The sequence below is a fragment of the Nitrospirillum iridis genome, assembly GCF_014205765.1.
GTDB classification, from domain to species: Bacteria; Pseudomonadota; Alphaproteobacteria; order Azospirillales; family Azospirillaceae; genus Nitrospirillum; species Nitrospirillum iridis.
Window position 1 is genome coordinate 1 of record NZ_JACIIZ010000003.1, and the last position, 57671, is coordinate 57671.

Below are 57671 nucleotides of genomic sequence, written 5' to 3' on the forward strand. Positions count from 1 at the left end.
GCCATCGGAAACATTTGCGACCTCTACGACCCCGACGAATGCTGGAACTACCTCAAGGCCGCAGGATATGCGTCCAATTAAAGGCTCGATGCTCTAGAGTGCGATCGGTTCAGATAGAAGCATGTGAACCGTGAATCGCACGACGGAACTCGGTTTATGTCCGCTTCCGGCGCTGGGCCGAGCAGGGCGTTTGGGATGCGATCCTAGAAACGCTGGTGGAGTTCGGTTTGACCGATAACTGGCAGCACATGATCGACAGCACCACGGTCCGGTGACTTCTGGCGCTATCGAGACCGCAATCGCATCGAACGCATGTTCAACCGCTTGAAGCAGTTCCGCCGCATTGCCACCCGCTACGATAAAACTGCCGTCTCCTACCTTGGTTTTCTATGCTTAGCCGCCGCACGCATTTGGTTGCCAGACTTTGTCAATAGGCCCTAGCCGCCCCCGATTCATCTTTCTGGTTCTGAAACGGGCAAAGAAAGGCTTCTACACGCCGATGTCCGGGATTATTGGGACCAAAACTGGGGGGCTACTTTTGAAAGCCCTTTGGCGGTCCGCAACTCAAGATTTTCGGCGTCCACCCACCAGCGACAATGCAAAACCGACCACCAGCAGAGCCGTAAGTCCCCAGATGATCGCGGAGCCGCTCCGGCTGCCGACATCGTCGTTCCGCGCGATGGGATTGAGGGTCAGCAGAAGCTTGCTGCCTACCTGAAAGAACAGCAGCTGGAGATAGAAGAGCGGCACCAAGGCGCGGTAACGAGCCAGGGTCACCACACCCATCAGGGCGATTGCTAGGCGAGCCAAACCTACTAGGGCAAACAGCGCGACCACTGCGGCGGCGGCGGCGGGATCGAACTTGTCTAGTGGCAAGCCATCGGCACCCATCGCGACCAAGCGCGGCTGGAGTGCAGATCTCAGCCCGATGCCCCCCTCAATGAACAGAACTACGCCGAAAAGCCAAAGGCCGATTTGTGACCCGTAATAACCATCGTTCAGTGACCGAGGAAGGAGGCGATTGAGCATAAGTGGGCTCCGGCATGATGGGCGTCGGAACAGCCTAAGCCAATTGATAGGAAAATCCGAATGGTAGGATCACGTCCCAAATCAGACTTTGTCAACAGGTCCCAGAGTCTTTCCGGCGATTCAACGAAAGCCGGAAAGACTCTAAGCTTTCAGCCCGCGGCCTTCCGCCAGGGTGACGAAATCCACCAGATTGGCGTCGCGCCAGTGCCGGGTGCGGCGTAGTTCATCCTGCGCCTTCAGCAGCAAGGTGGTGATCAGGGCGTTTTCAGCGCCGGTGATGGGGGTGGCGTCGCGCAGACGGTCGGTGGCGGTCTGCACCAGCCCCTGGTCCAGCAGCGTCATGCTTTCCCGCAGGTCCGCGCCCACCGCCTGCGACAGTTCGGCCGCGCGCACCGCCTGGCCCAGCCTTTCCCGGCTGTCGCCGGCTTCGGTGCGGGAAAAGGCGGCGCGGTAGGCGTCGGTCAAATCCTCCACCAGCCGGTCGCGGAAGTCGCTGTAGCGGGTGCCCCAGTGCAGGCTGCGGGTCAGGGTGTTGCGCCAGCGCATGGTGTAGCCCAGCGCCCAGGCCAAGGCGGCATGGTCCAGGGCCATGCGGCCCTTGGCATGGGAGGTGACGGAGACGCGGGTGGAGAGATAGGGATAGAGCGTGCCCTCCACCTTCTTGATCATGCTGTCCAGATGGCTATGGGCCAGGCTGGCCTCCCGCCCGTCGCGCAGCAGGTCGAACTCATCGAACAGGGTCAGCAGCTCGTCCAGATGGACCAGTTCCCGTTCCAGCAGTTCGCGGCGGTCCGACGCCACGACCAGCGGACGGCGGGCCACCTCGCCGGCGCCCGCCAGCTGGCCCAGCTCATCGGCCAGAACCTGGCAGGTGCGGGCCAGATGGCGGACCAGGGCCGACAGCAGCACCGGCTGCCAGTCGGGCGGCCCCTGCACCAGATAGCCGCTCATCTGCCGGTAGGCGCGGTGACGGTTCAACAGCACCAGCGGCATCAGCAGGCTCAGCTGCGCCGCCTGCGCCGCCGGTACGCCCGGCGCCTGGTGGGACAGCACGGCACCGGCGCCGTTGGCGCCGGTGCTGTCGTCATCGTTATTCAGGCCGGTGACCAGACGGCCATAATGACTGCCATTTTCCAGCAGGACACACAGCAGCGACAGGTCCGCCACCGCCAGCGGCCGGGGAACCAGGCCCAGGCCCTTGCGCGTCGCCTCCGCCCGGCGCCAGGCGTTCATCGCCTCCAGCAGATCCTTGGTCGCCGCCTTGTCCTGCAAGGTCTGGGACAGGCGGGTCGTGGCGGCCACGCGCAGTTCCTCCCGCAGGGCCAGCGCCTTGGGTGTGCGCAGCACCACGAACAGCGGCTGTTCCTGGGCCAGGGCGGACAATGTCTCATCCACCGAGCGGCTCAGCGGCGCCAAGGGCTTGGCGGCCAGGGCCGACCACAGCCCCCCGACATCCAGGGGATGGATGGTGCCGGGACAATGGAATTCGTCGCGCAGCAGCCAGGGATCGCTGGTCAGGAAGGGCTCGAACAGCTGGGTGAACTGCCGGCGGGCGTGGGCCTGGCGCTGGGCGTTCAGCTTCTGGATCAGCGCGCGGCGCACCACCGCCCGGCTCTGGTCCGGGGCCGCGTCCACCTCCTCGAACAGCTTGCGGGCGGCTTCGGGCGACAGCCGGTCCACCAGGTCGGTCAGCGTGCGGGCGCGCTCTTCCTCCGCCGGGCTCATACCTGACCCCGAAGGCCGCCGCGGCAAGCCGTGCTCACCCTCATGCTCCAAACCCCATAGCACACGCGCCAAACAGATCGCCGTTATGGCCCACCGATGTTTCCGGCAGGTGAACGAACTTCGGCAAGGTAATACGCCCCGCCCCCGTGTCCGACAATTATCTTAAAGGTTTGGAATGGCCAAACGCGCGCGCGGGATTGCGGAGCGCCCCGCCCCGCAGGCAGATTTGGGGCGATGTGTTAAGGACGGGAGCAAGGCATGGCCGGCCCAGGTGCCGTTTACGCGACGGCCGATTTCGACGCGATCGTGGTTGGGGCGGGGGCCGTGGGCCTGGCCTGCGGCCGGGCCCTGGCCCATCGGGGCCTGGCCGTCGCGGTGCTGGAGGCGGAGGACGCCATCGGCCAAGGCGTCTCCTCGCGCAATTCCGAGGTGGCGCACGGCGGCCTCTATTACCCCACCGGATCGTTGCGGGCGCGATTCTGTGTGGCCGGCCGCCGTCTGCTCTACCCCTTCCTGGATGCCCACGGCGTCAGCTATGACAAGTGCGGCAAGCTGGTGGTGGCGACCGAAGCGGGGGAACTGGCCCGGTTGGAGGCGATCGCCACCCAGGCCCGGATCAATGATGTGGAGGGGATGCGCTGGCTCAGCGCGGCGGAGGTGCATGCCCTGGAACCGGAATTGCGCGCGGTGGCGGCCTTGCTGTCCCCGGAAAGCGGTGTGTTCGATAGTCATGGCTACATGGTGGCCCTGCGCGGTGAGATCGAAGGGCAAGGGGGCGTGGTCGTCACCGGCACGCCTGTCCTGGGTGTCGCTCCCCGGGACGGTGGCGGTTTCACCGTGCGCACCGGCGGGCGCGATCCCTATGCCGTCACCACCCGCCTGCTGGTGACGGCGCCCGGCCTGTCGGCCCAGGATGTGGCCGCGCGCATCGAGGGTTTTCCCCCCGCCCTGATTCCCCAGGCGCACTATGGCAAGGGCAGCTATTTCGCGCTGAACGGGCGCGCGCCTTTCCGCCGCCTGGTCTACCCGCCGCCCATCCCGGGGGCGCTGGGTGTGCACTACCGCCGCGACCTGGGCGGCCAGGCGCGCTTCGGCCCGGATCTGGAATATGTCGATGCGCCCGATTATCGCGTGGATCCGGCCCGTGCCGATGGTTTTTACCGTTATATCCGGCGCTTCTGGCCCGGCCTGCCGGACGGCGCGCTGGTGCCGGACTATGCCGGCGTGCGGCCCAAGATCCACGGGCCTGGCGAAGCCCAGCCCGACTTCCGCCTGGATGGGCCGGAGGTCCACGGCTTGCCCGGCCTGGTCACGCTATTCGGCATCGAAAGCCCGGGCCTGACCTCGTCGTTGGCCATCGGCGAGGCGGTGGCCGATCTTCTGGGGGCATGAAAAGGGCGGCTGTCGCCAGCCGCCCCATTCACGTAGATGTCGCGGTCACCCAGGTATCGCAGGGGCGCCGTCGGACCGGGGCCCCATCGAACCGGGGTCAGTGACCGGTGGCGGCTGACCCGTTGAGGGAGGCCGGGGTGCGGCCGCCGCTGAGGAAGATGCCGGCCAGGGCCAACCCGGCGGCCACCCCGCTGGCGATGCCCAGGCCCAGGAAGGCGCTGAAGATGTCGCCGAACTGATGCGACAGGGCGGTGACGACGAAGGCGCTGAGGAACTGGCCGACGGAGAACACGCCCTGCCATAGGCCGGTGGCCCGGCCGCGGATCTCGAAGGCCAGGCCGCGCAACGCCCAGGTCAGCAGGGTGGGCAGCATCATGCCGCAGCCGAACTGGTTCAGGGCCACGGAGGCCAGAAGCCAGCCGTGTTCCGTGGCCAGCGCCATGCCGGTGAAGCCGACGCCGCTGATGGCGAACTCGATCAGCAGCAGTGCCGCCACCGGCAGGTTGGCGGCCCGCTGGAAGACCAGGGTGCCCACCGGCACGCCCAGGCTGGCCACGGCCGTCATCCAGCCGATGGTGCCCGGCTCGGTGATGCCGCGGTTGGTCAAGGCCAGCGCCAGGTCCACCTGCACCGTATAGAACAGGATGGAGGCGAAGATGGTGATGGCGCAAATGCCGCCCAGCCGCGCCCACGGGAAGGCGACGCCTTTGTGCGCCTCGGGATGCTGGATGACGTCCTCCGTCTCCTCCGGCTCCCAGGTGAAGAAGCGGATGCCGGCCAGCAACAGCAAGCTGCTGGCATAGACGGCGAACGGGGCCCGCCAGCTGATGCTGCCCAGCGCGCCGCCCACGACGAACAGCACCACGGCCGACACCGAGGCGACGGCCGTCTGCAGGGCCAGCCACTTTTCGCGCTGATGCCCCTTGAAGTAGTCACCGATCAGGGTGGTGGTCAGGGTCATGACCGCGGCCTCGGTGATGCCCACGACCACGCGGCTGGCCAGGATGGGCCAGAAGTTGTCCAGCACCAGGGGGGCGACGCCGCAGAGCGCGTACAGCAACATGGACAGCATCAGCAGCTGGCGCCGGCCGAAGCGGTCGGCCAGCCAGCCGGCCGGGGCGGAGAACAGCGCGACGCACAGCGCCGGCGTGGTCAGGATCATGGGCACCCAGTAATCCGCCTGGGGCATGTCCTTGAAATGCTCCAGCATCTGCGGCAGCACCGGCGCCAGCACGACGACGCCCATCACCGACATCGTGCAGGGCAGCAGCAGCGACATTCCCTGCACGGCGCCAGCCGTCCTTTTTCCGTTCGGCCGTTTTTCGGAAGCCACGTCTAATCACCCTCCCTTGGGGGCGGGCGTACCACGCCCGTTTGTTTTCCTCCGGCCATGGGCGGGGCGGGCTTTCCCGCCAGCCTCCGAACCATGCCGCAGATAAACTACCGGCATGGAGGGCGGGCGGTAAAATCACGGTTTTTGATATCTAGCATTGATGAAGCCGGCAGCTGGTCCGGCGACGGTCACAGGCGGACCAGCATCACACCCAGGACCAGCAGGCCGGCGCCCAGCAGCCGGGCCGGATTGGCGGCATATTGGGGCAGGCCCAGGATGCCGAAATGGTCCAGGGCCAGCGAGCAGAGCGTTTGTCCGACGACGATCAGGCTCATAACCGTTGCCGCCCCCAGGCGGTGAACCATAACCCGCGCCGCCAATGTCAGGTATCGGGATTGCTGCTTTGATCGGGGCCGTCGCATTCGCTAACACTGGGTCCGGTAAGCGAAAACAACGGTTAGGGAGGTTCCATGCTGTCCTCGCGTTTGGCGGGCAAGGTCGCGGTCATCACCGGTGTCGCCGCCGGCATCGGCCGGGGCACGGCCCTGATGTTGGCCCGCCACGGGGCGACGGTGGTGGGCTGTGACATCAACGCCGCCGGTGCGGCGGCCACCGTGGCGGAGGCGACGGCGGAGGGGCTGGACATGACCAGCCTGCACCCCTGCGACATGACCAATCCGGCCGATGTCACCCGCCTGATGGACCATGCCGTGAATCGTCATGGCGGCATCGACATCCTGGTGAACGCGGCGGCCTTCGGCGCCTTCGTCTGGCTGCAGGACATGGATTACGAAACGCATTGGCGCCGCACCCTGACGGGGGAGGTCGACCTGGTGTTCCTGGCGTGCAAGGCCGCGTGGCCGCACCTGATCAAGCGTGGCGGCGGGGCCGTGGTCAACTTCGCCTCCGCCAACGCCTACCGGGCGCTGCGCAACTCCCCCGCGCTGGCGCATTGCGCCGGCAAGGGCGCGGTCCTTGCCATGTCGCGCCAGTTGGCCATGGAGGGCGCCCCGCACGGCATCCGGGTCAACACCATCTCTCCGGCTTTGGTGGTGACCGAGGCGACGCGGGAGCCGCTGGAAAACCCGGATTTCCGCAAGGCGGTGCAGGAAGCCATCATGCTGCCCCGTCTGGGCACGCCCGAGGACATCGGCTGGGCGGTCACCTTCCTGGTGTCGGATGAATCCACCTGGGTCACGGGGGCGGATTTCGCCATCGACGGCGGCGCCACCGCCTGGTGAAATCCGCTTTATCTAGTTGCGTCATCTTTGTTGCACCCAATACCTGGACAGATTCCGTCGAATCTTCTACCCCTAGGGACAGTATTTCTGAACCCTAGGGGCGAGAGGAGCGGCACGGTGGGATTTAAGGGGGCGATTGGGTTGGCACGGCGCGGTTTGGGCCGGTTGGGGGCCGTTGTGGCGGCGTTGGGCGCGGTCATTGTCGGCCTCGCGGCCAGCCATCCGGCACAGGCGGGCTACGCGGCGCTGGTGGTGGATGGCGGCACGGGCGCGGTGCTGAACGCCGTCAATCCGGACGAGGAGAACCACCCGGCGTCGCTGACCAAGATGATGACGCTCTACCTCACCTTCGAGGCCATTCACCAGGGGCGCCTGCACTGGGAGGATGAGCTGCCGGTGTCGCGTAACGCCGCCAACAAGGAACCGACCAAGCTGGGCCTGGAGGTTGGGCAGACGGTCAGCGTCAAGGATTGCGTCCTGGGCATGATCGTCATTTCCGCGAACGACGGCGCCACGGTGGTGGGCGAGGCCCTGGCGGGCGGCAGCGAGCAGGTCTTCGCCCGCATGATGACGGACAAGGCCCATCAGTTGGGCATGACCAACACCGTTTTCCGCAACGCGTCCGGCCTGCCAGACCGCGAGCAGGTGACCACGGCCCGCGACATGTCGCGCCTGGCCATGGCCCTGCACCGCGACTTCCCCCAGGACTACCACTACTTCGCCACCCGTGAGTTCGAGTTCGAAGGCCGCCACCTCACCGGCCACAATCGCCTGATGTACCGCTATCCGGGCATGGACGGGATGAAGACCGGCTTCACCAACGCCTCCGGCTCGAACCTGGTGTCGTCCGCCGTGCATGACGGCCGCCGCCTGTTCGGCGTGGTCTTCGGGGGCAGCAGCGCCAAGACCCGCGACAAGCTGATGGAAACCCTGCTGGACAACGCCTTCGCCAATCGCGACACGGATCCGAAGCTGGTGGCACTGGCCGCCGGCCGGCCCTTGACCCGGGTGGCCCGGGCGCGGGGTACCGGCCACCTGGCCCATGCGGGCCGGGCGCGCCGGGTGCAGGTGGCGGTGGCGCCGGTGCAGCGCCGGGGCCGCGCCGTCGCCCACGCCCCCCGCCAGCGCCTCGCCGCGGCCCATGCCGGCAAGCATGTCGTCGCCAAGGCCCATGCCAAGGCCCACGCCCACGCCCACGCCAAGGGCAAGGTGGTGGCCAAGGGCCGGGCCAAGAGCAGCTAGGGCGATGCCCCCGAAGACGGCGCGCCGTTGGCCACAAGAGGCGGCGGCGTTTCCGGTTGCCGCTCCCGGCTGGCGGGCGGATAGTGCCGGTCAGGTCACGATACAGGGGTAGATGGTGCGGGCACTTCGCGAGTCTCTCAGCCACGGCACCGCCATCCGGAAGCGGTTGATCGCCGCGGCGTCGGCATTCCTGCTTGCCATGTTCGTCATGTGCTGGCTGGGCTCGATATTGTTCGCTGTGGGCTGCTTCTTGGCCGCTTTAGTCTGTGTGGGCGTCCTGACGTACCGGGAGTTCACCGTCGAGTGACGGCGCCTTATCAGGCCCCGGCGGTGGCCTGGTGTGGGGATCAGGGCTTACGCGTACCTGTGGGGGCCGTCCTCAGTGGTCTAGGCCTCGCGCCGCTTTAGGCGCCATGGGTGCTCCGAGGCCACCTTTGGCGCTTTTCACAAGCAATTGCTGGGGCGCCACTGATTAATCTGTAATCCAGATTGTTGTCAGCGGAACAATCTGTTGGATGATTTATTACAGGACGGCGATGTTAAAAGGGCGGGGTCCGGACAGGGCCTCGCCCCTTTCACCTCAGGACCGATGATCATGGTTCACACCGCCGATACCGTCGCCCCCGCCGTCCGCTGGCCCGCCTTGTCCGCCGCCGGGCGTCTTGTTCCGGGTCTGGGGTACTGCCTGGTCCCGGCGGTGGCCGGCTTGGCCCTGCACCGCGTGCCGGCCCTGGCACTGTTCAGCCCCATGATCCTGGCCGTGGTGGTGGGCATCGCCCTGCGCACCACGGTCGGTATGCCGGCGGCGGCGCAGGCCGGCGTGGGCTTCGTCCTGCGCCGCCTGCTGCGCTTGGCCGTGGCGCTGCTGGGCCTGCAACTGACGGCGGCCCAGGTGGCGGCCGTCGGGCCGGTGGGGGTCGCCATCATCGCCCTCAGCCTGGTGGCCACCTTCGTGGCGACCAAGGCGCTGGGCCGCTGGCTGGGGGTGCCGGCGCCGCTGGCGGAGCTGATCGCCGCCGGCACCTCCATCTGCGGCGCCTCGGCCATCGTCGCGGTCAACACCGTGACCCAGGCGGATGATGAGGACGCGGCCTACGCCGTCGCCTGCGTCACCGTCTTCGGCAGCATCGCCATGCTCAGCTATCCGGCCCTGGGGGCCGCCCTGCATCTGGCCCCCCGGGCGGCGGGCCTGTGGGCCGGCGCCTCCATCCATGAGATCGCCCAGGTGGTGGCAGCGGCCTTCCAGTCGGGCCAGCAGGCGGGTGAGTTCGGCACGGTGGCCAAGCTGTCGCGCGTCGCCCTGCTGGCGCCCCTGGTGCTGAGCCTGGGCGCCCTGCGCCGGCGGCGCGAGGGGGCGGCCGGCCAGCCGGTGCCGATGCCCTGGTTCATCCTGGGTTTCGTCGCCCTGGTGGCGCTGAACAGCCTGCACCTGGTGCCCGCCGTGGTGAAGGACTGGGCACCCGGCGTCACCACCAGCCTGCTGACCCTGGCGCTGGCCGCCATGGGCCTCAACACCCACATTGGCCGTATGGCGGCCAAGGGCGTCGCCCCCCTGGCCCTGGGCGCGCTGGCCAGCCTGTTCATCGCCGGCGTCAGCCTGGCGCTGATCATGACCGTCTGGGCGTGAGCGTCATTCGTAACGCAAGGCGCGGATGGGCTTGGCCCGCGCCACCCACATGGACTGGCCGGCCACCGTCAGGCCGGCGATGACCAGGGCCAGCGCGGTGGCGGCCAACAGGCTGAGCGGCCCGACCTCGACATGGGTGGCGAAGCCCTCCAGCCAGCGGCGCAGGCCCAGATAGGTGGGGATCCAGACCAGCATGCCGGCCAGCAGCACCGGCTTGGCGAACTGCCACAGCAACAGGCGGACGATGTCGGTGACCGAGGCGCCGTAGACCTTGCGCACCCCGATCTCCTTGGTGCGCCGTTCGGCGGTGAAGGCGGACAGGCCGTAGATGCCGGCGCAGGCCATCAGCAGGTTCACCACGCTGAACAGGGTGAAGATCTGCGTTTCCGTGCGGATGACCCGGGTCAGCATGGCGAGGTGCTCGTCGAAGAAGAAGCGGCTGACGGGGATGCCTGGGTCATCGGCGCGCAGGGCGGCGTCGATCCCGGCCAGGGCGGCGTGGGGATCGCCGCCCGCCAGCTTCAGGTAGATCAGGCCACTTTCCTGCGCTTCCAGCTGTGCTCCCCGTATTTGGAAGAGCATCGGCGGCACCTTGTCCTCCAAGCTGCCCATGGAAAAGTCTGGGATGATTCCGACGACCTGCGCGGGCGAACCGCTCTCTCCGGCGACGGACACTCGAATGGTCTGTCCCACGGCCGTCTCCGGACGCGACCAGCCCAAGCCGCGGGCGGCGGTTTCGTTCAACAGGATGGTGTCGGCGGTTTCCCGGGAATGCTCGGCGTCAAACAGGCGTCCCGCAAGAGGCGGGATGCCGAACAGGAGGAGGAAACTGGCATCCACCCGCATGGTGCTGATGGTTTTCTCTACCCCGCCGGGAGCGCTGGCGACAATGGGAACACCTTCTGGCATCAAGGTTTCCATGCCGGCGCAGGACGCGGTGCGAACCCCCGGCACGGCCGCCAGACGGTCGCGGATGCCCGGCCGGCAAACCCCCTCCACCACAACGACCTGGGATGGATCATAAGACAAGCGGGCATGGGTCAGCAGGTCTTGCTGGCGGTGGACGGCCAAGGTGACACTCAAGAGCGGGATCAGCAGCATGAACTGCCCCACCACCAGCCCCTGGCGGATTGCGGTGGAGTGGTCCACGGTGGCACCACCGCCCTTCAACACGGCGGCCGGCCGATGGGCCGCCAGGACAAGGGCCGGGTAGAGGCCGGCCAGGACGCCGACAACCAGCACCAAGCCGAGGATGATGGCCATCACATCCGGCGCTGTCAGGTCCAAGGTCATGCGGATGCCGAGCGTGCCGTTCACCGCCGGCAAGACCAACTCGGTCAGGGAGATGGCCGCCACCATGGCCAGCCCCACCAGGAGGATGCTTTCCAGCACGAATTGCGCCGTCAGGTGATGCTGGTGGGCGCCGCCCATCTTAGCGATGCCGACCTCAATCCGCCGGCGGGAGGCGCGGGCCGTGGCCAGGGTGACGAAGTTGATGCAGGGGATGGCCAGCGTCAGGGATGCGATAGCCAGCATGACGAACAGTTGGGCCCGGCGGTTGCCGTTTAGTTCTGGGTCCAGCTGGATACGGTCCACACGAAGAGCCCGCAAGGTGACCCGCGCCCTGTCATCGGCCGGCATTTGGCGGGTCAGGAAAGCGGCAAGGGCGGCGTCCGTCGCCGGCGTGGATATTCCGGCCCGCATGCGAAAGTAGGTGTAGACCTGCTGGAAGGTGCTGGGGGTCGCGGTGGAAACGCGGTTGGCGTCGTCCCCTTGCCGCAGAGGGGATAGCGCGCTGCCATTGGGGAAGAAGGCGGCGAAGTCGCGCAAGGGGCCGTGCTGCAATTGGTCTGCGAGCACGGCCATCACGCGGAAGGTCAGCCCGCGCATGCGCACCACTTGCCCCAGCGGCGGCCCGGGACGCAACAGCTTGGTCGCCAGCGATTGCGTCAACACCAAGCCATCTGGCGCCGTCAGGGCGGCGACAGGATCGCCGGCCACCACCGGCACGGGCAGCACCTCGAACAAGCTGGGGTCGGCCCAGGCGATCATTTCACGGAAGGCCGCATCCTCCCGCCGCAAGATCTCCATGCCGCTTTCATTCAGGCGAGCGACGGCCTCCACACCGGGAATCTCCGTGGGCATCAACTCAGCGAAGCGGGCCGGCGTCGACCATAGCGGCGTCAGCGCCTCGCCGGGTGCAGACAGGGTACCGGACAGCAGGTAGGTGCGTTCATGGTGGGGGAAGGCATGACCGTAGGTCACCTGATCCCGCACCAGCAACGCCATCAACAGGGACGCTGTCAGGCCGACGATCATGCCGGCGAAGGTGAGCAGCACATCGCTCCGTGTGCGCCGTACCCCCTTTGCCGCTTGGCGCAGGATCGTGATCATCATGCGTCCGCTCATCGTTTCCCTCCCCACGTCGAGCTGCGCCCCGGCAAGCAAAGGGCGGACCATTAGCCAAGATATTGAAAAGTATAGGCCAGGTGCCCCGCCAGGCCCGTTCGGGGCCGGGCGCTGTCCATTTTCGGACGGCGCAGTTGCCCGTTTCCGGACAACATAATCGCTTCCCGTCCATCCCCCCTACGCTACAGTAGGCATCAGCCGCCCGCCGGGGCAGGCGGGGACGACGGGCTTTATCCTTGACGCTGGAACAGTTGCGCATCTTCGTGGCGGTGGCCGAACGCCAGCACGTGACCCAGGCGGCCCGGGCGCTGAACTTGGCGCAATCGGCGGCCAGCGCCGCCATCGCCGCCCTGGAGGACCGTTACCAGACGGCCCTGTTCCACCGCGTGGGCCGTGGCATCACCCTGACGGAAGCGGGGCACCTATTCCTGGTCGAGGCCAAGGCCGTGCTGGCGCGCGCGGATATGGCGGAACGGGCGCTGACGGAATTGGCCGGCCTGCAGCGGGGGCAGTTGCGGGTCCAGGCCAGCCAGACCATCGCCAGCTACTGGCTGCCCCGCCATCTGGTGGCGTTCCGCGAACGCCATTCCGGCGTCACCCTGGACCTGGCCATCGGCAACACGGCGCAGGTGGCGGCGGCCCTGCTGGAGGGGACGGCCGACCTGGGCTTCGTCGAGGGGGCCGTGGACGGCGCCGATCTCAGCGCCCACCAGGTGGCGCTGGACCAGCTGGTGGTCGTGGTGGCGCCGCACCACCCCTGGGCCTTCCGCGAGGTGGTGACGGCCGCCGACATGCCGGAGACGCCCTGGATCATGCGCGAGCAAGGCTCCGGCACCCGTTCCGCCTTCCTGGCGGCGCTGGCGGGTCTGGGGGTGGACCCCGGCCGGCTGCGCATCGCCCTGGAACTGCCGTCGAATGAGGCGGTACGGGCGGCGGTTGAGGCCGGCGGTGGTGCCGCGGCCCTGTCGGCCTCGGTCGCCAGCGGCAGTATCGAGGTGGGGTTGCTGCACCCTGTGCCCTTGGCCTTGCCGCCGCGCGCCTTCACCCTGCTGCGTCATGGCGGTCGCGGGCTAAGCCGCGCGGCCAGTGCCTTTCTAGGCGTTATGGGCCGGCCTGACTTGGCTTAAGCGATAGCGCCAGCCGCTTGAAAGCCGGCGCGCGGGCATGAACTTCTTTTGACCGTCCTGGCCGGGTCTTGACCTGGCGCAGGGCGTGTCCGATTGAAGGGGCAAAGGATAAGCGGGCCCAGGGTTTTACCCGCGTGGGCGGTGATGACAGGTGAGGAGGGAACGTGGGAAGGTCGCTGCCGGGCATGTCCCTGAAACGCGTCTTGCCACTCAAAAGGGTAGCGTGGCACCACACCATAGCGATTGCACAATTTCTGGGCGATGATCGCCCGAAGATTGCCTGCGCATTGGGCGACGGGGGGTTCGCATCGCCCGATGGCCGCACTTTTCGTAGGCAGTTCCTTAGCTAGGCCGAGTTGGCGTGGCTCTTGCTCAACCACTCAGTCGGGCCTACCGATGGGGAAGGGGTTTATGGCGAAAGCAGACGGTCCATTCAATGAAATGGGCATGTCGGACCAGGTGCGCGGCCCGTATGCGGACATCGAACGATGGCTGCGCGAGATGCCGTCCGACAAACTGGAACTGAAGCGCCGCGAGGCCGAGACATTGTTTCGGCGCGTGGGCATCACCTTCGCGGTGTACACGGAAGGCGGAGACCCGGAACGGCTGATTCCCTTTGATATCATTCCCCGCGTGCTGGCGCGTGCGGAATGGGATCGGCTGTCCCTGGGCCTGCAACAGCGGGTGAAGGCGCTGAACGCCTTCCTGGCGGATGTGTACGGCGAACGCCACATCCTGCGGGCCGGCAAGGTGCCGGAACGAATGGTGCTGGGCAACGAAAGCTTCCGGCCCGAGATGCAGGGTTTCCTGCCCCCGGCCGGGGCCTACACCCATGTCGCCGGCATCGACATCGTCCGCCTGGACGCCGATAATTTCTATGTGCTGGAGGATAATTGCCGCACGCCGTCCGGCGTGTCCTACATGCTGGAGAACCGCGAGGCCATGCTGCGCCTGCTGCCGGATCTCTGCGGCATGCACAAGCTGGCGCCCGTCTCCCACTACCCGGAAGACCTGCTGGACACGCTGAAGTCGGTGGCGCCGCCGGCCTGCCGCGACGCGCCCACCGTGGCGGTGCTGACCCCCGGGTCCTACAACAGCGCCTACTACGAGCACTCGTTCCTGGCCGATGAGATGGGCGTGGAACTGGTGGAGGGGAATGACCTGTTCGTGGACGAAGGTTTCGTCTACATGCGCACGACGCAGGGGCCCAAGCGGGTGGACGTCCTTTACCGCCGCATCGACGACGACTATCTGGACCCGCTGACCTTCCGGCCGGACTCGGCCTTGGGCGTGCCCGGCCTGTTCGCGGCCTACCGCGCGGGGCGGGTGACCCTGGCCAACGCGGTTGGCACCGGCATCGCGGACGACAAGGCGATTTATCCTTTCGTACCCGAAATGATCCGCTTCTACCTTGGGGAAGAACCCATCCTCCTGAATGTGCCGACATATCTGTGCGAGCGGGATGACGACCGCAAGTACGTGCTGGAGCATCTGCACGAGCTGGTGGTCAAGGAGACGCGCGGGTCCGGGGGCTATGGCATGCTGATCGGGCCGCAGTCCACCGCCGCCGACCGGGCGATCTTCGCCGACCGCATCAAGTCCCGGCCGGCCGACTACATCGCCCAGCCGACGCTGGCGCTGTCCACCTGCCCCACCTTCGTGGAGCAGGGCATCGCCCCGCGCCATGTCGATCTCCGGCCCTTCGTGCTGAACGGGCGGGAAATCCGGGTGGTGCCGGGCGGCCTCACCCGCGTGGCCTTGCGCGAGGGCTCCCTGGTGGTGAATTCCAGCCAGGGCGGCGGCACCAAAGACACCTGGGTACTGGAGCGTTGACGGAATGCTGAGCCGTACCGCAGACGGATTGTTCTGGCTGGCCCGCTATATGGAGCGGTCGGCCAGCGTCGCGCGCCTGGTCCAGGTGGGCAACCGCATGTCCAACATGTCGTTGTCCCTGGACAATCCGGGCAATGAATGGCGCTCCACCCTGGTGGCCACCGGCACGGAGCCGGGCTATCTGGCCAAGCATGGCGAGGTGGTGCCGTCGCTGGTGCTGGATTACCTGGTGCTGGATCCGGAAAACCCGTCCAGCATCGTGTCCTGCATCGAAACCGCGCGGCGCAATGGCCGCGCGGTGCGCACGGCCCTGACCGTGGACACGTGGGAGGCGTTGAACGAGACCTGGCAACTGACCCGTGGCATGAAGGCCGACCGGCTGGCGGCGGACAGCCTGCCGGGCCTGCTCGACTGGGTGGCGCAGCGCTCCCTGCTGTTCTGCGGCAGTTACGCCAACACCATGCTGCGCAACGACAGCTATCTGTTCACCCACCTCGGCACGTTGCTGGAACGGGCGGACAACACCGCCCGCATCCTGGACGTCAAATACCACGTCCTGCTGCCGGATCATGAGGGCGTGGGCGGGGTGCTGGATTATTACCAGTGGCAAAGCATCCTGCGCGCCGTGTCCGCGTTGCGCAGCTATCACTGGGTCTATCATGACCGGCTCAAGCCTTGGCTGATCGCCGAGCTGCTGATCCTGAAGCCGGAAATGCCCCGGTCGCTGGTGGCCTGCCTGGCGCACGTGGTCGATTTGCTGGAGGCCCTGGCGGTGCGGTATGGCGGCCAGCGGGGGGAATGCCACCGCCTGGCGGGCGAAATCCACGCCCGGCTGCGCTATGGCCGGGTGGAGGACATCTTCCAGTTCGGCCTGCATGAATACGTCACCCAGTTCATCGACGACATGCTGCGCCTGGGCCAGGAGATCAGCGCCTTCTACCTGAACGTCCGCTCTACCTGAACGTACGCTGAGCGTTGGCGCCAAGGGTGTGACACGGCCCGGTCCTGGGGAAACCCCGGGGCCGGGCCGTTTCGTTGCGCCGCCTAAAAACTTAATGGCATTTAATTTCGACAGCCCCTGGTGGCGGCAACCGGTTTCAGGGTATGAGACGGGGCATAGGGATAGGGGACCTGTCCGTGCCTGGGCATGTTCCTCAACTGAAGAAAAGCGCCCCGAAAAGGGCCGGCATCCGCATGTTGAGGCTTGAGAGATGACTTATTGCGTCGCGCTGTTCCTGAAGGCCGGATTGGTCATGCTGTCCGACACCCGGACCAATGCCGGCGTCGACAACATCTCGACCTTCTGCAAGATGCACCGGTTCGAGACTTCCGGCGAACGCTGCATGGTCCTGCTGACGGCGGGTAACCTGTCCATCAGCCAGTCGGTGGTGAACCGCCTGCACGAGGGCGTGTCCATCGGCGAGGCCGAGCCTGAGACGCTGGCGACCGTGCCATCCATGTTCCGCGCCGCCCAGTTGGTGGGGGCCGCCATCCGCGACGTCTACACCAACGACGGTTTGGCCATGAAGGCGCAGGGTGTGTCCTTCGACGCCTCCTTCCTGCTGGGCGGGCAGATCCGGGGCAGGGGCATGCGCCTGTTCCAGATCTACTCCCCCGGCAACTTCATCGAGGCCACGCCCGAGACGCCCTATCTGCAGATCGGGGAGCATAAATACGGCAAGCCCATCCTGGATCGCGTCGTCTCCTACGATACGGCGGTGCAGGATGGGGTGAAGCTGGTGCTGGTTTCCATGGACAGCACGCTGCGCAGCAACCTGTCGGTGGGCATGCCCATTGATTTGGCCGTCTATCATCGCGACGATCTGGGCTTGCGCATCCACCGCCGCATCACCGAGACCGACAGCTACTTCCAGCATGTGCGCGACCATTGGTCCAACGCCCTGCGCCAGAGCTACCGCACCCTGCCGACCGCCGACGAATGGTGGGCGGGTGAGCAGCGGGTCTGACCCGTCCTATCCCTGTTGTTTCTTCAGCAGGGGCTTCAGCACCGCCGCCACGGCCGCCAGGCCGGCCGGCAGGGCCCCCACCAGTTCGGTGATGTCCTGGCGGCAGGCGTCGGCGTCGCCGGCCCGCGCGGCGCTCTGAATCTGATTGGACAGGGCCTGCATCTGGCGCAGGCCGATATCGCCCGCCGTGGCGATCAGGGTATGGGCCGACCGCGCCATGGCGTCGGTGTCGGTGCCGCCCGCCAGGATCGCCAGCGCCGCCACCCGCGCCTCGCACTCCGCGACCGATGACATGACCAGGTCGGCCAGGGTATCGGTGTCCAGCAGCTCGGCCAGCTGGCGCAGCGGCGCGGGGTCCAGGACCGGCGGTTCCATGGACGGGGCGGCGGGTCTGGAGGCGGTGGCCGCCGTCGCCACCTCCCCCGTCACCCAGCGGGCCACGGTGTTGGCCAGGGTTGGCAGGGCGAAAGGCTTGGCGATGTAGTCGTCCATGCCGGCGGCCAGATATTCCTCGCGCATGCCGGTCATGGCATTGGCGGTCATGGCGATGACGGGGGTGCGGGGGCGGCCCTCCGCCTCCTGGATCTGACGGATGCGCTGCGTCGCCTGCACCCCGTCCATCTCCGGCATCTGGATGTCCATCAGTACCGCCTGGAAGGCCCCGCGCTGGTACAGGTCCAGCGCCGACCGCGCGTCGCCGGCCAGCGTGACCGTGTAGCCCAGCCGCTCCAGCATGGTCTTGGCCACGGTCTGGTTGATGGCGTTGTCGTCGACCACCAGCAGGGGGGCGCCGTTGCCGGGGGGCAGGCTGGCCTGCGGCGGCGTCGCGGCCCCGCGGCTGGCCCGTGGCCGGGCTGGGGGCGGCAAGGCCGGCACCTTGGGCGTGTCCTTGGCGCGGGCGGGCGGGAGACGCACGGTGAAGGCGAAGGTGCTGCCCTGGTTCAGCGCGCTGTCCAGGGTGATGGCCCCGCCCATCAGCGCCACCAGGCGCTGGGAGATGGCCAGCCCCAGGCCTGATCCGCCGAAGCGGCGCGAGATGGACGTGTCGGCCTGGCCGAATTTGCGGAACAGATGTGCTTGCGCTGGCGCGCTGATGCCGATGCCCGTGTCGCGCACGGCGAAATGCAGGGGCACCAGGCCGTCCCTGGTGATGCCGACCTCCACCTCCAGGACGACCGATCCCTGGTCGGTGAACTTGACGGCGTTGCCCACCAGGTTCAGCAAGACCTGGCGCAGGCGCAGCGGATCACCCCGGTAGTGACCGGGAGGTTTGCCCAGCAACAGGGTTTCCAGCCGGATGCCCTTGTCGCGGGCCCGCGGCTCCAGAATGGCCATGACGCCGCCGGTGACGTCGGTCAGGGCGAACGGCACCTCCTCCAGCTCCACCCGCCCGGCCTCCAGTTTGGAGATGTCCAGAATGTCGTTGATGATGGCCAGCAGGGCGTCGGCGCTGTCGCGGATGATGCCGGCATAGGTCGCCTGGTCGGCGGTCAGCGGACTTTCCAGCAAAAGCTGCACCATGCCCATGACACCGTTCATGGGGGTGCGGATCTCATGGCTCATATTGGCCAGGAAGTCCGACTTGGCGGCGTTTGCGGCCTCTGCCGACCGTCGGGCGGCATCCAATTCCTCGGCCAGGGTCCGCAATTCGCGGGCCTGCGCCGCCAGGCGGTCGCGGGCGTCGATCAGGTCCGACACCTGCCGCCGCTGCACCGTCATGTCCATGTAGCTGACGACGAAGCCACTGCCCGGCATGGGGATGGCCCGCGCCTCCAGGGTCCTGCCGTCGGCACGGGTCAGTTCATAGGTCACTTGGCCCGTCTCCTCGCCCTGGGCGCCGGCGGGCAGGCGCACCCCGGCCAGCGGATCGGCGGCGCCGTCCTGCAACAGGGGCTCCACTTCCGGCAGGGGCATGCCGGGGGGGCAGTCTTCCGGCGCCAGCCCCATCAGATCCAGGAAATGCTGGTTGCGGATGGACAGGCGCAGCTGGGCGTCGAAGGCGACGATGCCCTGGTCTATGGATTCCAGAATGGTGGTCAGCAGCCGGTCGCGTTCCTGCAAATGCTGACGCGTCTCCACCAGGGCGGTGATGTCGCGGCCCACGCCGCGAAACCCATGAAAGCGCCCGTCCGCCGCGAAATAGGGCCGACCCGATATTTCCAGATGGCGGGTGGCGCCGTCGGGTCCCGAAGCCGAATAGATGAAGTCGCGAAAGGCCGTGCGGCTATTCAGGAAGCCCTCATAGACGGCCCAGTGCGCCGCCTGCGCATCGGTGGACAGCTCCTGCCGGGTACGGCCCAACAGCATGTTCATGTCCATGCCTTCGAACAGGACCCCTTCGGAAATGTAGGTCAGACGGTGCGTCTCATCCGTCTCCCAGTACCAGTCGGTGGACACCTCCGTCAGGTCGCGGAACCGCTCCTCCCGCGCCACCAATTCCTGTTCCTGCCGGGCGACGGCATCGGCCATGGCGTTGAACGCTTGGGCCACGGCGTCCAGTTCCGGCCCGCTGCCGGGGTTGTCGATGCGGATGGCGCGGTCACCGTTGGCGATGCGCTGGGCGGCCGCGCCCAGCGCGCGCAGCCAGCGCAACACGGACAGTTCCAGCCCGACGACGCCCAGGGCCAACGCGGCCAGGGTGACACTCAGGACAACCACCAGGTTCCGGCGAAAATCGATGTTGGCGGCGGCCACCACGTCAGCCTTGGACAGGCCCACCGCCACCCGGGCGCCCGTGTCGCCCACGGCGACGATGCCGAACAGCCGGCTCTCACCCCGCAGGTCCGGCACGTCGGCGGTGCCGTCGGCGGTGGCCAGGACCGCTTGGACCAGGGCGGTTCGCTCATAGCTGCCGCCGACCACGCCCGCCATCTCGGGGAAGCGGGCCAGCACCGTCCCGTGCCGGTCCACGGCCAGGAAAACCGCCCGTCGCCGCTCCACCATGTGGCGGCCCATGTCCTCCAGCGATTGCAGATCGACAGCCGTGCTGGCCACTTGGGCCACATCGCCATTGGTCGTGGCCTGCGCCTGGGCCACCACCAGGACAGGGCGGCCCGTGATGCGACCGATGAGGAAATCGCTGATGGTCGGCCGGCCCGTCTTGATCAGGTTCTGGAAATAGACGCGATCGCCGAAATTCGGAAACGGAGGCGCGCTGGAGGAACAGAAGGCCTGGCCGTCCGGCTTCATCAGGTTGACGTTGGCGATCCAGGGATGGGCGGCCTTCATCAACCGCGCATCCTCGATGCATTGATCGACCGGCAGCTTGGCGCTTTCCTTGGAAAGGGTGTCGGCGATATGCCGTGCCTGGCCGATCAGGATGGCCTGCTGTTCGGCCACGGCATGCGCGAGGCCCAGCGCCTGGGCTTCGGCGGCGGCGATGGCTTCGGACCGCCGGGCGCCGTAGTCGGCAATGGACAGGGCCGCCAGGGGGGCCACCACCAGCAACAGCAGGATTTGCAGACGGGCGCGCAGGCCTTTGCCGTGCAGCTTAAGGTAGTCGCGTGGCAAGCCGTCAAGCCTTTCCCGGATAGGCTGCTGGGGTCGGCGCATCATAACCAAAGCGGGACCGGAGATACAGGCGCAGCCGTACCACAATTCTGCTTCAAAGCCGATTTTTCAACTCTTTAGCAGTAGTGGGCGGCGATGGGGCCTGGCGGCCCGCTGGGCGGTGGAGCGGTCAGGCCGCCTGGACTTTGCGCGTCCGGGGTACAATCACCGAGATGTAAAACTGGGTTCCCGCCTTGTCGAAGGCCATCTCCGCGCCGATCTGCCGGCACAGCGCCTGGACGACGGTCATGCCGATGCCGGCCACGCGGGCGGCCCCCATGTCGCTGGGCAACTGGCCGCTGGGATCATCGATGAAGCAGGACAGGCGATTTTCGACCAGGTTCAGGCTCAGATGCACGGGGCTGGACAGCTGGTCCGACCGGCGCAGGGTGGGGGTCAGCATCTCGTTCAGGATCAGGGCCAGGGCCACGCCCGTTTCCACCGGCAGCAGCACGGGCGTGCTGGTCACCCGCACCCGGTCCAACGCGCCATATTCCGCCGCCACCTCGCGGCAGAAGGCGGGCAGCAGGGCGCCAAACTCCACCTCGTCCACCGTCTCGGCCTGCAGCATGCGCTTGTGGACCTCATTGATGGCCAACACCCGGGTGCGGGCCTCCGCCAAGGCGCGTTCGGCCTGGGGATCCTTGGTGTCATGGGTCTGCAATTGCAGCAAGGTGCCGATCATGGCCAGGCCGTTGCCGACGCGGTGGTTTATTTCGCGCAGCAGGCGGCCCTTCTCATCCAGCATGTCCTGCAACTGCTGACGCACACGGCTTTCCCGGTCGGCCTCCGACATGGCGCCGCTGGACAGGCGCCAGACCAGCCCCCCGGCCACGACGCAGATGACGACGCTCCCCGCCACGAACAGCAGGCGCAGGCCATTGACCCGGCCCTGTCGCTGCGTCAGCAGCGCCCGTTCGACATCGTCGATGGCGGCGATCTGGTCCCGCACCTCCGCCATCAGCGATTCCCCCCGTTCCAGGGTGATGCGGTCGGGGGCGGCCGGCGTCTGGGCCATCGGCATCTGCAGGGCGTCCAGCCGTGCGGTCGACAGCGCGGTCAGCGCGGTCACCCGTCGCGCCTGGTCGGGGTTGTCGGAGGTCAGGGTGCTCAGCGCCAGCAACTGGTTTGTGGCATCATCACGATAGCCCTGGAAGCGGTCCCGGGCCTCCGGCGCATGTACCAGCAGATAGAGCCGTTGCGCCGATTCAGCCGCCAGGATGTGGCTCAGCACCAGGGTGGCGGTATTGCGGACCTGATGGCTGTGGTTCACCCACTTTTCGCTGCTCACCACCTCCGCGAAGATGGATTGCATGATCAACAGCAAGGCGACGATGCCGCCCAGGGCCGCCAGCCCCGCCAGTCGCACGCGCTGTCGAAGCAGCATGTCCACGGCCCAGGTCCTCACGAAACATCCGCGCGGCGACACCCGCGCATAAAAAAAGGCCTCCGGCGTTGTTCACGCGAAGGGTCGGCAACGGGAATTGACCATGACCTAGATTTGGGCGTCTGGCGATCTTGCCTTTGGCGTATGCCTTCGCCGCTCGGTCGCGGCCTCAGGCGGCCGGACGCGGCAAGGGGATGGCCGTGGTGTATTTGATGCGCTCCATCGCGAAGCTGGAACTGACGTCGGTCAGCTGCGTCACCTTGATCAGCTGTTTGTAGACCCGGTCATAGTGGGGGATGTCGGCCACCAGCACCTTCAGCAGATAATCGACATCGCCGCTCATGCGATAGAATTCCACGATCTCCGGAATATCGGCCACACCTCGGGCGAAGGTGTCCAGCCAGTCCTCATTATGCTGGTTGGTGCGGATGGCCACGAACACGGTGATGCCACATCCCATCAGGCCCGCGTCCAGCAGGGCGACGCGGCGGCGGATGACGCCCGCCTCCTCCAGCTGCTTCACCCGCCGCCAGCAGGCGTTGGCTGACAATGCCACGCTGTCGGCCAGTTGCGCGATGGACAGGGACGCGTCGTCCTGCAACAGCTGCAGCAGCCGGATGTCGATCTTATCAAGCTGAACCATAAAGTGGCTAATCCGTGGGATGAAATTATCGTCTCAGGCGCCAATACTGGGACAGTTTGGGATTTTTCTCAAGGGTTCCTGGGCTATCCTGACCTTGGCCGGCCGATCATGCGGATCGCCGGCGGGAATGCGATGGGGAGACCAGGGCCGTGTGGAACAAGCTGTTTGTCGATCATCCCAGGACGGTGCAGGAAAGCTATGGCGAGCATGCCGTGATGGCCGCCTCTTTCGGCGGCCGCATGGTGCTGGCAGGGTTGGCTTGCCTGGTGCACGCCGTGGTCCCGGGCCTGTTCGTGCGCACCGGCAGCCGCACCATCACCGTGCTGTATGATGAGATGGTGGTCAATCGCAACCGCAAGGCCAACAAGGCCGCGGGCGAGGTGGCCGCAGTCGGCGGGCGCTAGAACCGGAGGCGTCCGCGGGTGGATGCCCGGCCCCGGCGGCATTGTTGAACCGGAAGCGGTCCGGTCACAGGCCGCTTCCGGCGGTGCCGGCCGGCGCCGCGTCGCCATTGAAGCGGTCGATGCCGGTCATGACCCGGGTGATCATCTCACGTTCCGCCACGCTCAGGTGGGGGTGCCAGATGTCGAACAGCAGGATGACGCGCGTCTGGTCGCTGTCGTTCCAGGCCTCATGCTCGATGGTGTCATCGAACACCCAGGCCTTGCCCACCTGCCATTCGCGCGTCTCGTTGCCCACGCGGAAGCCGCAGCCCGCCGGCACCACCAGCGGCAGGTGAACCACCAGGCGGGTGTTGGACACGCCCGTATGGGCGGGGATGCGGGTCCGTGGTTTCAGGACGGAGAACATCGCGGCCGGTGACTTGCCGGGCACCTGCGGCTGGGGCATGGCGTCCAGCAAGGCCGCGGTACGCGGGCAGCGCTCGCGGTTTTCCCGATGCGGCCGACCATAATGCATGAAGTGGAAGGCGCTCCACCGGGGGGAGTGGTTCAACTCGCTCCACTGATCCAGCGGCAGGCCGTCAGGATAGGCGATATAAGGCACGAAACGTTCCGGGTCATCCTCGTCCGTCAACACCGCGGCCAGTTCGGCGCGGACGACGTCGGTGCCGGCCTCCAGGTCCATCAGCCACGGGAAATCCTCGGGGTCATGGAACTCAAGGGCTGGCAGGCCGGGGTAGAAGAACTGTGCCGGTTGCTGGTGATACGGCTTGGCGCGGCCCAGCGCCCCATCGACGAAGCGGGCCATGCGCCGGGCCTCGCCGCTGCGGCAGCGGCTGAGGTCGCCGTCTATCTCCCCCTTCAGGAACGCGTCCAGGTCCGCCAGATATTGGCTGTGCCGCTCCCGCGCGCGGGCCACCGCGCGGGCGGTGGGGGCATCCAGGGCGCCGTCCGGTGGGGCCAGACTCAGCGCCGTGCCGTAGGCGGCCCCCGCCTGCCGCGCCTCCCCCATGCCGTCCAGCAGCGACGCCCGCATCAGCAGGGCCATGAAATTGCGGGGGTCTATGCCCAAGGCGCTGTCCAAGGCCGCCAATGCCGCCGCCGGATCGCCCAGCGCGCGGCGGGCGCCCGCTAGGTTCAGCCACAGGGGGACTTGGTTCGGGGCGATGGACAGCGCCTCCTCCAGCAGGGCATGGGCCCGTGCCGGCTGGCCGGCGGCCATGGCCCGTACCGCCGCCGTGTTGAGGCTGCGCGCCTGATCGTCCGCCTCTGGCTTGGCCGTTCCAGCCTCCGCCTTCTCACCCATAACGCCCCCGCGTTGGTTCGGGTGGTGCTGACATGAAAGAGGACATGGCCGGGGCACCGGGCCCCCTCTCCCCAACAGCACCCTCCCGGTTTAATTATAGGCGCAGCCCGACGACCGGCCTTTATGCCTATCACTATAGTCAGGGCATGGCGCCGGCAACAAGGGCCGTATGGCGAATTGTGACAACGCAAAAATTAGACGAGGGCAAAAAATAAGGCCCTGGCGCGCGAACGGCCAGGGCCCTGCCGGCTATCGGAAATGCCGGTTTGGTTATTGATCGCCCACCACGCCGCAGGCGATGCGGCCGCCACCGCCGCCCAGCGGCTCCGGCGTGTCGGCGAAGTTGTCGCCGCCGGCGTGGATGATGAAGGCGTGGCCGGCCAGGTCAGCCAGTTTCAGATGCGGCACGGTCAGCGTCTCGGTCGAGGAGGCGCCGTCGGCCTGGATGGTCAGCGGCGGCAAGTCGCCCTTATGGCCATCGGCCATGGGCCCCAGATGCTTGCCGGTGTTGGCCGGGTCGAAATGACCGCCCGCGCCCAGGCCGGCGCCGGGCTTGCCGTCCTTTTCCCCTGGCTGGCAGGAGGCGTTGGCATGCAGGTGGAAGCCGTGCACCCCCGGCGGCAGGCCGGTCAGCTTCGGCGTCAGGATCAGGCCGCCACTGCCCTCCGTGGCGGTGATGGTGCCGACGGCGGCACCCACGCCGGTGGCGGTGATCAGGTGAACGGTGGTGATCACGGGGGCCGCGGCCACGGCCGGCCCGGTCATGGCGATGGCGGCGACCGCTGTGGCGGCTGACAGCAGGGCGGCGCGCAGCGTGGACTTCGTCATGGTCTTTCCCTCCGATGGGCCCAGCTTTCCCCTGGGGCGTGGCCGGGGCGGGCTTATGGGCAGGTTTGGTTAACGCGGGTGCGCATGATAAGCCGGAAGCCGGCCCCCCACCAGCGGCCAGCCTGCTTAGGCCGGAAGGGGGCGACTTTGTCGCGGGCGGGGATCTCCGGGGCACTTCCGTCAGTGCAAGGGCGATGATGCCCCGCGCGCGGCTTCACGCTATCGTTGCCGCCCCGCATCCCTCACGGCACCCATTCCCCATGAACCCGCCCCCTCCCGATGGCGCCCGCATCCTGCTGGTGGAAGATGATGAGCGGCTGGCGCCCCTGGTGGTGCGCCACCTGGCCGACAGCGGTTTCCAGGTCAGCTGGGCGGCCGATGCCGTGGCGGCGGACGCGCACTTGCGCGCGCACGGTGCCGACCTGGCGGTGCTGGACATCATGCTGCCCGGGGAGGATGGGCTGTCCCTCTGCCGCCGCATCCGCCGCGACCACGACATCGGCATCATCATGGTGACCGCCCGGGGGCAGGAGGCCGACCGGATCCTGGGCCTGGATCTGGGCGCCGACGACTATCTGCCCAAGCCCTACAGCCTGTGGGAACTGGAGGCGCGGGCCAAGGCGGTGCTGCGCCGCTGTATCCGGCCGGCGGTGTCCTCGGGCCCGCGCGCCGTGCAGCAGGCCGGGCCCTTCCGTATCGACAGCGACAGCCGGGCGGCCAGCCTGAACGGCCAGATCCTGGACCTGACGCGGACGGAATTCGACCTGCTGGCCCGGCTGGCCGGGGATCCCGGCCGGGTGTTCACCCGCGACATGCTGCTGGAATGCGTGCGCGGCGGCGAGACGGAGGCGTTCGACCGGGCGGTGGATACCCACATCAGCAACCTGCGCCGCAAGATCGGCGACGATCCCAAGACCCCCGCCTTCATCCGCACGGTGTGGGGCGTGGGCTACCGCTTCCATCTGCCATGAGGATGCCGTCCATGAAGGGCCCCGGCCTGTTCCGCCTGCTGTTCTGGCGGGCGCTGCTGCTGGTGGCGATCTGCCTGGGCATCCTGGTGACGCTGTCCTTTCATTTCCAGGGGGTCTTCCTCTATGGCGCCTGGCAGCAGGATCTGCGGGATGAGGCGCGGTGGCTGGCCGCGCATTGGCCGGCGGCTCCCACCGCCGTCGCCCAGGACTGGGCGCGGTCGCACGAACATGTGCGCCTGACCGTGCTGGCCGCCGATGGCGCGGTGTTGGCCGACAGCCGTCCGGACAAGCCGCCCTTGGATCCCTCCCTGCTTGGCCCCGGACACCGGGATCTGGAGATGCTGGTGGGGACCGCCCCCCTGCCGGACGGCGGCACCCTGGTGCTCAGCCGCTGGGGCCAGCCGGCCATCCCGATGCATGTGGAATTCCTGCCCGTGCTGCTGGGCTTCGTCGCGCTGGCCGCCATCCTCGTCTGGCCGCCGGTGCGCGACCTGACGGGCGCCTTTCGGCGGCTGTCCACCCTGGCGGCGCGGGTGGCCGGGGGCCATTTCGGCGAGACGCTGGAACCGCCGCGCCAGCGGGAACTGGCGGGCTTGGTCACCTCCTTCAACCACATGTCCCAAGCCCTGCGGGACAGCGAGGTGCGGCAGCGCCGGCTATTGGCCGATGTCTCGCACGAATTGCGCTCCCCCCTCGGGCGCCTCCGTGCCTTGGGGGAGACCATCGCCCGCCGGCCGGCGGAGGCGGCACCCCACCTGGCGCAGATGGATGGCGAGATTGCGCTGATGGACCGTCTGATCGGTGACATCCTGGCGGCGGCGACGGTGGCGGAGGGGGCGGCCAGCCTGACGCCGCGCACCGTGGTCCTGGCTGACTGGGCCCGGGACGCCTTCGCCCGCAGCCGCCCCGGCATCGAACAGGCGGGCATCGCCTTGGGCGTGACGGTCAGCGGGGACACGGGCCGGACCGCGACCATCGATGCCGGCCGCCTGGCCCAGGCCCTGGGCAACCTGGTGGACAACGCCGTGACCGCCACCCAAGGCCAACCGGATCCGCGCATCACCCTGACCCTTGAAATGACGGACGAAAACTGGCGGTTGATGGTGGCGGACAATGGCCGGGGCATTCCCGATGCCGACCTGCCCCATGTCTTCGACCGTTTCTACCGGGTGGACCGTCATCGCGGGCGGGGCACGGGCGGCGCCGGCCTGGGCCTCAGCATCGCCCGCGCGTTGGTGGAGGCGCATGGCGGACGCCTGACGCTGGACAGCACGGTGTCGGTCGGCACCACCGCCGTCATGGCCTTTCCCTGGTCCATTCCCAAGACTGGTCCCACACTTTCCTGACAATTGCGCCAACGGCGCCGGACATCACCCCGCCATCCTGCCCCTTCCTGAGACGCAGAAGGGGGGTATCCCGTGTCGCCTGTCATTCAACTGCTGGCCGCCGGGCGGACGTTCCGCCAAGGCGAAGCCGAATATGCGGCCTTGCTGCCCGCCACCGTCACCATCGCCCGGGGGCAGTATGTGGCGGTGACGGGGGCGTCCGGGTCGGGCAAGTCCACCCTGCTGAACCTGGTCACCGGCGTGGACCGCGCCAGCCAGGGCTCCGTCATCGTCAACGGAACCGCCCTGGAAACCCTGGGCGAAGGGGCTTTGGCCCGCTTTCGCGGCGCCACCGTGGGCATCGTCTTCCAGTTCTTCGAACTGATCCCCACGCTCACGGCCTTGGACAATGTGATCCTGGCCATGGATCTGGTGGGCGTGGTGCCGGCGAAGGGGCGGCGGGCGCGGGCCCTGTCGCTGCTGGCGGAGGTTGGCCTGGGCGACCAGGCGTTCCGCCCGCCGGGGCGCCTGTCGGGCGGGGAACAGCAACGCGTGGCCATCGCCCGGGCGCTGGCCAACGATCCACCCCTGTTGGTGGCGGATGAGCCCACCGGCAACCTGGACCGGGCCAATGGCGACCGGGTGGCGGCGTTGTTCGACCGCTGCGTCGCCCAGGGCCGCACCGTCGTCGTCGCCACCCACGAACGCGGCGGCCTGGACCGCTATCACCGCGTGCTGCGGATTGAGGACGGCCAGTTGGCGGAGGTGGGGGCATGATCCCGGTTCGCGTGAAAAAGGCCGGGTGCGACTTCGGCGTCCGCTGGGGGCGGACCCTGTTGGCCTTTTCCGGTTTGGCCATCGGGCTGTTCGTCACCGGCGCGGTGCTGGCCGCGTATTCCCTGCTGCGCACGGACCTGGAGGCTGGTTACCGCCGCACCAACCCGCCCAACCTGGTGCTGCGCACCGATGCGGTGACACCGGAAATCCTGCGGCGGCTGGCGGATCTGCCCGGTGTCACCGCCGTGGAGCAACGCCCCCTGGTGATGGCGCGGGCGGAGGTGCGACCGGGCCGTTGGCTGCCTCTGGAACTGGCGGTGGTGGATGATTTCCGGGCGCTGCGGGTGGCCACGTTCACCCCCGAGGCCGGATTGCCGGCCGATGCCTGGCCACCGCCCGTCGGTGGTTTGCTGGTGGAACGCGACGGGCGCTATTTCCTGGACGGTGGACCGGGCACGACACTGCCCCTGCGCTTTTCCGACGGTGCGTCCGCCGCCGCCGCCTTTTCCGGCTATGTCTTCGATCCCGGTCAGCATCCCTCGCGGATGGAGATGGTGCTGTACGGCTATGTCACCCGGGCCACGCTGGCGGCCTGGGGGCAGGGGCTGGACGGCAGTCGCCTGCTGTTGACCACCAGCGGCCCCGACAGCGCTACCACCCTGGCCCCCACCGTCACCGCCGCGTTGGCGGCGGCCGGGGTGGGGGTGCGGCGCCTGGAAATCCATGACCAGCCCCGCTACGGCCACCAGAACCAGCTGGATGCGCTGATGCTGCTGATGGCGGGTTTGGCCGTCACGACGCTGGGCATGGGCACGGTGCTGGTGGTGAACCTGATCGACGCCCTGATGACACGGGAGCGGCGGGCCATCGGGGTGATGCGGGCGCTGGGCGCGCGGCCGGAACAGGTGGCGCGCGACTATCTGCTGGCCACCGGCTTCCTGGGTCTCGCCGCCGGCCTCGCCAGCCTGTGGCCGGCCCTGGCCATGGGCACGGTCATCGCCCGCTTCATCGCCGCCGGTAATAATTTTGACCTGCTGAGCCCCCATCCACCCTTGTGGGTGTGGGCGGCGGTGCTGGCGTTCGGCGCCGGCGCCCCCCTGGCCGTCACTGCCTGGCGGGTGCGGCAGGCGATGCGGATGCCGGTGCGCCTGGCCCTTCTGCGCGGCGGCGGCGCCAGCGCCGGCGCCGCCCCGGGGACCGGGGCGCTGGCGCGGGTCTTCACCGTCCTGCCCTTGCTGGTCCGCTTGGCGCTGGGCGCCGTGTTGCGCCGGCCGCGGCCGGCGGTGCTGACCGCGCTGGTGCTGGCCATCGGCCTGGCCTTCTTCCTCACGGCCCTCAATGTCCGCGCCTCCATGCAAGGCACGGCGGCGGCGGTGATGCGGACGAAGCCCTACGATGTGCAACTGGTCTTGCGTCAGGCCTACCCCACCGATCGCCTTCAGGCCTGGATGACGGGCCGGTCCGAGGTGCGGGCGGCGGAATATTGGAGGGGGGTGGAGGCGGTGCCGATGGTGGATGGCCGGCGTCTCGCCAACCCGGTGGCGGTGGTGGCGCCGCCGGCGGGCACCCGCATGATCCGGCCGGATGTGCTGGCCGGGCACTGGCTGGACGGCGCGGACGCCCAGGGTGTGGTGGTGACGCAAAAGCTGCTGGCCGACGTGCCTGACCTGCGTCTGGGCGGCCGCTACCAGCTACGGACGGGGGAGCGTGCCGCCGCCGTCACCGTGGTGGGCGTGGTGCGGGAATTCGGGCCGGGCCGTGTCTATGCCTCGGCGGCGGTGATGGACACGCTGCGCGGGGCCGCCAGCGGGGCCGACATCCTCTATCTCACCCTGGCCGCCGGCAGCAGCCCGCGCCCCGCCGCCCAGGCCCTGCAGGACGACCTGGCCGCCGCCGGCATCCCGGTGATGGCGGCGGAGACGGCCGAAACCCTGGTTGCCATCATCGACGGGCATCTGGCCCTCATCACCACCGTGCTGATGGCGATCGCCGTCCTGGCGCTGCTGACGGGCGTGCTGGGCCTGGCGGCCTGCATCGGTGTCAGCGTGGCGGAGCGGGCGCGCGAGGTGGGGGTGATGAAGGCCATGGGCGGTGGCGGCGCAGCCCTTATACGCCTGTTCATCTATGAGGCGATGGCCATCGCCCTGGTCGGCTGGGCCATCGCCCTGGCCCTGGCGCCCCTGATCAGCCGGCCGGTGGTGGGCCGCTTCGGCCAGCGCATCATCCGCTATCCCTTCGACTACCAGGACTGTTCCTGGGGAGCGTTCGCCGGCCTGGGCGTCGCGGTTCTGGTCGCCGTCCTGGCGGCGGCGATGCCGGCCGCCGCCGCCGCCCGGACCCCGGTCGCCACGACCTTGCGCACGGAGTGATGGGCGCGCCTGCGTCGTTGCGGATTGGTGTCTGACGGGCCGGTTCCCCACGGGGGCCGGCCCGTTCTCATTGTGCGCTTGCACACATGAATACTTGGGTGGGTGAAGCAAAAATAGTTAACGGGCGCAGGGCTGCCTGAATACGTATGCGACTGTTACTGGATCGTTGCACATACGTATGCGGCCTATGTTACAAAAATCGGCCCCACACTATGATCATCGCAAATTCGGGAGGATACGGGGCCAAGGTGCCGAAGCACCTTATATCCAGGTTGATGCACGATCAGGTGACAGGACGGGCCAAAGCGCTGTGAGCGGCTTGGTACAGTCGTACCTGCGTCATCGCTGATCCACACCGTTGACAGTCAGGACGTCGTGCGCGCCCGCCCTTCGACCGGGGTGGACGGAGCCTTCGTTGACCCTGGGGGAAGCCCCGGGGCGCCCGCACCGTGAGCGGGTTCTGGAAGAATAGTTGCAACTGGGCCGGGTAACGGCCCGCAGGCAAGATGGAAGGGGAGGGTGCCATGAGGAACTCGAAAATCGCGTTGGCCACCAGGCTGGCCGTGGGTGTCAGCGCCGTGACGCTGCTGATGCATGGTCCGGCGTTCGCGCAGAGCGCCCCGGCCGCTGGCGTCAATGACGACATGCAGGAAATCGTCGTCAGCGGTTTCCGCCATTCGCTGGAATCGGCCATCGAGGTGAAGCGCGATGCCGCCCAGATCGTGGAAGCGATCTCGGCCGAAGACATCGGCAAGCTGCCGGACAACTCCATCGCCGAATCCCTGGCCCGCCTGCCCGGCCTGGCCGCCCAGCGCGTGGACGGACGCGCCCAGGTCATCAGCCTGCGCGGCCTGGGCCCCGACTTCACCCTGACCACGCTGAACGGGCGGGAGCAGGTGTCCACCGGCAACAACCGCAGTGTCGAATACGACCTGTACCCCTCGGAAATCATCAGCAGCGCGCTGGTCTACAAGACGCCTCAGGCGGGCTTCACCGCCCAGGGCCTGGCCGGCACGGTGGACCTGCAGACCGTCCGTCCGCTGGATTATGGCAAGCAGGTGATGGCCGCGTCCGCCCGCGCCGAGATGACCTCCATCGGCAAGCTCAACCCGGACTCCGAGGACAAGGGCTACCGCGCCAGCGCCACCTATATCGACCAGTTCGCCCACGACACCCTGGGCGTGTCGCTGTCCATCGCCCATCTGAATTCGCCGACGCAGCAGGAAACCTCGCGCGTATGGGGCTATCCCCAGCTGTCCAACGGCAACTACGTCATCGGTGGCGACGAGGTGCGCGCCAATTCCGAAGAATTCAACCGCACCGGCATCATGAGCACGGTGCAGTACAAACCCACCGACAACTTCACCACCTCGCTGGACTTCTTCTACACCCACTACCAGGATTACCAGTGGCAGCGCGGCATCGAGATGCCGCTGCAGTGGGGTAACGGCGGTGTTGTCGGTTCCCAGCCGGCGGTGGCTCTGCTGCCCGGCTACACCGCGCAGAATGGCGTCGTCACCAATGGCGCGTTCAGCGGTGTGAAAGGCGTGGGCCGCAGTGACGTGGGCTCCACCCAGTCCGACCTCTATTCCATCGGCTGGAACGGCCAGTACACCAAGGGCGATTGGGTCGGCACCCTGGACTTTGGCTACAGCATGGCCGATCGCCAGACCACCCGCTTAGAATCCTACTACGGCACCGGGTCCAGCGGGTCCACCGGCGCCACCGACACCATCGGTTTCACCAATGTCGGGACCAACCAGTCCGGCTATCAGTTCACCCACAACCTGAACTATGCCGATCCGAACCTGATGAAGCTGACGGATCCCAACAACTGGAACGGTGGCACCACCCCGTATGCCCAGAACGGCTATCTGAACAAGCCGCGGGTGCACGATGACCTGTACTCGTTGAAGGGCGACCTGAAGAAGGACTTCCATGAAGTCTCCTTCCTCAAGGACATCGACGTCGGTGTGAACTACACCGAACGCAACAAGGAATACTTCCAGCCAGAATGGTACGTCACCCTGACGTCCAACCTGACCGCGGCGGTCGATCCCATCACCGGGGTCAAGGGCGCCAGCGCCGCCATCCCGTCCTGGGCCATGGTCGGCTCCACCGACCTCAGCTGGATCGGCCTGGGCAATACTGTGGCCTATAATCCCGTGGAGCTGTTGTCCCGGGGGGTCTACACCCTGATCCCGTGCGCCCAGTACCGCGCCAACTGCACCGGCGACAGCCACTACACGGTTGATGAAAAAGTCACCACTGGCTTCATCAAGGCCGACCTGGATGGCAACATCGGCGCGGTCAAGGTCTCCGGCAATGTCGGCCTGCAGTTGGTGCACACCGACCAGTCCTCCACGGGCATCGCCATCGCCGCCGCCAACAAATACCAGGATCGCACGCTGGGCTTGGGCTACACCGACATCCTGCCCAGCATGAACCTGGCCTTCGTCCTGCCCAACCCGGACCATCAGATCCGCTTGGGCGCCGCCCGCGAGATGATGCGCGCCCGCATGGACCAGATGCAGGCCAACCTGTCGTACGCCTTCGACGCGTCCAAGGCCGGGGTGTCCAACCCCAACAACGGCCCGTGGAGTGGCACCGGCGGCAACCCCTATCTGAAGCCCTGGTACGCCGATGCGGTCGACCTGTCCTACGAATACTATTTCAACAAGGCTGGCTACCTGTCGCTGGCGGCGTTCTACAAGCACCTGGAAAACAACATCTATAACAAGAGCACGCTGACCGACTTCTCCGGCATCAACAGCAACTCCTCCGCCACCCCGGCCACCAATTTCGGCTACGTCACCGTGCCGGTGAATGGCAATGGCGGCATGATCGAGGGCGTGGAGGCGGCGCTTGCGGTGCCGCTGGACATGGTCTGGTCCAAGCTGGAAGGCTTCGGCATCAATGGCGCCGCCGGTTGGACCCAGACCGACCTGCAGGCCGGTTCGCAGGGCGTGGGATCGGGCAACAGCACCCTGCCGGTGGCCGGCTACTCCAAGTGGACCGAGCAGGGCACGCTCTATTACGAGAACGGTGGCTTCGGCGCCCGCGTCTCGGTCACCCACCGCTCCGGCTACCTGTCCGAGCTGACGGGTTTCGGCCAGGGCCGCGAGTTCGACCTGGCGGTGCCGGAGACCCTAGTCGACGCCCAGATCAGCTATGACTTCACCGAGGGCGCGCTGAAAGGTCTGTCCATCGTCCTGCAAGGCCAGAACCTGACCGATGAGCCGGTCGTCACCTACTACAACGGCGATACCACCCAGAACTGGCGGTACGAGAAGTACGGCACGCGTTATCTGCTCGGCGCTTCCTACAAGTACTGAGCCGATAGGGTTGGGGTTTCCCGCCGACGGCCGCGTCGGCGGGGCGCTTTTCGACCTTTCTCCCCGAGCCCTCGTGAGGCGGGCCCAGACCCAGGCGGACCTGGGCCCGCCTCACCCTTTTCTTTCCCAGGGCTGAAAGACATCTTTCCCATGGGCATCGGCCCTGGCGTTGGCGCCCACGGGAAACCTGCCCGCCCTCATGGGACCATCCGGCAACAGCGATGCGGAAGACAGGCCATGACCTTTGCCCCCGCCACTGAGCAAGGGACCGGTACCATCCGTGACATCGTCATCGTCGGCGGCGGCACCGCCGGGTGGATGACGGCGGCGCTGCTCATCCACATCCTGGGGCCCGGTGGACACCGCGTCCAACTACTGGAATCGGAAGAGATCGGCACCGTCGGCGTGGGTGAGGCCACCATTCCGCCCATCGGCATCTTCAACCGGGCGCTGGGGTTGGATGAGGACGACTTTCTGCGTCAGACCCAGGGCACCATCAAACTGGCCATCGAATTCGTGGATTGGCTGCGGCCGGGGCACCGCTACCTGCACAGCTTCGGCGCCTTCGGCCGTCCGCTGGGCCTGGGCCATTTCCAGGATTTCTGGTTGCGCGCCCATCGCCTGGGCATGGCGGATGACTGGGAACCGTACATCCTGAACAGCGTGGCGGCGCGGCGCGGACGTTTCGTCCGGCCAGACCCACGCCGGCAGAGCCCGCTGGAGCCGCTGGCCCACGCCTTCCACATCGATGCCGGGCTCTACGCCCGCTATCTGCGCCAATTCGCGGAAAAGCGCGGCGTGCGGCGGAGGGAGGGCAAGATCGTCCGTACCGTGCTGCGGGCCCATGACGGCTTCGTCGATGCGGTCGAGATGGCGGACGGCACCCGCGTCCGGGGCGACCTGTTCATCGATTGCTCGGGCTTTCGCGGCCTGCTGATTGAACAGGCGCTGAACACCGGTTTCGAGGACTGGTCCCACTGGCTGCCCTGCGACCGCGCCTGGGCGGTGCCGTGCGCCAGCGCCGGCGGGTTCACGCCCTACACCCGTTCCACCGCCCGGCCCGCCGGCTGGCAATGGCGCATCCCGTTGCAGCACCGCCTGGGCAATGGCTACGTCTACAGCAGCCGGCACGTCAGCGATGACGAGGCGGCCGCCACCCTGATGGCCAACCTGGACGGCGAGGCGTTGGCCGAGCCGCGGCAACTGCGCTTCACCGCCGGCCGCCGCCGTAAATTCTGGAACCGCAACGTCGTGGCGATCGGTCTCGCCGGCGGTTTCATGGAACCCCTGGAATCCACCAGCATCCATCTGGTGCAATCGGCCATCTCCCGCCTGATCACCCTGTTGCCCAACCATGGCGTCGATCCGGCGATGGCGGAGGAATTCAACCGCGCCTCGGCCCTTGAGTACGAGCGCATCCGCGATTTCATCATCCTGCACTACGCGGCGACGGAACGGGCGGACAGCCCCTTCTGGCGCGAGTGCCGGGACCGGCCGATCCCGGAGGAACTGACGCGCCGCATCCGGGTGTTCCAGGCGCTGGGACGCGTCTCGCGCGACCTTGACGAGCTGTTCAGCGAGGTCAGCTGGCTGCACGTCTTCCTCGGCCAGGGCATATGGCCGCGTGATCATCATCCCCTGGCCGACCAGCTGTCGGCCGAAGACCTGCGCCGCTTCCTGGAGGACATGAAGATGGCCGTGGCGCGTGAGGTTGACGCCATGCCCACCCATGCCGACTTCATCGCCCGGCATTGCCGGGCCGACAGCCTGACCGACAGCCTGAAAGGAACCGCATGAAAGTGTTAGGCCGCCGTCTGGCGCTGCTTGCTTCCACCGTGGTCCTGACCGCCGGGGCCCTCGCGCCCTTTGCCTGGGCCGCGGATTTTCGCGACCGCTTGGCGGAGGACGAGGTCGTCTACTTCCTGCTGCCCGACCGCTTCGACAACGCCGATACCGCCAACGACAAAGGCGGCATGACGGGCGACCGGTCGGTGACGGGGTATGATCCGACCGACAGCGGCTACTACCACGGCGGTGACCTTCAGGGCGTCATCCGGCGGCTGGACTACATCCAGGGGCTGGGCGCCACCGCCTTGTGGGTGGGGCCGGTGTTCAGGAACAAGGCGGTGCAGGGCGCGCCCGGCCGGCAGTCCGCCGGCTATCACGGCTACTGGATCACCGACTTCACCCATGTCGATCCGCACCTGGGCACCGACGACGACTTCAAGGCCCTGGTGGATGCCGCCCACGCGCGCGGCATGAAGGTCTATCTCGACATCGTCATCAACCATACCGCCGATGTCATCCAGTACCGGGAGTGTAGGGGCAAGCCCTGCCCCTATCGTTCCAAGGCCGACTATCCATACACCCGCAAGGGCGGCCCCGCCGGCCCCGCCATCAACGCGGGCTTCCAGGGTGACGGTGTGCGCACGGCGGAGAATTTCGCCCGCCTGGCCGATCCCGCCTACGCCTACACGCCCTTCGTGCCGGCGGCGGAGGCCCATGTGAAGGTGCCGGACTGGCTGAACGATCCGCGCTTTTACCACAACCGCGGCGACTCCACCTTCAAGGGGGAAAGCTCCCTTTACGGTGATTTCGGCGGCCTGGACGATTTGATGACCGAGAATCCCGCCGTGGTGCGGGGCTTCATCGACATCTATGGTGCCTGGATCGACCGCTACGGCATCGACGGCTACCGCATCGATACCACCCGCCACGTGAACCCGGAATTCTGGCAGGCCTTCGTGCCCGCGATGCTGGACCGCGCACGGGCGCGGGGCATCCCCCACTTCCATATCTTTGGCGAGGTGGCGGACACCGACGGCCGGGTGGAAATCCTGGCCCGCCATACCCGGGTGGACAAGCTGCCGGCCGTGCTGGACTTCGCCTTTCGCCGCGCCGTGGTCGACACGGTGGCGGGGACCAAGGGCACCGACCGTCTGGCCCTGATGCTGGACGGCGATGCCCTCTATGAGGGGGGCGAGGACGCGGCCCGCCAGCTGCCGACCTTCGTCAGCAACCATGACCATGGCCGCTTCGCCCACTTCGCCCGCAAGGCCTTCCCCCACGCGGGCGAGGATGAGATCCTGAAGCGCGTCATCCTGGCCAACGCCCTGATGTTCACCCAGCGCGGGGTGCCCGTCGTCTATTCCGGGGACGAGCAGGGCTTCAGCGGCGGGGAGGATCGCGCGGGGCGCGAGGACATGTTCGGCAGCCGGGTCCCGGCCTACAACGCCGAACGCCTGGTGGGCACCACGGCCACCACCGCCGCACCCAGCTTCAATCCCGGCCATCCCCTGTATCAGGGCCTGGCGGAAATGGCGCGCCTGCGTGAGGCCGAGCCGGCGTTGCGCCACGGCCGCAGCGTCCTGCGCTTCGCCAGCGAAAAGCCGGGCCTGTTCGCCGTCTCCCGTATTGACCCCGACACGGGGCGGGAGGTGCTGGTGGCCGTCAACACCTCGACGCACGCCGTGAATGCCCAGGTTGAGGTCGGCGGCCAGTGGACCACTTTCACCGCCCTGCACGGCCCATGCGGCCCTGCCGTTACCGCCCCGGGCAGCTATGCTGTCCAGGTGGCCCCCCTTGATTACGTCGTCTGCGCATCTGGAGAGGCTTCATGACCATGGAACACCCCCCCCATACCGGACCGGGCGGTACCCGACCCTGGTGGCGCGGGGCGGCGATCTACCAGATCTATCCGCGCAGTTTCGCCGACGCCAACAATGACGGGGTGGGCGACCTGCCCGGCATCACCCGCCATCTGGACCATGTCGCCAGCCTGGGGGTGGACGCCATCTGGCTGTCGCCCTTCTTCACCTCCCCCATGCGTGACTTCGGCTATGACGTGTCGGACTTCCGCGACGTCGACCCGCTGTTCGGCACCCTGGCGGATTTCGACGCCCTGGTGGCGCGGGCGCATGCGCTGGGCCTGAAGGTCATCATCGACCAGGTCTATTCCCACACCTCGGACCAGCACCCCTGGTTCCAGGAAAGCCGCCAGGACCGCGGCAACCCCAAGGCCGACTGGTACGTCTGGGCGGACGCCAAGCCCGACGGTTCGCCGCCCTGCAACTGGCAGTCCGTCTTTGGCGGCCCGGCCTGGACCTGGGACGCCCGGCGCCGGCAGTATTACCTGCACAACTTCCTGACCGAGCAGCCGGACCTGAACGTGCACAATCCGGTGGTGCAGGACGCCCTGCTGGACGTGGCGCGCTTCTGGCTGGACCGGGGGGTGGATGGCTTCCGCCTGGATGCCATCAATTTCTCCATGCACGACCCGGCCTTCACCGACAACCCGGTGAACCCGGACACCCGTGCGGTGCGCACCCGGCCCTTCGATTTCCAGCTGCATTCCAAGAACATGTCCCACCCGGACATCCCCAAGTTCCTGGAGCGCATCCGGGGCGTGCTGGACAGCTACGGCGGCGACCGCTTCACGGTGGCGGAGGTCGGTGGGCCCGACGCGGACCGGGAGATGAAGGCCTTCACCGCTGGCGACAGGCGGCTGAACAGCGCCTATGACTTCAGTTTCCTCTACGCTGACACCCTGACCCCGGCGCTGGTGCGCCAGGCGCTGGAGCTGTGGCCGGACGAACCCGGCCTGGGCTGGCCCAGCTGGGCCTTCTCCAACCACGACGCGCCGCGCTGCGTTTCCCGTTGGGCCAAGCCGCAGGACCGCGCCGCCTTCGCCCGCATGGCCGCCCTGCTGCTGGTCACCCTGCGCGGCAACATCTTCCTCTATCAGGGGGAGGAGCTGGCGCTGACCCAGGTGGCCATCCCGTTCGAGCAGTTGCAGGACCCCGAGGCCATCGCCAACTGGCCCCTGACCCTGGGGCGCGACGGCGCCCGTACGCCGATACCCTGGACGGCGGATGCGCCCAACGCCGGTTTCAGCACGGCCCAGCCCTGGCTGCCCGTGGGCGCCGACCATGACGCCCTCGCGGTGGACCGGCAACAGGCCGACCCCCGGTCCCACCTGGCGCTGACCCGCCAGCTGCTGGGCCTGCGCAAGGCCCATGAGGCGCTGGCCATCGGCGGCATGCGCTTCGTCGAGGCGGGGGAGCATGTGCTGGCCTTCGAGCGCAGCCACCTTGATGAGACCCTGCTGTGCCTGTTCAACTTCGGCCCTGAGACGTGGACGACCCCGGAAGGCGCCAATTGGCCGGTGGTGCATGCCGTGGGCGAGCCCCAGTCCGGCACCCAGGGCTGGACCTTGCCGCCCTTCGGTGGTCTGGTACTGTCGCGGCCGTAAGGCCACCGATCGCCCGTCGATTTGCGAAGGGCAGAGCGCATGGAAACCGAGCATGTCGGGCGGCTGGGTCAGGTTGGTGATGGTTGTCATATTGGCCGGCGGGGCTCTTGTGGGCCACCATGTCTTCCATCTCCCCTGGGGACTTTCAATCCTGGTGGCTTGCGGCTGCATCGCCCTGAACGACTGGCTCCTGGCGCGCGAGGATGAGTTGCCCGGCGGCTTCAATAACCCCTATCCGCTCGACGTGCGCCAGCCATCGCCGCGCCGGCGCTGGCCTTGGTGGCGATAGGAAATCCACATACGTATTTCCCCCTTCCGTCCCGCGCTTCCCATACGTATTCAAGCCCTTGTGCGGCGCACTGCGGGGGACAGTGGTGCCCTGCCTTTCAAGCCTGGTGATGGAATGACGAAGAATAAGACGATGGGACGGAAACGGGCCATGGCGCTGATGGCGCTGCTGCTGGCCGGAAGCATGGGGACGGCGGCCTTCGCCGGCGTGGCGCCGGGGGCGCCGGGCCAGGCGGCGACAGGGGCCTATGCGGGCAAGACCGGTATCGGCACGGCGTACCATGCCTATGACGCGCCAGCGGGCAAGGCGGTGCCGTCGCGGGTGTGGTTCTCGCTGGCCAAGGGCGTGGTCACCGAGACCATGTATGGCCTGATCCATGAGGTGCAGCTGCGCGAGCTGAAATTCGCCATCCAGGGCGACGGCTTCCTGGATGTGGAGGATGCGGACACCGACAGCACCACCAGCTATCTGGACGTGGATGCCGCCGGCCGGCCGCGCTCGCTCGCCTACCGCGTTGTCAACAAGGCCAAAAACGGCAAGTACGAGATTGAGAAGCAGGTCTTCACCGACCCCGCCGCCGACACCCTGGTGGTGCGCGTGACGGTGCGGGCGCTGAAGGGGGCCACCGTCACGCCCTATCTGCTGGTCGACCCGCAGATGGCCGGCACCGGTGGCGGCGATAAGGCCGATGTGGCCAACGGCGCGCTGCACGCCTATGAGGGCGACCGCCACCTGGTGGTGAAGGCCGCCCAGGGCTTCACCGCCGCCAGTGTCGGCTTCGTCGGCGCCTCCGACGGGCTGGGTCAGCTCAAGAAGGATGGCACGCTGGACGCCGACTACACCACCACCGGCGACAAAGGGGGCAACGTGGCCCTGGCCGGCGCGCTGGCGCCGGTGACCGGGGAGGCCACCTTCGACATCGTCGTCGGCTTCGGGGACAGCGCCAAGACGGCGGATGCCGCCGCCAGCGCCACGCTGAAGCGGGGGCATGACGCCGTGCTGGCGGCCTACAACGCCGGGTGGGAAGGCTACCAGGCCAAGCTGGCGCCCTTGCCTGATCTGGCCAAGGTGGCGACCGATGGCGGCAAGCTGCTGTACGCCAGCGCCCTGGTGCTGAAGGCGCAGGAGGACAAGACCCATCCCGGCGCGCTCATCGCCTCCCTCTCCGCGCCCTGGGGCGACACGCAGAAGGCGGACAAGCCGGCGACGGGCTACAAGGCTGTCTGGCCGCGCGACTTCTACCAGTGCGCCATGGCCCTGCTGGCCCTGGGCGATACCGACACGCCCAAGGCGGCGCTGGCCTACCTCAAGACCATCCAGGTGGGGCCAAAGACGCCGGGCAACCATGGCGATGGCGGCTGGTTCCTGCAGAAGACCCACGTGGACGGCACGCCGGAATGGGTGGGCGTGCAGCTGGACCAGACGGCCATGCCCCTGATGCTGGCCTGGCGCCTGTGGCGCAACGGCGTCATCAGCGACGCCGACGTCGCGGCCCTCTATCCCACCATGGTGAAACCGGCCGCCGACTTCCTGGTCAAGGGCGGTACCGCCGGTATCGGCTGGAACAAGGAGACCATCCGCCCGCCCGCCACCCAGCAGGAACGCTGGGAGGAACAGGCCGGCAACTCCCCGTCCACCACCGCGGCGGTCATCGCCGGGCTGGCGGCGGCGGCGGAGCTGGCGGGACAGGCGGGGGACGAGGCGGCGGTCAAGCGCTACTACGCCGCCGCCGACCAGTATTCCGCCGGGCTGAACGCGGCGACCGTCACCACCAACGGCCAGTTGGCGCCGAAAGGATCGCCCGCGGCAGGCAAGGGGGCCGGCTACTATCTGCGCATCGCCCCCACGGGCCAGCCCAACGCCCATACGCCCCTGGCGGTGCGCAACGGCCAGCAGGCGCTGACGGAGGACGCCTATGTCGACGGCGGCTTCCTGGAACTGGTGCGCTATGGCGTGCGGGCACCCACTGATCCCATCATCAAGGCCAGCCTGGCGGTGCTGGATGACGAGGCCCTGCCGGAAAACCTGCGTGTAAAGTACACTTTCCATTTCGGCGGCGACGCCACCGCCTATCCCGGCTGGCGGCGCTACGGCAATGACGGCTATGGCGAGGATCGGGTGACCGGCGCCAACTACGCCGTCAGCGGCGCCATGAGCCCCACCCAGCGCGGTCGCGTCTGGCCCCTGCTGACGGGGGAGCGCGGGCACTATGAGCTGGCGCTGGCCGCGGCCAAGCCCGGCGGCGCCAAGCCGGCGGAGGTGGAGGCCATCCGCACCACCTATGTCCGCGCGCTGGAACGCTTCGCCAACCAGGGACTGATGATCCCGGAGCAGGTGTGGGACGGTGTCGGCAGCGATGGCGGCCGGGGCTACAAGCCCGGGGCCGGCACGGACAGCGCGACACCGCTGGCTTGGGCGCATGCCGAGTATGTCAAGCTGCTGCGCTCCCTGCATGACGGCGGGGTTTGGGATCTATACGCCCCGGTGGCCGTGCGCTACGCGTCCAAGCCGTGAGGAAAGCGCAGGATGTCCCCGGGGCGCGGGGACATCCTGCCGCCGGGGAGGACCTGAAATCCCTGGGCGCTTTCAAACCCCGCCGCAACTGCCCCGCACCACCAGGCTGGTGGCGATCTGCGTGGTCTCGATGGGGCGGCCGTCGATCAGGCGCAGCAGGTTTTCCACCAGCAACTCGCCGGCGGCGGCCGTGTCCTGGCGGATGGTGGTCAGGGGCGGGGCGGTGAAGGGGGCGGCGACGATGTCGTCGAAGCCCACCACCGCCACATCCTCCGGCACCCGTAAACCCCGCTCGCGCAGGCCGTTCATGGCGCCGATGGCCAGCAGATCGCAGGCGCCGAAGACGGCGTCGATGGGGCCGTCCCGGTCGATCAGGTTCAGGATGGCCTGGTGCCCCACTTCCTCCGACGCGGCGGCGTCGGCGTAGAGGGCTTCGATGACGGGCAGGCCGGCCTCTTCCAAGGCCTGGACATAGCCCGTGTAACGGTCGCGGAATTCCGGGCAATGCTCCGAAATGTCCCCCAGGAAGGCGATGCGCTTGCGGCCCCGCCCCACCAGGTGCCGCACGGCCTCCACCGCGCCCCGCACATTGTCCGACCCGATGAAGTGCCCGGGTTGCCCCGCCACCACCGGCCCCCAGGTGACGAAGGCGGTGCTGACCTCGTCCAGGCGGCTGATCTTGTCGACGTAGCGCAGATAGTCGCCATAACCCAGGAAGATCAGGCCGTCGGCGCGCTTGGACGCGGCGTAGTCAGCACTCCAGTCGTCGCTGGATTGCTGGAAGGAGATCAGCAGGTCATAGCCGCGCCGGGCCGAGGCCTTGGTGATGCTGCTGAGCATCGACAGGAAGAAAGGGTTGATCAGCGACTGGCTGGTCACCGGGTCTTCATACAGCAGCAGGGCCAGGGTGTTGGTCTTCTGCGAACGCAGGTTGCGGGCGTTGACGTCCACCTTGTAGTTCAGCAGGCGGGCGGCCTGGGCCACGCGCAGCCGGGTATCCTCGCTGACCATCGCGTCGTTGCGCAGGGCGCGCGACACGGTGGACTGCGACACGCCGGCCAGTTCGGCGATGTCGAACGATGTCGGACGCTTGACCCGCATCCCCTTGGTTCCAGCCTCTTGGTGCTCCCCTGGGCGTGGATGATAGCAATCCGATCCATGTCCCCGCAATGCGCGTCGCGGATCCGGGGTCGTGAACGGATCGCCCATGGGCCCCTCTCAGCGAAAGGTGTAGACGATGACGGCGGTGGCGGCCAGCAGCAGGCCGGCCAGCACCCGGTAGTTGCGCCAGAACGGTTCATGCGCCAGCCGGGCCGTCTCCTCGCGGAAGAAGGCGGGCGTCCAGACCAGGCCGGCCGACTTCTCCGCCGCGTCCGGCGCCGTGGCCAGGCTGACCGCCACCAGCACGGCGGCGCACAGCACGAACAGCAAGGGCGCCACGTACAGGAAGTGGATGTTGACCACGTCCATAACGGTGTTGGCGACGAACAGCGCGGCCCCGCCCAGCACACCAGCGGCGATGCAGGCGGCGGCCCCGGCGGCGTTGGCCCGGCGCCAGAAGATGCCCACCAGGTACAGCGCCATCACCGGTGGCACCGCATAGGCGATGATGACCTGCAGATATTGCCACAGCGACCCGAAATGCTGGATCTGTGGCGCCCAGGCCATGGCGGCCACGGCCATGACCAGGGTGGCCAGGCGGCCCACCCGCACCAGGGCCGCACCCTGCATCTCCGGCTTCCAGCGGCGCACGAAGTCCATGGTGAACAGGGTGGAGGCGGAATTGAAGGTGGAGGCGATGGACGACATCAGCGCCGACATGAAGCCTGCCACCGCCAAACCCACCAGGCCCGCCGGCAGCAGGCCGAACAGCAGGGTGGGGAACACCAGGTCCGGTGACTTCAGGTTGGGGTAGAGCAGGATGGCGGCGGTGCCGGGCAGCACCATCAGGAACAGCACCGGCAGCTTCAGGGCGCCGGCGAACAGGCTGCCCCAGCGGCCGTGGTTTTCATCCTTGGCCGACAGCACGCGCTGCACCATGAACTGGTTGGTGCACCAGAAATAGAAGCCCAGCAGCGGCACGCCGGTCAGCAGGCCGGGCCAGGGTACGGCGGTGTCGCTCAAGGGGCGGATCAGCGACAGCTTGGCCGGGTCGACGGCGCCCATGACGGCATCCCAGCCGCCGGCCTTCAGGAAGGTGCGCACGGCGATGATGGCCGACGCCGTCAGCAGCAGCACGGCCTGGATGGTCTCGGTATAAATCACGGCGCGCAGGCCGCCGGCGATGGTGTAGATGCCGGCCGACACCGCCAGGACGATGACGATCTCCCACAGGGGCACGTCGGGCAACAGGATCTTGAACAGCAGCGCGCCGCCGTAAAGCGCGCTGGCCGTGTCCACCACCAGGTTCAGGAACAGGGTCAATCCTGAGAAGTAGCTGCGCGCCAGGCCGCTGTACCGCCGCTCCAGGAACTCCGGCAGGGTGTAGACCTTGGAGCGCAGCAGGAAGGGCAGGAAGAAGACGCAGAAGAACACCAGGACGACCGCCGCCATCCACTCATAATTGTAGACGGAAATGCCGGTGCCGTAGGCCGCCCCCGCCAGTCCGATCAGGGTGGTGGAGGAGATGTTGGACGCCAGCAGCGCCAGGCCGATGACAGGCCAAGTCGTGCCCCGCGACGCCAGGAAGAAATCCTCGGTGGAGGCATGGCGGCGGGCCAGATACAGCCCCAATGTGATGATGCCGATGAGATACAGCGCCACGATGGCGTAGTCGACCCAGGCCATGCCTGCAACCGGCATCATGCCGTCCCCTCCCTGATTTTTGGTTTTGCCCCCGCCCTGGACCCTGTCGCGGGTGGGCCTTGTTCGCCGGCCGGAAGTCCAACCATTCCGCCCTTCATGGCACAGGAAGGGGGGCGGACAACAACAAGAATTCGTATGCGGGGCCCGGGGCGGTTCTGCCGCTCCATGGCGCGCCCGGGCGGGGGCGGCCCAGGGATGGATCGCTATCAGTGAAACTGGTTTCACATATGCATTGAAACTGGTTTCAAAACTGCTATGGTTCTAATGGGATTAATATGCCGAATAACGAGCAACAAACAGAAACAGGGGGCGTAATATGGTTCTACGATCTGTCCCATCCTCCTTGGCGTTGGGCGTCGCCCTTGGCGCCATGGCCTTGGGGGGCCAGTCCGCTTGGGCGGCCGGGCAAGCGGCGCAAAGCACGGATGCCACCGCCGATGGCTCCGGTGAACTGACGGAAGTGGTTGTCGTGGGGTCGCACATCGCGGCGCGCCCCAACATCACCTCGGCTGCCCCCATCACCTCGGTGACGTCGCTGGAAATCCAGCAGTCGGGCGCCCTGAATGTCGAAGACATCCTGAACCGCTTGCCGCAGGTCTCCCCCGACAACCAGCAGACCTATCAGGACAGCGACGGCGCGCAGAAGATCAACCTGCGCCGCATCGGCTTTGGCCGCACCCTGACGCTGATTGATGGTCAGCGGGTGGCGACCAACATCGGCCTCGACGTGAACATCATTCCCGTCGCCTTCCTGGAACGCATCGACGTGTTGAGCGGCGGCGCCTCCGCCGCCTACGGCTCCGACGCGGTGGCGGGCGTGGTGAACTTCATGTTGAAGAAGGAATTCACCGGGTTCCAGGTCAGTGGCAACTACAGCCTCTATGACCATTACAACCAGCGCACCATCGTGCAGCCGGTGGCCGACCGCTATGGCATCGGGTCGCCCAACGGTCAGGCCTGGGATGGGGGGCGTGCCGACATCAACGCCGCCTGGGGCGACAAGTTCGCCGATGGTCGGCTGAACGTGCGCGCTTTCGTGGATTACCGGCGCACCGAACCCGTCCTTTACAAGGATCGTGATTTTTCCAGCTGTGGTCTGATCCAATCCACGACGGATGGCCCGTTGAGCTGCCAGACCTCGACCTACTCGAAGTACGGCTATTTCAGCCCGCAATCCGGCGACAACGCCGGCAAGGTTTTCTCGAACGCCAAGGACGGATCGCAGAGCTTCGTCACCCGCGACCAGACCTATTCCTATAACTCATACGGGAATTACTACCTCCAGCGCCAGGATGAACGCATAAATGGCGGTCTATTCCTGAATTATGATCTGACCGATTCGGTCGAGCTTTACGGCTCCTACCTGATTTCCAGCGACACCTCCTATAATCAGTTCCGGACATCGCGGCTTTACTCGCCTTCGACGTTTGGCGAATCCTCCTATAATATCAATTGCAACAACCCGCTGATGTCGGCGCAGCAGCAGCAGGCGCTGTGCGGCTCGCTCGCGGGCACCAGCACCCTGATGCCGACCGAGGTGCGCTACCAGTTCGACAGCACGCCGCAGCTGAAGGATTATTATTTGAACGAAAACCAGCGCGCGACGGCGGGCTTCCGCGGCAAGGTGCTGGACGCCTGGCACTATGACGTTGGCGGCGTGTACGCGCGGTTCGACAAGACCTACAAGCCGGCCTTCGAGAACCCGGTCTACCAGACGCAGGCCGATTCCCTGAACGTCGTCAACGTCAACGGCACGCCCACTTGCGCCGCCAAGGTTGCCGGCACCAGCCCCAACTGCGTCCCCGCCAACATCTTCGTCGCCAACGGCGGCAGCTCGGCGCTGGTCAATTTCTATGAAGGCGGCTACGGCGGTACGCAGGTGCAGATCGGTAGCCTGTGGGACGTGACCGCCAACCTCAACGGCGACCTGGGGCATTACGGCATCACCAGCCCGCTGGCCAATGACGGCGTGGCCGTGGCCTTTGGCGGTGAGTACCGCAAGGACATGGAGAACAACACCGTCGACGCCGCCTTCGTCAGCAACGCCGGCTATGGCAGCAACTTCAAGGCCAGCCAGAGCGTGAAGGAAGGCTATATCGAGGTCCAGGCGCCGCTGGTGCAGGACAAGCCCTTCGTGCACCTGCTGTCCGCCCAGGGTGGCTACCGCTGGTCCAAGTACGACACCAACCCGGACACATTCACCACCTGGAAGATCGAGGGCACCTACGCCCCGGTGCCGGATGTGACCCTGCGCACCAGCTATAACAAGGCGGCCCGCGCCCCGAACATCTACGAGAACAACCAGTCCATCAGCTTCACCTCAGGCGCCGCGGACCCGTGCGCCGGCAGCAACCCCACGGCCAGCCTGGCCGCGTGCCAGCTGACCGGCGTCACGGCCGCCCAGTACGGTCATATCAAGCAGTGCGACGACAACGCCTGTCTGGCGCGCCAGGGCGGTTTCGTGCTGGACCCGGAAACGGCCCACACCCTGACCTATGGGGCGGTGCTGAAGCCCAGCTTCCTGCCCGGCCTGACCCTGTCGGCGGACCGTTATCTGATCATGATCGACAACTCGATCGGCTTTAACTACGACGATTTCTACAGCAGCAGCTGCGCGCTGTTCGCCACCGCCTATTACTGCGGCCATTTCAACCGCAATCCGGACGGGTCGCTCACCAGCTACGACACCGTGCGGGGTGGCACGCCCAGCACCGGGTTCGTCACCTACGGCAATACCAACAATTACAAGACCTTCGCCGAGGGGTATGACTTCCAGGCCCAATACGTGCTTCCCGTCGAGGATCTGGGCGGTCATCTGGACTTCGACTTCAACGGTTCGCTCAGCACCCGCACGGGCGGTCAGGACACGCCCAACTCGCTGGCCGCCAGCTGTGTCGGCTACTTCGGTCCGCGCTGCAACCAGCCCTTCCCGGCCTGGACGCACAACCTGCGCAGCACCTACATCCGCGATGGCGGCGCCTACAGCGTCTCCCTCAACTGGCGTCACATCTCCGGCGTCACCAACGCCGCCAACAGCAACGACCCGGCCCTGGGCTCCAGCGCCGCCACCCATGTCAGCACCTTCACCGCCATCCCGTCCTATGATTACTTCGACGTGGCCGTTGGCTATATGGTCAACGACCAGATCAGCCTGCGCCTGACCGTCAACAACGTGACGGACAAGATGCCGCCCATCGTGGCCAACTCCTACAACATCTCGCTGGCCCGCTCGAATACCATACCCCAGGTCTACGACGCCTTGGGCCGCATGGTGCAGATGGGCTTCACCGTCTCGTTCTAAGGCCAGTCCGGGCCCCGCACGGCCGATGCCGCGCGGGGCCTGTCTTTTATTGAGGAGCGATCAGCCGATGGGGGATATCTTGGCGGCACCGTCACCCGGGCCTGGACTGTCACCGGGGGTATCCCGGCTGACACGGCGGGGCTTCGCCTCCCTGGCCTTGGCGGCGATGGCGGCCGCGGTGGCGTCCCCGCCATCCGCCCGTTCCGCCGACGTGGCCGGTGGGGACCTTGGTGGCGGCCACCTGCCGCCCCGTTATCCCTTGACCCCGGACGGGCCCGGATGGGACGCCTTCCAGGCCCTGATGGACTACGATCCCCGGACCGACGCCGACGCGCCCTACTATCAATCCCAGGTGCGCCGGGCGCGCCGCATCGCGCCGTTCGCCCCCACCCAGGCGCATCCTGCGCTGGATCCGCTGCCGGGCGTGGCCAGCCTGTCCGACTGTTACGGCCCCCTGGCTGCCGGGGTGTCCGAGGAAACGCTGATGCGCCGGCGCTATGGCGCGCCCTTGCCCGGCGGGGTCCAGGTGCCCCGCATCTTCAGCTATCACGACATCGTTGTGGGTTGGCGCGGCACGGGCCTGATTCCCAATCCCGCCCTGGTGGATGTGGCCCACCGCAACGGCGCCCTGGCCCTGGGCACCATTTTCCAGCCCGACAGCCGCCATTATGACGGCAGCGCCGTGCCCATGCCCAAGGTCGCCCAGCGGCTTGTGGACATGGCGGAGTATTTCGGATTCGACGGCTATTTCGTCAACTTCGAGAATGGGACGGAGGAAGCGGAGGCCCAGGTGCTGGCGTGGATCGCCGCCATGCGCGACGAGGCGCGGCGGCGCGGCTTGGCGGATTTCCATATCCAGTTTTATGACGGCGGCACCGACATGGGCTGGCTCATGCGCCGCCGTGACGACCGTCCGGGCGAGGCCTACGCCAACAGCACCATGCTGGACCAGGGGTGGAGCCGCTACGGCGGGCCGGGCAATTGCTGCTCCGGTGGGCCTATGGCGCCGCTGGAGGTCCGGGCCTACTGCCTGAACAATGGATTCGATCCCCGCGCCACGGCCTATTTCGGGTTCCAGCTCTATCCTGGGCCCGGCTATCTTGGCGCCGCGGCACCCCAGGTCATCCACCCCAACGATGGCGCCTATGCCTACGGCGGCCTGCAGGTCTATAGCGTCGAGGATGGGCTGCGCACCCTGCTGCGCACGGCGCGAACCGCCATGCTGGCGCCGGGGGAAGCGGCGGGCGCGCCGGCCGATCGCCGTATCCTGGGGGCGCTGGAACGCATGTTCTTCAGCGGGCAATCGCAGAACCCGGCCCTGGACAACGCGCCGGACGCGGCACAGGCGCGGGCCTATCTTCCCGGCGCTCGCGGCCGCCACCGCTACACCGATTACGAGCCCGCGTCCCCCAAGGTCACGGACCAGCTGAACCTGCCCATGACCTATGGCATCGCCAACTTCATCGCCGAGCGGTCGGTGATCGGCGCCTTCCCCTTCCTTACCCGCTTCAACACGGGCGAGGGGGACCGTTTCCATGTCGATGGCGCGGTCGTGGCGGAACAGCCATGGTTCAACCTGGGTATCCAGGACATCCTGCCGACGTGGCAATGGCGGGTCGAGCCCATGGCCGGTCCCCGCGCGGGGGCGACGGACCTGTTGGCGGTCGACTACGCCTATGACACGGCGTTCGATGGCGGCTCGTCCCTGGGCGTCACGGGGGTGCTGGGGCCGGCCAACGCCACCCGGATATGGCTGTATAAAACCGCGCTGCCGGTGGGCGCCGTCGCCGACGCGGTGGCCCAGTTGGTGGTGAAGGGGCAGGGGGCCGAGGCGTTGCGCCTGGGCCTGGTCTTTGCCGACGCGCCGTCCACGCCCGTCTGGCTACCCCTGGCCGGCGCGCCTCGGCAGGCGCTGGCGGACGGCTGGTCCCGCCTGACTCTCAGACTGGCCCCCCACCGGGGACGGACGATCGCTGCCGTGCTGTTGGGCGCCGCCTCGGGGAATGGGGCGCCCGTGCCGGTCGACCTCCGCATTGGCGAGTTGTATCTCGGCGCGCCGCCTGAGGATTTCGTGATGCCGGCCCCCCGTGGGCTGATAGCGGAGGCTCGATCCATCACGTCCGGCGCTCGCCGGGCGGAAGTGCGGCTGCGTTGGGCGCCCGACCCGGCGGCGGCTTATCATGACGTCTACGCCGCCGGTGACGGGCCGGACGGATGGGTCTGGCAGGGCCGGGTCACCGGCGTGGCCTATCACGCCGCGGCGGCCCCGGTTGGGGCCGATGGCCGCGTCCGCGTGCGCCTGCGCGCCGCCCCACACGGCTTGGCGGCGCGGCCGGGAACCCCGGCCGAGGTCACCGTGGCGGTCAGTTGATATCGGCCAGGGCACGGTGGTCGCTTTGCCCACCGGCCTGAAGCCCCGTCATTTGTGGAAAGGGCGGCCGGTGGGCCGCCCTGATGTTTGGGATGTCGGGGATCAATTCCGGCGCGGGCCGTGGTCATCTCCGTCCCGGCGGTCGCCGCCGCGATTGTCCCCGCCGCGATGGTCGCCGCCGCCGTGGTCGCCCCCCGGGCCGCCGGGGCCGGGACGGTTGTCGCCAGGGCGGTTGTCATGGTGGTCACCACCCGGGCCGGGGCGGCCGGGGCCGGGACCCGGGTTGTTGTCACGACGATCACCGGGACCGGGGCGGCCAGGACCGGGGCCCGGGCGGTCATCGTGGTGCTCCCACCCCGGACGGCCGGGACCGGGACCGGGGCGGAAGTCGTGGTCGGGATGATAAATGGGACGGGGCGGCGGCACGCGTTCCCAACGGCGGCGCTCGGCGAACCAAGGCCGGTCATGGTAGTAGCGGCCCCAGTAGTCATTGAAGGAAAAGGTGATGATGGGCAGGCCGATGACGCCGCCAAACTGCGGCAGGTAAACCCGCTGGCCCTGGTAGGGGTACAGCACGCTGCCGCCATAGATCCAGCCGCGATAGCCCTGGAAATCCGCGTCGCACCACGACCAGCCGGAGAGGCAACCATAGACGTTGACCGGGGCGCCAGGCGGCAGGCTGGCGATGGCGGGATAACCGCCGCCCGGGCCCGCCCGCAGGATGGTGCCGGTGGCGGTGTAGGCGTATTCCGCCTTGGCGACGGCGGGCAGGGCCATCAGCGCGGTGAACAAGCCGGCGATCAGGTGAAGACGGCGCATGTTCCTGGGACCTTTCTTTTCAAGGCCGGTTCTTCCCGGGGGAGTACCCCGTCCGCGCCCGGCAGGACGGCGGCTACCTTTAAGGGACTGATAATAGGGGACCGATACTCCGCCCCCAATGTGCCCAAAGGATGGCGGTCGAAAGGCGGAGATTTGCAACCGTTTAGGTCAATTGACGGCCGTGCGGCCCGCTTTTCCGGTTGAGCACGGGTATGGGTCGCTCATATAGGCACGTGGGGATTGTGTTCTTTGAAGGGGGCTGAAAAAAATGAACAGAGCAGTGAACGCGGCGGGCATCGCGTTGACCGAACAGTCCGAGGGGCTGAAACTGACGGCCTATCTTTGCCCGGCCGGGCGCCTCACCATCGGCTATGGCCATACCGGGCCCGATGTCACGCCGGGCATGACCATCACCCAGGATCAGGCCATGGATCTGCTGCTCCAGGATCTGGCGACGGCGGGGACGGGCGTGATGGGTGCGGTGACCGTGCCGCTGAGCGACAATCAGTACGCGGCGCTGACGGATTTCGTCTTCAATCTGGGTATTGGCGCGTTGACCCAGTCGACCCTGCTGCGTCTGCTGAACCAGGGCGACCATGCTGGCGCGGCCGCCCAGTTCCTGGTCTGGGACAAGGCGCACGTGAACGGCCAGCTGGTCGCCTTGCCCGGCTTGACGGCGCGGCGGCAAAAGGAACAGGCGTTGTTCCTGACGGCCTGACAAGGGATCGTCCGCCCCATTCCCAGCCGGCGCGTGACAGGCGCCGGGACTCCCGGTATGAGGATGCCGATGGCCATATTGAGGCCGTCGGCATCACACCATCGGATTAATGGGTTCGGTAGTCAGGGGCGCTCATGAACCGCCTGTTTTTTATTGTTTTCAGCGCATTCCTTTGTGTATTCACCGCCGCCCGCGCCGAGCCGGCGGCTCCCCAGCTGGCCAGCCCGTCCGCTTCCGCCACCATTTCGGTCTATGGCGATTCCTTGGCCGATGGGGTGTGGAGCGGGCTTTATGATCGTCTGAAGGCGTCCCCCGACACGCGGCTGCTGCGCCGGTCGCAGCTGGGGGCGGGGCTGACCCGGCCCGACTATGTCACCTGGCGGGCGGAAACGGCCCGCCAGATCGATGAGGCCGGGGACGGCGGCTACGCCATCATCATGTTCGGCGCCAATGACATGCAGGGCGTGCGGGACGAGAACCGCAAGGGTTACCTGTTCAAGTCGCCCGGCTGGACCAACGTCTACACCCAGCGCATCGACTGGCTGCTGCAGACGCTGAAGGATCATCACGTCACCACCATCTGGGTGGGCTTGCCCGTCATGCGCAAGCCGGAAACCAACGAGGACGCCAAGTTCATGACCAACCTCTATGAGACGGAGGTCAAGAAGTATGGCGCCGTGTTCTTGCCCCTGTATCAGGATTACCTGGACGCTGACGGCAACTTCATGCAGCGGATCGACGACAGCCGCCAGAAAAGCCAGCAGTTGCGGTCGGACGACGGCATCCATTTCACCGGCTACGGCTATCAGCTGATCGCAAGCAAGGTGCTGACCCGGGTGCAGCCGGCGACGGCCCCCGCCGCCCCAACCGCGAAGGCGGCGCCCAAGCCGGCCGTGATGCCGGTCCCCCCCGCCATGGCGCCCGCCGGTGGCCCGTCCAGCCGGAGTGTGCCGGGACCCGTCGGTGCCCCCGCAAGCGTCCCCGATGATGCCGCGCATGGGGCGCCGCCGGGGCCCCGCTCCGCCGCCATGCCGGCCCGGTGGTTCTGACCGCATGCGCCGCCTTTTCCCTTTGGGGCTGCTTCTGGCCGTCGTCGCCGCGTGCAGCGGCGCCCCCGTTGGCAGCACGGCCCCGTCGCCCGCCTCGCGCGGGGGCTTGCCGGCCGCCACCGTCCGGTCCGCGCCGCCGGCCCTGCCGCCGCGCGCGCCTTCGCCCTATGACGGCAATGCCGGCTTCGAGCGGCTATTCCAGCGCCTGGCCGCCATCGAGGCTGGGCACGGTGGCACGGTCGATATCCTGCAATTGGGCGACAGCCATACCGCCGGTGGTGTCTTCACCACGCGTTTGCGGGACGCCTTTCAGGAACGCTTCGGCTCCGCCGGGCCCGGCTACATGCCGGCGGGCAAACCCTATATCGGTTCCCGCCGGGCCGACGTGGCGGTGACGCAGGAAGGCAAGTGGCAGTATTTCAACAGCCTCAACGATCCGTCGCCACCGGGCTGGGGCATCACCGGATTCCTGGCCCGCAGCCACTCGCGGGGGGCCGCCATCAGCGTGACACCCAAGGATGGCCTGGGCTTCGACATCGCCGGCGTCACGGTGGTGCGGCAGCCGGGCGGCGGCGACCTGCTGGTGCTGATCGACGACCGGGTGGTGAGGCAGGTTTCGACCCAGGGACCCGCCGGCAGCGCGCAATGGATCACCCTGCCCACCGCTGGCCAGGCGCAGCAGCTGAAGCTGGTGGCCGCCGACGCCCGCCCGGTCGACATCGCCGGCTGGTCGCTGGACCGGGCCCGGCCCGGCGTGGTGATGGACAGCGCCGGCGTGGTCGGCGCCCGCGTCACCACCATGGACCGCTGGAACCCCGATACGGTCGCCTTGGAACTGGCCCAGCGCAAGCCGGACCTGGTCATCCTGGCTTACGGCACCAATGAGGGCTTCGATCCCGCCCTGGACTTGGCCGCTTATCAGGAGCGGTTCAGGGCGGCGGTGCGCAGGGTCAACGCCGGTCCGGTGGCCGTCATCGTCCTGGGCCCCCTGGACGGCCAGGCTGAAGCCGCCGCCTGCAAGAGGGTCGCGGACAAGGACGCGGTGTTCCCGTGCCAGGAGGCGCCGCCGCCGCCCGGCCGGTGCGCCTGGTACACCCCGCCCACCCTGGGCCGGGTGCGGGCCTTGCAGGCCCAGGGCGCCCGCAAGGGCGACTATGTCTTTTGGGATTGGGCGCAACTGATGCCCGGGGCCTGCGGCATGGACCGCTGGGTGCGCCAGCCCGTGCCGTTGGCCCGGCCCGACCATGTCCATCTCACGCCGGAGGGGTACACCCTGACGGCCAACGCCTTCTTCGCCTGGCTGATGGATCAGTACCAGGGCTACATCCAGCCAGGGGCGACGCCGCCGCAGCCGGTCGCCACCGCCGCCGTCCCCGGCCGCTAAGGGTGCGTTCATGCTGTTCCCCACCCTGAATTTCGGCCTGTTCTTCCTGATCGTCTTCGCCCTTGCCTGGGCCCTGGTGCGCTGGCCGCGCGCGCGCGTCGCCTTGCTGTCGGCCGCCAGCTATGTCTTCTATGGCTGGTGGGACTGGCGCTATCTGTTCCTGCTGGCGGGCAGCACGCTGTTCAATTACGCGGCCGGCCATGTCATCTTGCGCCAGTCGACGCCGCGCGGCGCCAAGCTGGCGGTATCGCTGGCGGTGGCGGTGAACCTGGGCCTGCTGGGCTTTTTCAAGTACGCCGACTTCGCCAGCCATGCGGCCAACGATACCCTGACGCTGCTGGGCTTGCCGGTCCGCGTCGGCTTCCTGGACATGGTGGTGCCGGTCGGCATCTCCTTCTTCACCTTCCACGGCATCTCCTACCTGGTGGACCTCTACCGCGGCACGCTGAAGCGGCCGGCCGGGCTGATGCAGCTGGTGCTCTACATCTCCTTCTTCCCGCAACTGGTGGCCGGCCCCATCGTCCGCGCCTCCCACTTCCTGCCACAGATCGGGGAGCGGCCGGAACCGGACGACATCCGCGCCACGCGCGCCTATCTGCTGATCCTGGGGGGGCTGTTCAAGAAGGTCGTGGTGGCCAATTACCTGGCGACCGACCTGGTGGACGCCGTGTTCATGGATCCCGACCGGTACGGCGCCCTGGACCTGTTGCTGGCCACCTATGGCTACGCCCTGCAGATCTATTGCGACTTCAGCGCCTATACCGACATCGCCATCGGCCTGGCGGCCCTTCTGGGCTTTCGCTTCCCCCAGAACTTCAACCAGCCCTACCGCTCCGCCTCGTTGCGGGAGTTCTGGCGGCGTTGGCACATCTCCCTGTCGTCCTGGCTGCGTGACTATCTCTACATCCCCTTGGGTGGCAACCGGGGCGGTACGTGGAATCACTGCCGCAACCTGATGATCACCATGCTGCTGGGCGGCCTGTGGCACGGCGCCAACTGGACCTTCGTCATCTGGGGCGCGCTGCACGGCGGCATGTTGGTGGCGGAGCATCTGGTGAACAAGGTCCGGGCCCTGACCATGGGTGAGTGGGAAGCGCCGGCGTTCAAGGGGTGGCGCCGTGGGTTGGCTATCGCCGCCACCTTCCATTTCGTCTGTTTCACCTGGATCTTCTTCCGCGCGCCCACCTTGGATTTGGCGGGACGCTTCCTGGCGGGCTTCGGCCGCTGGACCATGCCGCCCACCGCCATCACGCCGCTGGCCGCCACCTTGATCGCGGGTGCGCTGGCGTCCCAGTTCTTGCCGGCCGATCGTCTGGCCCGTATCGAAGAGGCCGTGCGCCGCCTGCCCCTGGCCGCCTGGGGCGCGGCCGTGGGCCTTGCCGTGGTGCTGATCCAGGCCTGCGCGCCGGATGGCGTGGCGCCGTTCATCTACTTCCAGTTCTGAGGGGCGACGATCTATGCGCACCACCCCCCCGCCCATCGGACGGCCATCGCCGCGCCCCCGCTACAATCCCGCCGAGGTGATCGACGGCGCGGCGCCCGCCCGCCTGCGGTCCGTCGTCCTGTCCTTGGCGTCGGCGTCGCTGGTGGCGCTGGTCCTGGGGGCCAAGCCGCTGGGCGACTGGGTCAATGGCCTGCCCATCAACGCCTTTACCGACCAACTGTCCGGCTGGGTCCAGACCTGGCAGGAGTGGATGGACGCCATCGGTGTGGGGCGCCTGTTCACCAGCGTGCAGTCCCTGTTCCGCTGGTTCCAGGGTTTGCGGTTCTGACACCTGTGCCCAGGGGGAGCGGTGACGGGAAGCCCTTGCGCAGGGGGCTGCGGCGGCCATATGCTTGCACGATGATAGTCGCGGAACCATCTTCCGCTGTGCCTGAAGGCCGGCCCCATGCAGCGCAAGAGCTTTGAAGACCTGACTTGCCCCATAGCCCGCAGCCTGGAACGGGTGGGGGAGTGGTGGAGCATCCTGATCCTGCGCGACGCCTTCCATGGCCTGACGCGTTTCGACCAGTTCCAGAAAAGCCTGGATATCGCCCCCAACATGCTGACCCGCCGTCTGGCGGCCCTGGTCGATGCCGGCCTGATGGAAAAGCGGCAATACAGCGAACGGCCACCCCGGCATGAGTATGTGCTGACGGAGCGGGGCCGTGATTTCCGCGAGGTCATGCTGGCGCTGCTGGCCTGGGGCAACCGCCATTTCGCGCCCGAGGGGCCGGCCGTGCAATTGGTCGACACGGTCACCGGCCTGCCCGCCGACCTGATGCTGGTCGACCGCGCCAGCGGCAAGCCCGCCACCAGCCGTGACTTCCGCCTGATGGCCGGCCCCGCCGCCGACGACGGTGTCCGCCAGCGCTACGCGCCCAAGGCGAAGGTTGCCGCCGGCGCCTGAGGCCGGTCAAAGTGGCAAGCCCTAGGCCAAAGGGCTAGGGCTTGGTGGATTTGTTAAATCCGCCGCTCCGGCTGCTGGACCATTGCCCTATTCACTAAGAATTATGGTTGCGCCTAACGGTCAGTGTTAGGTTTGATGCGTCATTTCGGCGGTGCACACATAATATTTGTGTCTGAATCCGCCGATTCTCTGTCATCGATTTGGGGAAATTCCATCGATGAGGATTGCGCAAATCGCCCCCCTTTATGAATCGGTGCCGCCGACGTACTATGGTGGTACGGAAAGGGTAATAGCTTATTTGACCGACGCGCTGGTGGGCCTGGGGCACGACGTCACCCTGTTCGCCAGCGGTGAGTCCCGGACCAAGGCGACGCTGGCGCCCATGCGGCCCAAGGCCCTGTGGCTGGACGACGCGCCTCTGAAGTCGCCGGTGGCGGCCCATCTGGCCATGCTGGAGCAGGTGCGCCGCCGGGCGGACGATTTTGATGTCCTTCACTTCCACCTCAGCCACTTCCTGCACTTCCCCTTTTTCGGGGAATGCGTCCAGCGCACGGTGACCACGCCGCACGGGCGGCTCGATTATGCCGATCTGGCGCCGGCCTATCGCTTGTGGCCGCGCTATCCCATGATCTCCATCTCCGACCGGCAGCGGCGGCCCTTGGCGGACGCCAATTGGCTGGCCACCGTCCATCACGGCCTGCCGCCGGACCTGTATCGCCCACCCCAGGGACGGCCGGGCGGCAGCGGCGGCTATCTGGCCTTCCTGGGCCGCTTTTCGCGCGACAAGCGGCCGGATCGCGCCATCGATATCGCCGAACGCGCCGGCCTGCCGCTGAGGTTGGCGGCCAAGGTTGGGGACGATGACCGGACCTATTTCCACGAGCAAGTGGAGCCCCGGATCGATGGCAAGACCATCCGCCATGTGGGCGAGATCACCGATGACCAGAAGCCGGACTTCCTGGGG

General features: G+C 67.5%; 41 protein-coding genes and 1 pseudogene (1 of these 42 running past the window's edge). 29 read left to right on the plus strand and 13 right to left on the minus strand.

Annotated features, from left to right (window positions below; translation table 11 throughout):
- Window positions 1–285 precede the first annotated feature (285 nt).
- Window positions 286–441 (plus strand): annotated as a pseudogene (locus FHS74_RS30120) (transposase); the annotation flags it as partial.
- A gap of 123 nt (window positions 442–564) precedes the next feature.
- Here the strand turns inward: FHS74_RS30120 and FHS74_RS05500 are convergent.
- Together FHS74_RS05500 and FHS74_RS05505 are read right to left on the minus strand one after the other, a co-directional pair.
- The gene (locus tag FHS74_RS05500) at window positions 565–1029 is read right to left on the minus strand and encodes a hypothetical protein (RefSeq protein ID WP_184798311.1); all 465 of its coding nucleotides are present in this window, start codon (window positions 1027–1029) and stop codon (window positions 565–567) included.
- A gap of 141 nt (window positions 1030–1170) precedes the next feature.
- Window positions 1171–2754, minus strand: a complete 1584-nt coding sequence (locus FHS74_RS05505) for a hypothetical protein (RefSeq protein ID WP_184798314.1) — start codon at window positions 2752–2754, stop codon at window positions 1171–1173.
- Window positions 2755–3012: 258 nt separating this feature from the next.
- On the opposite strand from FHS74_RS05505, the gene FHS74_RS05510 reads away from it, so the two are divergent.
- A complete protein-coding gene (locus FHS74_RS05510; protein WP_184798316.1) occupies window positions 3013–4146 on the plus strand; it encodes an NAD(P)/FAD-dependent oxidoreductase in 1134 nt (377 codons plus the stop codon).
- Window positions 4147–4243: 97 nt separating this feature from the next.
- Here FHS74_RS05510 and FHS74_RS05515 read toward each other — a convergent pair whose 3' ends face one another.
- Window positions 4244–5425: an MFS transporter gene (locus FHS74_RS05515; protein ID WP_246462957.1), complete on the minus strand. Its 1182-nt coding sequence runs from the start codon at window positions 5423–5425 to the stop codon at window positions 4244–4246.
- 242 nt (window positions 5426–5667) lie between these two features.
- The gene (locus FHS74_RS30300; RefSeq protein WP_184798320.1) at window positions 5668–5901 is read right to left on the minus strand and encodes a DMT family transporter; all 234 of its coding nucleotides are present in this window, start codon (window positions 5899–5901) and stop codon (window positions 5668–5670) included.
- A 48-nt stretch (window positions 5902–5949) separates the two neighbouring features.
- Between FHS74_RS30300 and FHS74_RS05525 the strand changes: the two genes are divergently transcribed.
- From FHS74_RS05525 to FHS74_RS05535, 3 genes are all read left to right on the plus strand, one after another.
- Window positions 5950–6720 carry an SDR family NAD(P)-dependent oxidoreductase gene (locus FHS74_RS05525; protein WP_184798322.1) on the plus strand — a complete coding sequence of 257 codons (771 nt, stop codon included), beginning with the start codon at window positions 5950–5952 and terminating at the stop codon, window positions 6718–6720.
- A gap of 141 nt (window positions 6721–6861) precedes the next feature.
- Window positions 6862–7962, plus strand: a complete 1101-nt coding sequence (locus FHS74_RS05530; protein ID WP_211106138.1) for a D-alanyl-D-alanine carboxypeptidase family protein — start codon at window positions 6862–6864, stop codon at window positions 7960–7962.
- Window positions 7963–8557: 595 nt separating this feature from the next.
- Window positions 8558–9589: a YeiH family protein gene (locus FHS74_RS05535; protein ID WP_246462942.1), complete on the plus strand. Its 1032-nt coding sequence runs from the start codon at window positions 8558–8560 to the stop codon at window positions 9587–9589.
- Window positions 9590–9592: 3 nt separating this feature from the next.
- On the opposite strand, the gene FHS74_RS05540 is transcribed toward FHS74_RS05535, so the two are convergent.
- Window positions 9593–11986 (minus strand): ABC transporter permease, encoded by a 2394-nt coding sequence (locus FHS74_RS05540; RefSeq protein WP_184798326.1) that lies wholly within the window; start codon window positions 11984–11986, stop codon window positions 9593–9595.
- Window positions 11987–12234: 248 nt separating this feature from the next.
- Between FHS74_RS05540 and FHS74_RS05545 the strand changes: the two genes are divergently transcribed.
- The 4 genes from FHS74_RS05545 to FHS74_RS05560 all read left to right on the plus strand — a co-directional run bounded on the left by FHS74_RS05545 (window position 12235) and on the right by FHS74_RS05560 (window position 16925).
- Window positions 12235–13125: a LysR family transcriptional regulator gene (locus FHS74_RS05545; RefSeq protein ID WP_184798329.1), complete on the plus strand. Its 891-nt coding sequence runs from the start codon at window positions 12235–12237 to the stop codon at window positions 13123–13125.
- Window positions 13126–13536: 411 nt separating this feature from the next.
- Complete coding sequence (locus FHS74_RS05550) at window positions 13537–14958, plus strand: circularly permuted type 2 ATP-grasp protein (RefSeq protein ID WP_211106139.1); 1422 nt, start codon at window positions 13537–13539, stop codon at window positions 14956–14958.
- A 4-nt stretch (window positions 14959–14962) separates the two neighbouring features.
- Window positions 14963–15919 (plus strand): alpha-E domain-containing protein, encoded by a 957-nt coding sequence (locus FHS74_RS05555; protein WP_184798331.1) that lies wholly within the window; start codon window positions 14963–14965, stop codon window positions 15917–15919.
- 250 nt (window positions 15920–16169) lie between these two features.
- Window positions 16170–16925 carry a proteasome-type protease gene (locus FHS74_RS05560; RefSeq protein ID WP_184798333.1) on the plus strand — a complete coding sequence of 252 codons (756 nt, stop codon included), beginning with the start codon at window positions 16170–16172 and terminating at the stop codon, window positions 16923–16925.
- Between the two features lie 6 nt (window positions 16926–16931).
- Here the strand turns inward: FHS74_RS05560 and FHS74_RS05565 are convergent, their stop codons facing one another.
- The 3 genes from FHS74_RS05565 to FHS74_RS05575 all read right to left on the minus strand — a co-directional run bounded on the left by FHS74_RS05565 (window position 16932) and on the right by FHS74_RS05575 (window position 22504).
- The gene (locus FHS74_RS05565) at window positions 16932–20435 is read right to left on the minus strand and encodes a response regulator (RefSeq protein WP_184798335.1); all 3504 of its coding nucleotides are present in this window, start codon (window positions 20433–20435) and stop codon (window positions 16932–16934) included.
- A 169-nt stretch (window positions 20436–20604) separates the two neighbouring features.
- Window positions 20605–21882, minus strand: a complete 1278-nt coding sequence (locus FHS74_RS05570; RefSeq protein ID WP_184798337.1) for a CHASE3 domain-containing protein — start codon at window positions 21880–21882, stop codon at window positions 20605–20607.
- A 148-nt stretch (window positions 21883–22030) separates the two neighbouring features.
- Window positions 22031–22504 (minus strand): Lrp/AsnC family transcriptional regulator, encoded by a 474-nt coding sequence (locus FHS74_RS05575; protein WP_184798339.1) that lies wholly within the window; start codon window positions 22502–22504, stop codon window positions 22031–22033.
- A 149-nt stretch (window positions 22505–22653) separates the two neighbouring features.
- Here FHS74_RS05575 and FHS74_RS05580 point away from each other — a divergent pair, with 149 nt between their 5' ends.
- Window positions 22654–22908 (plus strand): DUF6356 family protein, encoded by a 255-nt coding sequence (locus FHS74_RS05580; protein ID WP_184798341.1) that lies wholly within the window; start codon window positions 22654–22656, stop codon window positions 22906–22908.
- Between the two features lie 64 nt (window positions 22909–22972).
- Here FHS74_RS05580 and FHS74_RS05585 read toward each other — a convergent pair whose 3' ends face one another.
- On the minus strand, window positions 22973–24211 hold the full coding sequence (locus FHS74_RS05585) for an aspartyl/asparaginyl beta-hydroxylase domain-containing protein (RefSeq protein ID WP_184798343.1): 1239 nt from the start codon (window positions 24209–24211) through the stop codon (window positions 22973–22975).
- A gap of 270 nt (window positions 24212–24481) precedes the next feature.
- Window positions 24482–25039 carry a superoxide dismutase family protein gene (sodC, locus tag FHS74_RS05590; RefSeq protein ID WP_184798345.1) on the minus strand — a complete coding sequence of 186 codons (558 nt, stop codon included), beginning with the start codon at window positions 25037–25039 and terminating at the stop codon, window positions 24482–24484.
- Between the two features lie 260 nt (window positions 25040–25299).
- Between sodC and FHS74_RS05595 the strand changes: the two genes are divergently transcribed.
- The 10 genes from FHS74_RS05595 (at window position 25300) to FHS74_RS05640 (ending at window position 41870) form a co-directional block, all read left to right on the plus strand.
- A complete protein-coding gene (locus FHS74_RS05595; protein ID WP_184798347.1) occupies window positions 25300–26010 on the plus strand; it encodes a response regulator transcription factor in 711 nt (236 codons plus the stop codon).
- An 11-nt stretch (window positions 26011–26021) separates the two neighbouring features.
- On the plus strand, window positions 26022–27356 hold the full coding sequence (locus FHS74_RS05600) for a sensor histidine kinase (RefSeq protein WP_184798349.1): 1335 nt from the start codon (window positions 26022–26024) through the stop codon (window positions 27354–27356).
- Between the two features lie 72 nt (window positions 27357–27428).
- Complete coding sequence (locus tag FHS74_RS05605) at window positions 27429–28112, plus strand: ATP-binding cassette domain-containing protein (protein ID WP_184798351.1); 684 nt, start codon at window positions 27429–27431, stop codon at window positions 28110–28112.
- The gene (locus FHS74_RS05610; RefSeq protein WP_184798353.1) at window positions 28109–30481 is read left to right on the plus strand and encodes an FtsX-like permease family protein; all 2373 of its coding nucleotides are present in this window, start codon (window positions 28109–28111) and stop codon (window positions 30479–30481) included. Before FHS74_RS05605 ends, FHS74_RS05610 begins: the two co-directional genes overlap by 4 nt.
- Window positions 30482–31005: 524 nt before the next feature.
- Window positions 31006–33816 carry a TonB-dependent receptor gene (locus FHS74_RS05615; protein ID WP_184798355.1) on the plus strand — a complete coding sequence of 937 codons (2811 nt, stop codon included), beginning with the start codon at window positions 31006–31008 and terminating at the stop codon, window positions 33814–33816.
- A 237-nt stretch (window positions 33817–34053) separates the two neighbouring features.
- Window positions 34054–35613, plus strand: a complete 1560-nt coding sequence (locus FHS74_RS05620) for a tryptophan halogenase family protein (RefSeq protein WP_184798357.1) — start codon at window positions 34054–34056, stop codon at window positions 35611–35613.
- Window positions 35610–37436 carry an alpha-amylase family glycosyl hydrolase gene (locus tag FHS74_RS05625; protein WP_184798359.1) on the plus strand — a complete coding sequence of 609 codons (1827 nt, stop codon included), beginning with the start codon at window positions 35610–35612 and terminating at the stop codon, window positions 37434–37436. Before FHS74_RS05620 ends, FHS74_RS05625 begins: the two co-directional genes overlap by 4 nt.
- Complete coding sequence (locus FHS74_RS05630; RefSeq protein ID WP_184798361.1) at window positions 37433–39067, plus strand: alpha-amylase family glycosyl hydrolase; 1635 nt, start codon at window positions 37433–37435, stop codon at window positions 39065–39067. Before FHS74_RS05625 ends, FHS74_RS05630 begins: the two co-directional genes overlap by 4 nt.
- Window positions 39068–39146: 79 nt before the next feature.
- Window positions 39147–39356: a hypothetical protein gene (locus FHS74_RS05635; protein ID WP_184798363.1), complete on the plus strand. Its 210-nt coding sequence runs from the start codon at window positions 39147–39149 to the stop codon at window positions 39354–39356.
- 132 nt (window positions 39357–39488) lie between these two features.
- Window positions 39489–41870: a glucan 1,4-alpha-glucosidase gene (locus tag FHS74_RS05640; protein WP_246462943.1), complete on the plus strand. Its 2382-nt coding sequence runs from the start codon at window positions 39489–39491 to the stop codon at window positions 41868–41870.
- A gap of 72 nt (window positions 41871–41942) precedes the next feature.
- Here FHS74_RS05640 and FHS74_RS05645 read toward each other — a convergent pair whose 3' ends face one another.
- Entirely contained in the window at window positions 41943–42971 is a 1029-nt protein-coding gene (locus tag FHS74_RS05645; protein WP_184798367.1) for a LacI family DNA-binding transcriptional regulator, read from the minus strand.
- Between the two features lie 117 nt (window positions 42972–43088).
- Window positions 43089–44675, minus strand: a complete 1587-nt coding sequence (locus tag FHS74_RS05650; RefSeq protein WP_184798368.1) for a sodium:solute symporter — start codon at window positions 44673–44675, stop codon at window positions 43089–43091.
- Between the two features lie 316 nt (window positions 44676–44991).
- On the opposite strand from FHS74_RS05650, the gene FHS74_RS05655 reads away from it, so the two are divergent.
- Window positions 44992–47976, plus strand: coding sequence for a TonB-dependent receptor domain-containing protein (locus FHS74_RS05655; protein WP_184798370.1), 2985 nt, complete (start codon window positions 44992–44994; stop codon window positions 47974–47976).
- A 67-nt stretch (window positions 47977–48043) separates the two neighbouring features.
- Window positions 48044–50347 (plus strand): endo-beta-N-acetylglucosaminidase, encoded by a 2304-nt coding sequence (locus FHS74_RS05660; protein WP_184798372.1) that lies wholly within the window; start codon window positions 48044–48046, stop codon window positions 50345–50347.
- A 102-nt stretch (window positions 50348–50449) separates the two neighbouring features.
- Here the strand turns inward: FHS74_RS05660 and FHS74_RS05665 are convergent, their stop codons facing one another.
- A complete protein-coding gene (locus FHS74_RS05665) occupies window positions 50450–51166 on the minus strand; it encodes an SH3 domain-containing protein (protein WP_184798373.1) in 717 nt (238 codons plus the stop codon).
- 268 nt (window positions 51167–51434) lie between these two features.
- On the opposite strand from FHS74_RS05665, the gene FHS74_RS05670 reads away from it, so the two are divergent.
- The 7 genes from FHS74_RS05670 to FHS74_RS05700 form a co-directional block, all read left to right on the plus strand.
- Window positions 51435–51884, plus strand: coding sequence for a lysozyme (locus FHS74_RS05670; RefSeq protein WP_184798375.1), 450 nt, complete (start codon window positions 51435–51437; stop codon window positions 51882–51884).
- Window positions 51885–52018: 134 nt separating this feature from the next.
- Entirely contained in the window at window positions 52019–52933 is a 915-nt protein-coding gene (locus FHS74_RS05675) for an SGNH/GDSL hydrolase family protein (protein WP_184798377.1), read from the plus strand.
- Between the two features lie 4 nt (window positions 52934–52937).
- Window positions 52938–54317, plus strand: a complete 1380-nt coding sequence (locus FHS74_RS05680) for a GDSL-type esterase/lipase family protein (protein WP_184798379.1) — start codon at window positions 52938–52940, stop codon at window positions 54315–54317.
- A 10-nt stretch (window positions 54318–54327) separates the two neighbouring features.
- Complete coding sequence (locus FHS74_RS05685; protein ID WP_184798381.1) at window positions 54328–55761, plus strand: MBOAT family O-acyltransferase; 1434 nt, start codon at window positions 54328–54330, stop codon at window positions 55759–55761.
- 13 nt (window positions 55762–55774) lie between these two features.
- Window positions 55775–56089 carry a hypothetical protein gene (locus FHS74_RS05690; protein ID WP_184798383.1) on the plus strand — a complete coding sequence of 105 codons (315 nt, stop codon included), beginning with the start codon at window positions 55775–55777 and terminating at the stop codon, window positions 56087–56089.
- A gap of 117 nt (window positions 56090–56206) precedes the next feature.
- Window positions 56207–56707, plus strand: coding sequence for a winged helix-turn-helix transcriptional regulator (locus FHS74_RS05695; protein WP_184798385.1), 501 nt, complete (start codon window positions 56207–56209; stop codon window positions 56705–56707).
- Window positions 56708–56924: 217 nt separating this feature from the next.
- Window positions 56925–57671 carry the 5' portion of a glycosyltransferase family 4 protein gene (locus FHS74_RS05700; protein ID WP_184798387.1) on the plus strand. It continues 339 nt past the right edge of the window, so 747 of the gene's 1086 nt are visible here — the first part of the coding sequence; the start codon lies at window positions 56925–56927; its stop codon lies off the right edge, out of view.

Bases quoted from the DNA above. Each gene is read 5' to 3' on its own strand.
- FHS74_RS05655 (WP_184798370.1), top strand. From the start codon at position 44,992: ATGGTTCTACGATCTGTCCCATCCTCCTTGGCGTTGGGCGTCGCCCTT.
- FHS74_RS05510 (WP_184798316.1), top strand. From the start codon at position 3,013: ATGGCCGGCCCAGGTGCCGTTTACGCGACGGCCGATTTCGACGCGATC.
- FHS74_RS05680 (WP_184798379.1), top strand. From the start codon at position 52,938: ATGCGCCGCCTTTTCCCTTTGGGGCTGCTTCTGGCCGTCGTCGCCGCG.
- FHS74_RS05540 (WP_184798326.1), bottom strand. From the start codon at position 11,986: ATGATGATCACGATCCTGCGCCAAGCGGCAAAGGGGGTACGGCGCACA.
- FHS74_RS05585 (WP_184798343.1), bottom strand. From the start codon at position 24,211: ATGGGTGAGAAGGCGGAGGCTGGAACGGCCAAGCCAGAGGCGGACGAT.
- FHS74_RS05500 (WP_184798311.1), bottom strand. From the start codon at position 1,029: ATGCTCAATCGCCTCCTTCCTCGGTCACTGAACGATGGTTATTACGGG.
- FHS74_RS05615 (WP_184798355.1), top strand. From the start codon at position 31,006: ATGAGGAACTCGAAAATCGCGTTGGCCACCAGGCTGGCCGTGGGTGTC.
- FHS74_RS05505 (WP_184798314.1), bottom strand. From the start codon at position 2,754: ATGAGCCCGGCGGAGGAAGAGCGCGCCCGCACGCTGACCGACCTGGTG.
- FHS74_RS05670 (WP_184798375.1), top strand. From the start codon at position 51,435: ATGAACAGAGCAGTGAACGCGGCGGGCATCGCGTTGACCGAACAGTCC.
- FHS74_RS05685 (WP_184798381.1), top strand. From the start codon at position 54,328: ATGCTGTTCCCCACCCTGAATTTCGGCCTGTTCTTCCTGATCGTCTTC.
- FHS74_RS05650 (WP_184798368.1), bottom strand. From the start codon at position 44,675: ATGATGCCGGTTGCAGGCATGGCCTGGGTCGACTACGCCATCGTGGCG.
- FHS74_RS05635 (WP_184798363.1), top strand. From the start codon at position 39,147: ATGGTTGTCATATTGGCCGGCGGGGCTCTTGTGGGCCACCATGTCTTC.
- FHS74_RS05550 (WP_211106139.1), top strand. From the start codon at position 13,537: ATGGCGAAAGCAGACGGTCCATTCAATGAAATGGGCATGTCGGACCAG.
- FHS74_RS05610 (WP_184798353.1), top strand. From the start codon at position 28,109: ATGATCCCGGTTCGCGTGAAAAAGGCCGGGTGCGACTTCGGCGTCCGC.
- FHS74_RS05640 (WP_246462943.1), top strand. From the start codon at position 39,489: ATGGGACGGAAACGGGCCATGGCGCTGATGGCGCTGCTGCTGGCCGGA.
- FHS74_RS05535 (WP_246462942.1), top strand. From the start codon at position 8,558: ATGGTTCACACCGCCGATACCGTCGCCCCCGCCGTCCGCTGGCCCGCC.
- FHS74_RS30300 (WP_184798320.1), bottom strand. From the start codon at position 5,901: ATGCGACGGCCCCGATCAAAGCAGCAATCCCGATACCTGACATTGGCG.
- FHS74_RS05525 (WP_184798322.1), top strand. From the start codon at position 5,950: ATGCTGTCCTCGCGTTTGGCGGGCAAGGTCGCGGTCATCACCGGTGTC.
- FHS74_RS05675 (WP_184798377.1), top strand. From the start codon at position 52,019: ATGAACCGCCTGTTTTTTATTGTTTTCAGCGCATTCCTTTGTGTATTC.
- FHS74_RS05555 (WP_184798331.1), top strand. From the start codon at position 14,963: ATGCTGAGCCGTACCGCAGACGGATTGTTCTGGCTGGCCCGCTATATG.
- FHS74_RS05575 (WP_184798339.1), bottom strand. From the start codon at position 22,504: ATGGTTCAGCTTGATAAGATCGACATCCGGCTGCTGCAGCTGTTGCAG.
- FHS74_RS05595 (WP_184798347.1), top strand. From the start codon at position 25,300: ATGAACCCGCCCCCTCCCGATGGCGCCCGCATCCTGCTGGTGGAAGAT.
- FHS74_RS05600 (WP_184798349.1), top strand. From the start codon at position 26,022: ATGAAGGGCCCCGGCCTGTTCCGCCTGCTGTTCTGGCGGGCGCTGCTG.
- FHS74_RS05665 (WP_184798373.1), bottom strand. From the start codon at position 51,166: ATGCGCCGTCTTCACCTGATCGCCGGCTTGTTCACCGCGCTGATGGCC.
- FHS74_RS05560 (WP_184798333.1), top strand. From the start codon at position 16,170: ATGACTTATTGCGTCGCGCTGTTCCTGAAGGCCGGATTGGTCATGCTG.
- FHS74_RS05625 (WP_184798359.1), top strand. From the start codon at position 35,610: ATGAAAGTGTTAGGCCGCCGTCTGGCGCTGCTTGCTTCCACCGTGGTC.
- FHS74_RS05695 (WP_184798385.1), top strand. From the start codon at position 56,207: ATGCAGCGCAAGAGCTTTGAAGACCTGACTTGCCCCATAGCCCGCAGC.
- FHS74_RS05690 (WP_184798383.1), top strand. From the start codon at position 55,775: ATGCGCACCACCCCCCCGCCCATCGGACGGCCATCGCCGCGCCCCCGC.
- FHS74_RS05660 (WP_184798372.1), top strand. From the start codon at position 48,044: ATGGGGGATATCTTGGCGGCACCGTCACCCGGGCCTGGACTGTCACCG.
- FHS74_RS05645 (WP_184798367.1), bottom strand. From the start codon at position 42,971: ATGCGGGTCAAGCGTCCGACATCGTTCGACATCGCCGAACTGGCCGGC.
- FHS74_RS05630 (WP_184798361.1), top strand. From the start codon at position 37,433: ATGACCATGGAACACCCCCCCCATACCGGACCGGGCGGTACCCGACCC.
- sodC (WP_184798345.1), bottom strand. From the start codon at position 25,039: ATGACGAAGTCCACGCTGCGCGCCGCCCTGCTGTCAGCCGCCACAGCG.
- FHS74_RS05515 (WP_246462957.1), bottom strand. From the start codon at position 5,425: ATGTCGCTGCTGCTGCCCTGCACGATGTCGGTGATGGGCGTCGTCGTG.
- FHS74_RS05620 (WP_184798357.1), top strand. From the start codon at position 34,054: ATGACCTTTGCCCCCGCCACTGAGCAAGGGACCGGTACCATCCGTGAC.